The 57,127-nt window shown below is 60.8% G+C and carries 54 protein-coding genes and 2 tRNA genes (1 of these 56 cut by a window edge); 31 read left to right on the top strand and 25 right to left on the bottom strand.

The features are described 5' to 3' along the window. The 7 genes from HMPREF2604_RS12435 to HMPREF2604_RS12405 all read right to left on the bottom strand — a co-directional run. On the bottom strand, nt 1-419 hold the start of the coding sequence (locus HMPREF2604_RS12435; RefSeq protein ID WP_070521819.1) for an NAD-dependent succinate-semialdehyde dehydrogenase. It extends 1,069 nt beyond the left edge of the window; 419 of the gene's 1,488 nt are visible here — the first part of the coding sequence; its start codon is at nt 417-419; the stop codon falls past the left edge of the window. Nucleotides 420-428: 9 nt separating this feature from the next. Further along, a complete protein-coding gene (locus tag HMPREF2604_RS12430; protein WP_070563609.1) occupies nt 429-1,214 on the bottom strand; it encodes an HpcH/HpaI aldolase family protein in 786 nt (261 codons plus the stop codon). Further along, nucleotides 1,199-1,984 carry a 2-oxo-hept-4-ene-1,7-dioate hydratase gene (gene hpaH, locus HMPREF2604_RS12425; RefSeq protein ID WP_070563612.1) on the bottom strand — a complete coding sequence of 262 codons (786 nt, stop codon included), beginning with the start codon at nt 1,982-1,984 and terminating at the stop codon, nt 1,199-1,201. Before hpaH ends, HMPREF2604_RS12430 begins: the two co-directional genes overlap by 16 nt. A 160-nt stretch (nt 1,985-2,144) precedes the next feature. Continuing rightward, the gene (hpaD, locus tag HMPREF2604_RS12420; protein ID WP_070563615.1) at nt 2,145-3,221 is read right to left on the bottom strand and encodes a 3,4-dihydroxyphenylacetate 2,3-dioxygenase; all 1,077 of its coding nucleotides are present in this window, start codon (nt 3,219-3,221) and stop codon (nt 2,145-2,147) included. A 47-nt stretch (nt 3,222-3,268) separates the two neighbouring features. Next, nucleotides 3,269-4,783, bottom strand: a complete 1,515-nt coding sequence (gene hpaE / locus HMPREF2604_RS12415) for a 5-carboxymethyl-2-hydroxymuconate semialdehyde dehydrogenase (protein WP_070563617.1) — start codon at nt 4,781-4,783, stop codon at nt 3,269-3,271. A 16-nt stretch (nt 4,784-4,799) separates the two neighbouring features. Beyond that, nucleotides 4,800-5,462: a GntR family transcriptional regulator gene (locus HMPREF2604_RS12410; RefSeq protein WP_070565662.1), complete on the bottom strand. Its 663-nt coding sequence runs from the start codon at nt 5,460-5,462 to the stop codon at nt 4,800-4,802. Continuing rightward, entirely contained in the window at nt 5,459-6,934 is a 1,476-nt protein-coding gene (locus HMPREF2604_RS12405; protein WP_070533647.1) for a fumarylacetoacetate hydrolase family protein, read from the bottom strand. The genes HMPREF2604_RS12410 and HMPREF2604_RS12405 overlap by 4 nt, the downstream gene beginning before the upstream one ends. 124 nt (nt 6,935-7,058) lie before the next feature. Between HMPREF2604_RS12405 and HMPREF2604_RS12400 the strand changes: the two genes are divergently transcribed. The 8 genes from HMPREF2604_RS12400 (at nt 7,059) to trpA (ending at nt 17,507) form a co-directional block, all read left to right on the top strand. Then, nucleotides 7,059-8,423, top strand: coding sequence for an MFS transporter (locus HMPREF2604_RS12400; RefSeq protein ID WP_070565660.1), 1,365 nt, complete (start codon nt 7,059-7,061; stop codon nt 8,421-8,423). A 222-nt stretch (nt 8,424-8,645) separates the two neighbouring features. Continuing rightward, a complete protein-coding gene (locus HMPREF2604_RS12395; protein WP_070565658.1) occupies nt 8,646-10,496 on the top strand; it encodes an FAD-binding monooxygenase in 1,851 nt (616 codons plus the stop codon). Between the two features lie 396 nt (nt 10,497-10,892). Next, entirely contained in the window at nt 10,893-12,392 is a 1,500-nt protein-coding gene (locus HMPREF2604_RS12390; RefSeq protein WP_070565656.1) for an anthranilate synthase component 1, read from the top strand. Continuing rightward, nucleotides 12,389-13,033, top strand: coding sequence for an anthranilate synthase component II (locus HMPREF2604_RS12385; RefSeq protein ID WP_070565654.1), 645 nt, complete (start codon nt 12,389-12,391; stop codon nt 13,031-13,033). Before HMPREF2604_RS12390 ends, HMPREF2604_RS12385 begins: the two co-directional genes overlap by 4 nt. Then, nucleotides 13,033-14,070, top strand: a complete 1,038-nt coding sequence (gene trpD / locus HMPREF2604_RS12380) for an anthranilate phosphoribosyltransferase (protein ID WP_070565652.1) — start codon at nt 13,033-13,035, stop codon at nt 14,068-14,070. The genes HMPREF2604_RS12385 and trpD overlap by 1 nt, the downstream gene beginning before the upstream one ends. Next, nucleotides 14,048-15,430, top strand: a complete 1,383-nt coding sequence (gene trpCF / locus HMPREF2604_RS12375; protein WP_070565650.1) for a bifunctional indole-3-glycerol-phosphate synthase TrpC/phosphoribosylanthranilate isomerase TrpF — start codon at nt 14,048-14,050, stop codon at nt 15,428-15,430. Before trpD ends, trpCF begins: the two co-directional genes overlap by 23 nt. A 32-nt stretch (nt 15,431-15,462) precedes the next feature. Then, nucleotides 15,463-16,677: a tryptophan synthase subunit beta gene (trpB, locus tag HMPREF2604_RS12370; RefSeq protein ID WP_070565648.1), complete on the top strand. Its 1,215-nt coding sequence runs from the start codon at nt 15,463-15,465 to the stop codon at nt 16,675-16,677. Further along, nucleotides 16,677-17,507, top strand: a complete 831-nt coding sequence (gene trpA / locus HMPREF2604_RS12365) for a tryptophan synthase subunit alpha (protein ID WP_070563645.1) — start codon at nt 16,677-16,679, stop codon at nt 17,505-17,507. Before trpB ends, trpA begins: the two co-directional genes overlap by 1 nt. A gap of 225 nt (nt 17,508-17,732) precedes the next feature. Here the strand turns inward: trpA and HMPREF2604_RS12360 are convergent, their stop codons facing one another. Together HMPREF2604_RS12360 and HMPREF2604_RS12355 are read right to left on the bottom strand one after the other, a co-directional pair. Next, on the bottom strand, nt 17,733-18,848 hold the full coding sequence (locus HMPREF2604_RS12360) for an HNH endonuclease signature motif containing protein (RefSeq protein ID WP_246818430.1): 1,116 nt from the start codon (nt 18,846-18,848) through the stop codon (nt 17,733-17,735). Between the two features lie 450 nt (nt 18,849-19,298). Further along, nucleotides 19,299-20,534 carry a dicarboxylate/amino acid:cation symporter gene (locus tag HMPREF2604_RS12355; RefSeq protein WP_070565646.1) on the bottom strand — a complete coding sequence of 412 codons (1,236 nt, stop codon included), beginning with the start codon at nt 20,532-20,534 and terminating at the stop codon, nt 19,299-19,301. A 157-nt stretch (nt 20,535-20,691) separates the two neighbouring features. Here HMPREF2604_RS12355 and HMPREF2604_RS12350 point away from each other — a divergent pair, with 157 nt between their 5' ends. From HMPREF2604_RS12350 to HMPREF2604_RS12330, 5 genes are all read left to right on the top strand, one after another. Continuing rightward, a complete protein-coding gene (locus HMPREF2604_RS12350) occupies nt 20,692-21,156 on the top strand; it encodes an SdpI family protein (protein ID WP_070563651.1) in 465 nt (154 codons plus the stop codon). Between the two features lie 222 nt (nt 21,157-21,378). Continuing rightward, nucleotides 21,379-21,603, top strand: coding sequence for a hypothetical protein (locus tag HMPREF2604_RS12345; RefSeq protein WP_070533626.1), 225 nt, complete (start codon nt 21,379-21,381; stop codon nt 21,601-21,603). A 52-nt stretch (nt 21,604-21,655) separates the two neighbouring features. Then, nucleotides 21,656-22,027 (top strand): Rieske (2Fe-2S) protein, encoded by a 372-nt coding sequence (locus HMPREF2604_RS12340; protein ID WP_070521874.1) that lies wholly within the window; start codon nt 21,656-21,658, stop codon nt 22,025-22,027. A 76-nt stretch (nt 22,028-22,103) separates the two neighbouring features. Continuing rightward, nucleotides 22,104-23,063, top strand: a complete 960-nt coding sequence (locus HMPREF2604_RS12335; RefSeq protein WP_070565642.1) for a bile acid:sodium symporter family protein — start codon at nt 22,104-22,106, stop codon at nt 23,061-23,063. Nucleotides 23,064-23,069: 6 nt separating this feature from the next. Continuing rightward, the gene (locus HMPREF2604_RS12330; protein WP_070565640.1) at nt 23,070-23,378 is read left to right on the top strand and encodes a hypothetical protein; all 309 of its coding nucleotides are present in this window, start codon (nt 23,070-23,072) and stop codon (nt 23,376-23,378) included. Here HMPREF2604_RS12330 and HMPREF2604_RS12325 read toward each other — a convergent pair. Genes HMPREF2604_RS12325 through HMPREF2604_RS12310 form a run of 4 tightly spaced genes read right to left on the bottom strand, consistent with a single transcriptional unit; the run spans nt 23,375 to nt 26,479 of the window. After that, nucleotides 23,375-23,707 carry a branched-chain amino acid transporter permease gene (locus HMPREF2604_RS12325; protein WP_070565638.1) on the bottom strand — a complete coding sequence of 111 codons (333 nt, stop codon included), beginning with the start codon at nt 23,705-23,707 and terminating at the stop codon, nt 23,375-23,377. The two genes, HMPREF2604_RS12330 and HMPREF2604_RS12325, sit on opposite strands and share 4 nt — an antisense overlap. Then, nucleotides 23,707-24,408 (bottom strand): AzlC family ABC transporter permease, encoded by a 702-nt coding sequence (locus HMPREF2604_RS12320; protein ID WP_070565636.1) that lies wholly within the window; start codon nt 24,406-24,408, stop codon nt 23,707-23,709. The genes HMPREF2604_RS12325 and HMPREF2604_RS12320 overlap by 1 nt, the downstream gene beginning before the upstream one ends. Nucleotides 24,409-24,443: 35 nt before the next feature. Then, nucleotides 24,444-25,043: a YqgE/AlgH family protein gene (locus HMPREF2604_RS12315; RefSeq protein WP_070521889.1), complete on the bottom strand. Its 600-nt coding sequence runs from the start codon at nt 25,041-25,043 to the stop codon at nt 24,444-24,446. Between the two features lie 2 nt (nt 25,044-25,045). Beyond that, nucleotides 25,046-26,479 (bottom strand): CCA tRNA nucleotidyltransferase, encoded by a 1,434-nt coding sequence (locus HMPREF2604_RS12310; protein ID WP_070565634.1) that lies wholly within the window; start codon nt 26,477-26,479, stop codon nt 25,046-25,048. A 28-nt stretch (nt 26,480-26,507) separates the two neighbouring features. Here HMPREF2604_RS12310 and HMPREF2604_RS12305 point away from each other — a divergent pair, with 28 nt between their 5' ends. The 9 genes from HMPREF2604_RS12305 to HMPREF2604_RS12265 all read left to right on the top strand — a co-directional run bounded on the left by HMPREF2604_RS12305 (nt 26,508) and on the right by HMPREF2604_RS12265 (nt 39,225). Then, entirely contained in the window at nt 26,508-27,110 is a 603-nt protein-coding gene (locus HMPREF2604_RS12305) for an NUDIX hydrolase (protein ID WP_010188049.1), read from the top strand. Then, nucleotides 27,107-29,260 (top strand): hypothetical protein, encoded by a 2,154-nt coding sequence (locus tag HMPREF2604_RS12300; protein ID WP_070565632.1) that lies wholly within the window; start codon nt 27,107-27,109, stop codon nt 29,258-29,260. Before HMPREF2604_RS12305 ends, HMPREF2604_RS12300 begins: the two co-directional genes overlap by 4 nt. 8 nt (nt 29,261-29,268) lie before the next feature. Continuing rightward, nucleotides 29,269-32,511 carry a murein biosynthesis integral membrane protein MurJ gene (gene murJ, locus HMPREF2604_RS12295; RefSeq protein ID WP_070565630.1) on the top strand — a complete coding sequence of 1,081 codons (3,243 nt, stop codon included), beginning with the start codon at nt 29,269-29,271 and terminating at the stop codon, nt 32,509-32,511. Between the two features lie 217 nt (nt 32,512-32,728). Next, the gene (locus tag HMPREF2604_RS12290; RefSeq protein WP_070533609.1) at nt 32,729-33,262 is read left to right on the top strand and encodes a YceI family protein; all 534 of its coding nucleotides are present in this window, start codon (nt 32,729-32,731) and stop codon (nt 33,260-33,262) included. Nucleotides 33,263-33,436: 174 nt separating this feature from the next. After that, nucleotides 33,437-35,947, top strand: a complete 2,511-nt coding sequence (pepN, locus tag HMPREF2604_RS12285) for an aminopeptidase N (protein WP_070565628.1) — start codon at nt 33,437-33,439, stop codon at nt 35,945-35,947. Between the two features lie 138 nt (nt 35,948-36,085). Further along, nucleotides 36,086-36,628, top strand: coding sequence for an RNA polymerase sigma factor (locus tag HMPREF2604_RS12280; protein WP_070533756.1), 543 nt, complete (start codon nt 36,086-36,088; stop codon nt 36,626-36,628). A gap of 89 nt (nt 36,629-36,717) precedes the next feature. Next, nucleotides 36,718-37,644, top strand: a complete 927-nt coding sequence (gene trxB, locus HMPREF2604_RS12275; RefSeq protein ID WP_070521911.1) for a thioredoxin-disulfide reductase — start codon at nt 36,718-36,720, stop codon at nt 37,642-37,644. Between the two features lie 7 nt (nt 37,645-37,651). Then, a complete protein-coding gene (trxA, locus tag HMPREF2604_RS12270; protein WP_070521914.1) occupies nt 37,652-37,975 on the top strand; it encodes a thioredoxin in 324 nt (107 codons plus the stop codon). A gap of 65 nt (nt 37,976-38,040) precedes the next feature. Then, on the top strand, nt 38,041-39,225 hold the full coding sequence (locus HMPREF2604_RS12265; RefSeq protein ID WP_070521917.1) for an N-acetylmuramoyl-L-alanine amidase: 1,185 nt from the start codon (nt 38,041-38,043) through the stop codon (nt 39,223-39,225). Nucleotides 39,226-39,230: 5 nt separating this feature from the next. On the opposite strand, the gene HMPREF2604_RS12260 is transcribed toward HMPREF2604_RS12265, so the two are convergent. From HMPREF2604_RS12260 to rpmH, 8 genes are read right to left on the bottom strand one after another with little or no spacing between them, the layout of a single operon-like run. Then, nucleotides 39,231-39,806: a hypothetical protein gene (locus HMPREF2604_RS12260; protein ID WP_070563689.1), complete on the bottom strand. Its 576-nt coding sequence runs from the start codon at nt 39,804-39,806 to the stop codon at nt 39,231-39,233. 6 nt (nt 39,807-39,812) lie between these two features. Further along, nucleotides 39,813-40,868 (bottom strand): ParB/RepB/Spo0J family partition protein, encoded by a 1,056-nt coding sequence (locus HMPREF2604_RS12255; RefSeq protein ID WP_070521924.1) that lies wholly within the window; start codon nt 40,866-40,868, stop codon nt 39,813-39,815. A gap of 6 nt (nt 40,869-40,874) precedes the next feature. Next, nucleotides 40,875-41,723 (bottom strand): ParA family protein, encoded by an 849-nt coding sequence (locus tag HMPREF2604_RS12250; RefSeq protein WP_070521927.1) that lies wholly within the window; start codon nt 41,721-41,723, stop codon nt 40,875-40,877. A 10-nt stretch (nt 41,724-41,733) separates the two neighbouring features. Beyond that, the gene (gene rsmG / locus HMPREF2604_RS12245; protein ID WP_070524939.1) at nt 41,734-42,363 is read right to left on the bottom strand and encodes a 16S rRNA (guanine(527)-N(7))-methyltransferase RsmG; all 630 of its coding nucleotides are present in this window, start codon (nt 42,361-42,363) and stop codon (nt 41,734-41,736) included. A 23-nt stretch (nt 42,364-42,386) separates the two neighbouring features. Next, nucleotides 42,387-43,373 (bottom strand): membrane protein insertase YidC, encoded by a 987-nt coding sequence (yidC, locus tag HMPREF2604_RS12240; RefSeq protein WP_070565626.1) that lies wholly within the window; start codon nt 43,371-43,373, stop codon nt 42,387-42,389. 9 nt (nt 43,374-43,382) lie between these two features. Beyond that, entirely contained in the window at nt 43,383-43,661 is a 279-nt protein-coding gene (gene yidD, locus HMPREF2604_RS12235) for a membrane protein insertion efficiency factor YidD (protein WP_070444526.1), read from the bottom strand. Further along, nucleotides 43,649-44,017, bottom strand: coding sequence for a ribonuclease P protein component (rnpA, locus tag HMPREF2604_RS12230; RefSeq protein ID WP_070565624.1), 369 nt, complete (start codon nt 44,015-44,017; stop codon nt 43,649-43,651). Before rnpA ends, yidD begins: the two co-directional genes overlap by 13 nt. 3 nt (nt 44,018-44,020) lie before the next feature. Then, nucleotides 44,021-44,164, bottom strand: a complete 144-nt coding sequence (gene rpmH / locus HMPREF2604_RS12225) for a 50S ribosomal protein L34 (RefSeq protein WP_003847033.1) — start codon at nt 44,162-44,164, stop codon at nt 44,021-44,023. Between the two features lie 799 nt (nt 44,165-44,963). Between rpmH and dnaA the strand changes: the two genes are divergently transcribed. The 5 genes from dnaA (at nt 44,964) to gyrB (ending at nt 52,254) form a co-directional block, all read left to right on the top strand. Beyond that, nucleotides 44,964-46,595, top strand: coding sequence for a chromosomal replication initiator protein DnaA (gene dnaA, locus HMPREF2604_RS12220; RefSeq protein ID WP_070565622.1), 1,632 nt, complete (start codon nt 44,964-44,966; stop codon nt 46,593-46,595). A gap of 576 nt (nt 46,596-47,171) precedes the next feature. Beyond that, entirely contained in the window at nt 47,172-48,353 is a 1,182-nt protein-coding gene (dnaN, locus tag HMPREF2604_RS12215) for a DNA polymerase III subunit beta (protein WP_070563703.1), read from the top strand. 5 nt (nt 48,354-48,358) lie between these two features. Continuing rightward, on the top strand, nt 48,359-49,537 hold the full coding sequence (gene recF, locus HMPREF2604_RS12210; protein WP_070565620.1) for a DNA replication/repair protein RecF: 1,179 nt from the start codon (nt 48,359-48,361) through the stop codon (nt 49,535-49,537). Beyond that, complete coding sequence (locus HMPREF2604_RS12205) at nt 49,530-50,072, top strand: DciA family protein (RefSeq protein ID WP_070563706.1); 543 nt, start codon at nt 49,530-49,532, stop codon at nt 50,070-50,072. The genes recF and HMPREF2604_RS12205 overlap by 8 nt, the downstream gene beginning before the upstream one ends. Before the next feature lie 130 nt (nt 50,073-50,202). After that, nucleotides 50,203-52,254 carry a DNA topoisomerase (ATP-hydrolyzing) subunit B gene (gene gyrB, locus HMPREF2604_RS12200; RefSeq protein WP_070521954.1) on the top strand — a complete coding sequence of 684 codons (2,052 nt, stop codon included), beginning with the start codon at nt 50,203-50,205 and terminating at the stop codon, nt 52,252-52,254. 73 nt (nt 52,255-52,327) lie between these two features. On the opposite strand, the gene HMPREF2604_RS12195 is transcribed toward gyrB, so the two are convergent. From HMPREF2604_RS12195 to HMPREF2604_RS12180, 4 genes are read right to left on the bottom strand one after another with little or no spacing between them, the layout of a single operon-like run. Further along, nucleotides 52,328-52,774, bottom strand: coding sequence for a DUF6918 family protein (locus HMPREF2604_RS12195; RefSeq protein WP_070563709.1), 447 nt, complete (start codon nt 52,772-52,774; stop codon nt 52,328-52,330). Between the two features lie 10 nt (nt 52,775-52,784). Continuing rightward, nucleotides 52,785-53,231, bottom strand: coding sequence for a hypothetical protein (locus HMPREF2604_RS12190; RefSeq protein WP_070524948.1), 447 nt, complete (start codon nt 53,229-53,231; stop codon nt 52,785-52,787). Between the two features lie 50 nt (nt 53,232-53,281). Then, the gene (locus HMPREF2604_RS12185; RefSeq protein ID WP_070563712.1) at nt 53,282-53,542 is read right to left on the bottom strand and encodes a cell filamentation protein Fic; all 261 of its coding nucleotides are present in this window, start codon (nt 53,540-53,542) and stop codon (nt 53,282-53,284) included. After that, on the bottom strand, nt 53,539-53,760 hold the full coding sequence (locus HMPREF2604_RS12180) for a CopG family transcriptional regulator (protein ID WP_070533755.1): 222 nt from the start codon (nt 53,758-53,760) through the stop codon (nt 53,539-53,541). The genes HMPREF2604_RS12185 and HMPREF2604_RS12180 overlap by 4 nt, the downstream gene beginning before the upstream one ends. A 79-nt stretch (nt 53,761-53,839) precedes the next feature. Here HMPREF2604_RS12180 and gyrA point away from each other — a divergent pair, with 79 nt between their 5' ends. The 4 genes from gyrA (at nt 53,840) to HMPREF2604_RS12160 (ending at nt 57,025) form a co-directional block, all read left to right on the top strand. Continuing rightward, nucleotides 53,840-56,428 carry a DNA gyrase subunit A gene (gyrA, locus tag HMPREF2604_RS12175; RefSeq protein WP_070563715.1) on the top strand — a complete coding sequence of 863 codons (2,589 nt, stop codon included), beginning with the start codon at nt 53,840-53,842 and terminating at the stop codon, nt 56,426-56,428. Between the two features lie 3 nt (nt 56,429-56,431). Next, nucleotides 56,432-56,779: a DUF3566 domain-containing protein gene (locus tag HMPREF2604_RS12170; RefSeq protein ID WP_070563718.1), complete on the top strand. Its 348-nt coding sequence runs from the start codon at nt 56,432-56,434 to the stop codon at nt 56,777-56,779. 87 nt (nt 56,780-56,866) lie between these two features. Beyond that, nucleotides 56,867-56,943 (top strand) — tRNA-Ile (locus tag HMPREF2604_RS12165). A 9-nt stretch (nt 56,944-56,952) separates the two neighbouring features. After that, nucleotides 56,953-57,025: transfer RNA gene (locus tag HMPREF2604_RS12160), tRNA-Ala, on the top strand. The last annotated feature ends 102 nt before the right edge of the window (nt 57,026-57,127 follow it).

Genomic DNA, 57,127 nt, shown 5'->3' with positions numbered 1-57,127 from the left:
GCCGGCAAGGTGCGGCCGTAGTTGCGTACGGCTTCCTCACTAAACCAGCGCAGGTACTCAGCGCCGTAGGTGACCTCACCATAGGACTCCGCCAGCGGCTTGCCCATCTCAAGGGTCATCAGCGCAGCGAACTCATCCTTGCGCTCCTGCACCAGGTCAAAGGCGCGGCGCAGCAGGTCGGAACGTTCACGCGTAGACGTGCGTGCCCACTCATCCTGCACGGCGCAGGCGGCATCCATAGCCTTCTTCGCGTCCTCAGAAGTAGCGGACGCAAGGGTGGCAATAACCTCACCGGTTGCCGGGTTTTCTACATCGAAGGTGGAGCCATCGGAGGCGTCCACCCACTCACCGTTAATCAGCAAGCCGGTCGGAACCTTGGCCAGCAGCTCGTCAATATTGACCTTGTTGTTTTCACTCATGGTTCTTTTTTACCCTCCCAAATGGAATTTGTCTGCCAGTTGGCGCGCCGCACCTGAAAGAAGCTGAACATCAGCCCCAACCAGGGCAAATGATGCTCCAGATTCTAAATATTTCTGGGCCTGCTCAAGGTTGAAAGCGTTGACGCCTACCTTCTTTCCGGAAGCGCGGACTGCTTCAAATGTGTGATTGACCGCCTCGAGTACATCCGGATGGGTCTGCTGGCCCAGAAGCCCCATCGAGGCCGCTAGGTCCGAGGGCCCGACGAAGATGTTGTCCACGCCTTCGACGGCCACGATGTCTTCCACGTTCTCCACTGCGGTCGCAGACTCGATCTGCACCGTGAGGCTCACCGTGTCCGAAGCGTTGGTGAGGTAGTCCTCCACGCCGTTCCACCGCGAGGAGCGGGCCAGAGCCGAGCCGACTCCGCGTACACCGCGGGGCGGGTAGTGCATAGCCGCGACTGCCGCCTCAGCTTCCTCGGCCGTATCAATCATGGGCACCATGAGGTTTTGTGCGCCCAGGTCCAGGTACTGCTTGATCAGCGCCGTGTTGTTCACCGGCACGCGAACCACGCGCGTCAGGCCATAGGCATCGGTGGCGCGCAGCAAGGAGAGGATGGTTTCGAGGCCATAGGGCGAGTGCTCGCCGTCGATCAGCGTCCAGCTAAAGCCAGCTGAGGCGATGATCTCTGCCGCGGCCTCCGAGCCAGAACAAATCCATGCGCCAACGAGTGGCTGCTCGGCCTTCTCGAGGACGTCCGCGAAGGTGGGCGGCAACTTTACTGGAATCGGCATGTGATGGACCCCAACTTTCCGTAGTCTGCGTGGACGGTATCGCCCGGTTCGACCCACATGGGCTTGGTGAAGGAACCGGCCAGGATGATGTCGCCGGCGGCCAGGCTATCGCCGTGCGCGTGGAGCTTATTGGCAAGCCATGCCACACCCATGGCCGGGTGGTTCAGCACAGCCGCGGCCACGCCCGTATCTTCGATGGACTCGTTGCGATAGAGCAGCGCGGACACCCAGCGCAGGTCGACGTCCGCGGGATCCACCGGGTTGCCGCCGTAGATCATGGCGCCGAGGGCTGCGTTATCCGAAATCGTGTCGACGATCGTGCGGCCCTCCATCTCGATGCGGGAGGAGAGGATCTCCAGCGCCGGGATGACGTACTCCGTCGCGCGCAGCACGTCGAAAATGCTGCAATTCGGCCCCTTCAGCTCTTCCTTGAGCACGAAGGCCAGTTCGACCTCGATGCGAACATTGGAGAACTGTGCGTGCTCGATGGTGGAGCCGTTCTCGTAGACTTGGTCCTCAAAAATCGCGCCGTAATCGGGTTCGGTGATTCCCGTGGCCTCCTGCATGACCTTTGAGGTCAGGCCAATTTTGCGGCCCACGAGGCGGCGCCCACTTTCCTCACCGCGGCGTACCCATTCGCGTTGCACCGCATAGGAATCCTCGATGCTCATCTCCGGGAAACGGGCAGTCAGCAGCGGGACCATCGTGCGGTCCTTTTCGGCTTGCGCCAGTTCATCTGCGATAGCGATGTGCTGTTTCTCATCCAGCATGTACTTCGCTCCTTAAGGTGTTGTAGAACGTGTTTGTTCTGTTTAACAGGTTTGTTGAACCTGAAGGTTTCACGTGAAACGACAACGCGGCCCCGCGATATGTGCGCTTGCTTCTCGACGCCACGGGGCCACGTTCATCAACCTGAGTACTTAGGTCGTTTTAGAGCTGGTGTCCCAGCTTGTACTCGCCTTGCTTCCACTCCGGCATCTCCTCCGCATCTTCCTTGCGGGTGTAGGAGAAGCCATCCGCGCCAATGGTGGCCTCCAGCTCGGACTCATCCTCACGGGCAACCAGCGGCACCGGGTTTCCATCTAGGTCGAGGACCGTGGAGCCATCGCGGTACCAAGAAGGAACAACCGGGGTTCCCCACCAGTCGCGGCGCTGGTTATCGTGAACATCCCAGGTCACGACCGGGTTATCCGGGTCGCCGGTGTAGTAGTCCTGGGTGTAGATCTCTACGCGGTGGCCGTCCGGGTCGCGCAGGTACAGGTAGTACGCGTTGGAGACACCGTGGCGACCCGGGCCGCGCTCAATGCGGTCGGACTCGCGCAGCGCACCCAACTTGTCACAAATCGCGATGATGTTGTGCTTCTCATGGGTAGCAAATGCGATGTGGTGCATACGCGGGCCATCGCCACCGGTCATGGCGGTGTCATGCACCGTCGGCTTACGGCGCATCCATGCAGCGTAGACAGTTCCCTCCTCATCGCGGATGTCCTCGGTGGTGCGGAAGCCAAGCTCCTCCATGTACTTCACAGCGGAAGGAACGTCCGGGGTGATCTGGTTGAAGTGGTCGAGACGAACCAGCGCGCCAGGGATGTGGGCGTCGTATGCCCAGGCAAGACGCTCGACGTGCTCTACCTCGTAGAAGAACTCGTACGGGAAGCCCAGCGGATCCTGGACGCGGACGGAATCGCCGATGCCCTTGACAAAGCCATCCTTGTTGCGGCGCACCTCGCAACCGCGCGCCTTGTAGAACTCCTCCGCAAGGTCCAGGTCTTCCGGGGAACGGACGCGGAAGGAGAAGGCAGCGACGGCAGCGACGGGGCCCTGACGCAGCACGAGGTTGTGGTGGATGAACTCCTCGAAAGTGCGGAGGTAGATTTCGTTCTCGTTCTCCTCGGTCACGACGAGACCGAGGGTGTCAACGTAGAACTTACGGGAGGCAGCGAGATCGGTAACGATGATCTCCATGTAGGCACAACGCAGAATGTCGGGGGCCTGAATGTCAGCCATGATGGCTCCTTAGTTAGTTAGTGGTGGGGGAGTAGAGAGTGGACGGCTTAGTCCTGCTTGCCAAAGACCGGGTTGTGTACCTTGTCCAGGTTGATGTGAACAGCCTGCTGGTCGGTGTAGAAGTCGATCGAGCGGTAGCCGCCCTCGTGGCCCAGGCCGGAGGCCTTGACGCCGCCGAACGGGGTGCGCAGGTCACGGACGTTATTGGAGTTGAGCCACACCATGCCGGCCTCAACGTTCTGAGCGAAGTTGTGGGCGCGCTTCAGATCCGAGGTCCACACATAGGCGGCAAGGCCGTACTTCGTGTTGTTGGCCAGCTCGAGGGCTTCTTCATCGGTATCAAACGGGGTGATGGCCACGACGGGGCCGAAGATCTCTTCCTGGAAGATGCGGGCGTCCGGCTTGACGTCAACGAAGACGGTCGGCTGAACAAAGTTGCCTTCCTCGAAGCCCTCCGGGCGCTCGCCGCCGGCGGCCAGGGTGGCCTCCTGCTTGCCGATCTCGATGTAGGAGGTGACCTTCTCGTAGTGCTCCGGGTGGACCAGAGCGCCGACCTCGGTGGTGGGGTCGGAAGGCAGGCCCACCTTCACGCGCTTAGCCTGTGCGGTGTAGCGCTCCACGAACTCGTCGTAGATATCGCGCTGAACCAGGATGCGGGAACCGGCGGTGCAACGCTCACCGTTAAGGGAGAAGACGCCGAAGATGCAGGCATCGATCGCGGTCTCCAGGTCGGCATCGCTGAAGACGATGGCGGGGGACTTGCCGCCCAGCTCCATCGACAGACCCTTGAGGTGAGGGGCTGCGTTGCCGAAGATGATCTGGCCGGTGCGGGACTCGCCGGTGAAGGAAATCAGCGGGACGTCCGGGTGTTTGACCAGCGGGTCACCTGCATAGCCTTCCTCACCAAAGCCGTTGACCAGGTTAAAGACGCCCTTCGGCAGACCGGCCTCCTCAAAGATTCCTGCCCACAGCTGTGCGGAAAGCGGAGTGAACTCGGCTGGCTTCAGGACGACGGAGTTGCCGGTGGCGATAGCCGGTGCGAGCTTCCAGGACTCCAGCATGAACGGGGTGTTCCACGGGGTAATCAGGCCCGCCACGCCAATCGGCTTGCGGTTGACATAGTTGATCTGGCGGCCCGGCACCTTGTAGGCGTCGTCAGCCTGCGCCACGATCAGGTCTGCGAAGAAGCGGAAGTTCTCAGCAGCGCGCTTAGCCTGGCCGTTGGCCTGGGTGATGGGCAGGCCGGAGTCGAAGGACTCCCACGCGGCAAGCTTGTCTGCGCGGGTTTCGACAATGTCCGCAATCTTGTTCAAGACGCGGGCGCGCTCGCGCGGCAAGGCCTTGGACCACGGGCCGTTCTCGAAAGCATCCTTAGCGGCGGCCACCGCCTTCTCAATGTCTTCCGGCTTGCCGGAAGCAGCCTTGATGTAGGGCTTGTTCGTGACCGGATCCAGGACCTCGAATTCATCACCATCTACCGACGAGACAAACTCGCCATTGATGTAGTGAAGAATCTTCTCGGGGAGATCGGTGGGCTTAGCTGCATCGTTGTTCGTAGCCATAGGTGGTTTACACTCCTTAGTCGTTTTTCTTGCGATAGGTGCTGAGGGTGGTCAGTCTGTGTTGCCTGGCCACCTTTTCTATGTAGGTGGGTTCCGCGCCAGCCTCGATGAGGCTGAGCAATTGCTCGTGTTCTCGTGTGGACTCTTGGGCTCTCTCGGGCACGTACCGAAAGGTGGAGACGCGGTGGTATTCCAATTGCTTCCATTGGTCCACCACCAAGTTCTTCAGCCTCTCGTTCGGGCACTTGGAGAAGAGAACGCTATGAAATTCTTTGTTGAGCTGGGTAAATACCTCTGGATCGTGGTGGATATCAAGCTCCCGCATGCGCTGATTAATCTCCCGCGCCTGGGCAATATCCTCTGGGCCAAGATGCGGAGCGGATTGCGCCGTGGCGTTGGCCTCCACGGTGGCAACGATGTCCATGGATTCGTAATAGGCCTCGCGGTTATACGTGGTAACGCTGGCACCGACGTTGCGCTCGTAGGTGACCATTCCTTCCGCCTCAAGCTGGCGAATGGCTTCGCGGACGGGGACCACGCTGATTCCCAAGTCATCCGCGATTGCTGCCAGCACGAGGCGGTAGCCGGGTTCATACTCGCGAGTACGAATCTTTTCACTTATCCAGTTATAGGCTTTCTGGGACTTGCTCTCCCCAGCTGGTGCCGCGGGTTCCGTCATTGACCACCCGCCTTTCCATCACGGAACGCGATGTAGGCTTCCTTGTTCGCTCCGGTCGGCGGGAAGAGGCCATCCAAGCTGGCTCCCGTCTCCACCTGGGAAGCAACCCATTCGTCCTCGTGCTCCTTGGCCAGAGCGGCCTCGGCGACTTCGGCTGCGATGTCGCGGGGAATCACCACGACGCCGTCATCGTCGCCGACGATGATGTCACCGGGAAGGACGGTGGCGTTACCGCAGGAGACGGCGATGTCGCTATCCCACGGAACGTGTTTGCGTCCGAGAACGCAGGGGTGCGCGCCCTGGGTGAAGACGGGAAGGCCAATCTCCTTGACGGCCTCGTAGTCACGCACGCCGCCATCGGTCACAACACCAGCAGCACCGCGCACCTTGGCGCGCAGCGCCAGAATGTCACCGAGCGTTCCGGAGCCGGATTCCTGACGGGCCTCAATGACGATGACCTCGCCCTCCCTGACCGTGTCGAAGACCTTCTTCTGCTCGTTGAGGCCACCGCCATGGGACTTGAACAGATCCTCACGGCCGGCCACGAAGCGCAAGGTGCGGGCGACGCCCACCATCTTGGTTCCCTTGGCTTGCGGGTACACGCCTTCGATCACGGATTGGTTGATGCCGCGCTTGCGCAGCTGAGCAGACAAACCGGCGGTGGGGGCCTTCTCCAGAGCAGACTTAAGCTCCGGGTCGAGGCCGCCCTCATCCTTGGGGGGAAGGCCAGCAGACTCGCGGTCACCGTAGGCATCCTCGCGCTGCTTATCGTCAATGTAGGGCAGATTGCCCAGCTGCGGATCGAAGGAGGCGGGGACTTCCTTCACGGTGGTCTTCAGCTTGCCGGAGCTCACGCCTCCTGGAACGTCGACCTCAACCTCTACGACGTCACCAGGCTCGATGACGGAAGATCCTGCAGGGGTGCCGGTGAGGATGATGTCACCGGCCTCCAGTGTCATGTGCTGGGAAAGGTCGGCAACAAACTGGGCGAGAGGGAAGATGAGGTCTTCGTCGGAGGACGTTCCCTCTTGGACAACCTCTCCGTTGACCCACGTGCGAAGGCGAAGGCCCTTGGGGTCGATCCCCTGGGCGTCGATAAGCTCCGGCCCAATGGGGGTGTACCCATCGCGCGACTTGGAACGGGTATTGGAGCCCTTGTCCTGAACCTTGTAGTCGTACAGGCCAATGTCGTTCGAGGCGGTCACGTAGGCAACGTGCTTCCACGCATCCTCGAGGGATACGTTGCGGGCCGGAGTGCCGATGATAAGTGCGATTTCGCCTTCGAAGGCCAACAGTTCGGTTCCTTCGGGGCGCTCGACTACCCCGTCCGACTCAGCCAGCGTGCTCGTCGCCTTGAGGAAGTAACTCGGGGTCTTGGGCCAGCGACCGCGCTGTGCCGCGCGGGACTCAAAGGCCACATGGACAGCGATCATTTTGCCCGGTTTAACCGGCAAGAACTCAGGTACAGCCATGAAGAATCCTTAATTGTGAACAAATCCTTGCCCAGATCGTATATTATCCCTAGCACCACCGCAAGTGGTTCAACTCACACGTTTTTCCGTATATGGCACACCCCATGCCGAAAGGAATCTCACTATGTCGCACGCAACTGTCACGCCGACAATATCGACGGCTGAACGCCGCCGCGTCGTCGCCGCGACGACCATCGGTACCGCCATCGAGTGGTACGACTACTTCCTCTATGCAGCAGTGGCCGGACTCGTGTTCAACCACCTCATGTTCGGCCCGCTCGAAGGTGGCCTGGCCACCATCATCTCCTTCCTGACCGTTGGCTTGTCCTTCCTGTTCCGCCCAGTCGGCGCCTTCCTGGCCGGGCACTTCGCCGACCGCTTCGGACGCCGCGTGGTCCTCATGGTCACGCTCATCGCCATGGGCGGCGCAACCACCCTGATTGGCGTTCTGCCAACCTATGAAACCGCTGGAATCTGGGCGCCGATTCTCCTCATCACCCTGCGCATCATCCAGGGCATCTCTGCTGGTGGCGAATGGGGCTCCGCGGTGCTCATGGCGGTGGAACACGCCCCGACTGACAGGCGCGGCCTCTACGGCGCAGGCCCCCAGATCGGCGTACCCGCCGGCCTGCTGCTCTCCTCTGGCGTGCTATCCATCATGAACACCATCGCGCCTGGCGACGCCTTCATGGACTGGGGCTGGCGCGTTCCCTTCCTCCTCTCCTTCGTCCTCGTCTTGGTGGGCTACCTCATCCGCATGGGCGTCGACGAATCCCCGGTGTTCGCGGAGATTGCGGAACGCGAAGAGGAAGAAGCCACCAACCCCATTGGCACGCTGTTTAAGAAGTTCACCCCGCTCGTCCTGGTCGCCGCGCTCGTCTTCGCAGGTAACGGCACCGTCGGGTACATGACTACGGGCGGCTACATCCAGCGCTACGCCACCGACCCCGAGGGCCCCGTCGCACTCGACCGCGGTGATGTCCTCAACGCCGTGACCGTGTCTGCCTTCTCTTGGGCCTTGACCACCTTGTTCGCCGGTTTTGTCTCGGATTACATCGGCCGCCGAAATACCTACCTCCTGGGATTCATCTTGCAGGGCATCGGCGCTGCCGCCCTCTTCCCGCTGGTCAATACCGGAAGCCTAGGCCTCCTCTACGGCGCACTCCTCTTCCTCACCGTGGGTCTGGGCCTGACCTACGGCGCGCAATCCGCGATGTACGCAGAACTATTCCCCGCCTCGATTCGCGCCACGGGTGTGTCCATCACCTATGCCCTCGGCTCGGTCCTGGGCGGCGCCTTCGCCCCCATGATTGCCGCTTCGCTCGTCGAGGCAACAGGTACCACTTTTGCGGTGTCGGGCTACCTCGTATCTGCTTCGATCGTCGGCTTCATCTGCACCTTCATCCTGCGTGAGCGCAAGGGAATCGCGCTCGGCGCGGAACACGAGGCCGAGCAATCCCGAGGACACTTCATTTTCAGCCCGCGCTAGACGACGCCCCTCCACATGAGCCCTCACGATTTCACAAGGGCCATTGTGCGAGGCGGGCATATCATATATGATTCCCTTCTAAGACCCAGCTCACATCTCAGAGACGCCTTGAACTGAGTCACCACCCACAAGAGCAAAGATCACATGGCAGTAGGGGAGTGGCCGCTACCCCCACCACCCCTTCGTTCTCGTTCATTACAACCGCTGACTAAGGAGTCCACAGTGCAGTTCCACCACAATGGCTACGTTTCGGAAGACCCCCGCGTGCACGAGCCCGCCGGGTACGGCGTCGATCGCGCTTCTGAACTTCCAGATGAAATGGACGTTCTCATTGTGGGCTCCGGGCCCGCAGGCATGATCGCTGCGGCACAGCTCGCGATGTTTCCCAACGTCAATACGCGCATCATTGAGCGTCGCCCGCATCGCCTTGAGCTCGGACAAGCTGATGGCATCCAGTCCCGCTCTGTAGAGACCTTCCAGGCCTTTGGCTTTGCTAAGGAAATCATGGAAGAGGCCTATGAAATTACGGAGATGGCCTTCTGGAACCCGGATCCGAATGATCGCTCCAAGATTGTCCGCGGTGCCTGCCCTGTTGATGATGAACAAGGAATCTCCGAATTCCCACACCTCATTGTCAACCAGGCCCGTGTGTTGGATTACTTCGCCCGCTATGCACACCGCGCGCCCGGCCGCATCACCCCGGACTATGGCTGGAATTTTGTCTCCCTAGAGGTAGGGGAGGGCGAATACCCGGTGACGGTGCACCTCGAGGATGTCGACGGCAACCCGCGCGACGTTCGCGCTAAGTACGTCGTCGGTTGCGATGGCGCTAAGTCACGCGTCCGCAAGTCCATCGGCCGCTCGCTCAAGGGCGACCAGGCTAACCACGCGTGGGGTGTCATGGACGTTGTCGTTGACACCGATTTCCCGGACTGGCGCACCAAGTGCGCCATCCACTCCCAGGCCGGTTCTATCCTCCACATCCCGCGCGAGGGCGGCTACCTCTGCCGCGTGTACGTCGATCTCGGCGTGGTGCCAGAGGATGACAACCACAAGGTCCGCAACACGCCGATTGAGAAGATCATCGAGAAGGCGAACGAGATTTACGCCCCCTATTTCGTCGACGTCAAGATGGTGGCGTGGCATTCCGTCTACGAGGTGGGCCACCGCCTTGTCGACGCCTTCGACGATAACGACGACGACCCACGCGTCTTCCTCACCGGCGACGCCTGCCATACCCACTCGGCAAAGGCGGGACAGGGCATGAACGTCTCCATGCAGGATGGCTTCAACATTGGATGGAAGCTCGGCCACGTCCTCGACGGCCGCGCGCCGAAGGAGCTTCTCAGCACGTACCACGGTGAGCGCCAGCCGGCCGCCCAGAACCTCATCAACTTCGACCGCGAGTGGTCGACCCTCATGGCCACCCCGACAGAGGAGCTCGATGATCCGGAGGCAGTGGAGAAGTACTACGTTGCCGCGGAGGAGTTCGCCGCCGGCATGATGACGCAGTACGAGGAAAACCTGATCGTCGGCACTACCCAGCACCAAGATCTGGCTTCCGGCTTCCCGGTGGGCAAGCGCTTCAAGTCCTTTGAGGTCCTGCGCCGCTGCGACGCCTACCCTCAGCACCTGGGCCACCAGCACACCGCAGATGGCCGCTACCGCATCTACGCCTTCGCCGATGCCCCCAAGGCCGGCGAGGACTCCACGCTGAGCCAGTGGGCCGAGAAGGTCGGGCCCATCCTGGCCAAGTTCACCCCCGAAGGGGCTGACGAGAATACCTACTTCGATGTGAAGGCCATCTACCAGCAGACGAACCACCACGACTACGAGATTCTCGACGCCCCTCTTCTCTTCCGCCCCCGCAACGGCAAGTTCAATGTTCCGAATTGGGAGAACGTCTTCAACGCACTCCCCGGGGACAAGGACATCTTTGAAGGCCGCGGCATTTCCCGTTACGGAGCCGTCGTCATCGTTCGCCCGGACCAGTACGTCGGTGCCGTCCTCCCACTCGATGTTCCATCAGCGGTCGAGGACTACTTCTCCTCCGCGCTCATCAAGCTCAAGTAGCCCCTCATTCACGTTCAACTCTCGCTGCACTCCTTAGGGCCCGGCATCGTGCCGGGCCCTTTTTGCCGCCTTGCCGAAACCACCCTCATGGACACAGGGGGTCGGGACCGCCAAGTACAGCACCTAGGTTTCACGTGAAACACTCACGCATCGGTCCCTTCAGCTCGTCCATCCGCTTACCACGGGGGTACCCGCCGGTGCATTATCTGTACGGCGGAAGGTATCGGTGTTAGAGTCAGTGATATGAAGAACACAGTTAACCTTTGGTGGTGGCGCGCGTAACCCGCGGGCCTCGTTGTTCTCCCATATTTAAGGCCCGCAGCTGCGGGCTTTTCGGCGTTTTGCTCTCTTGCGAAGCTCGCGGCAGCACACAAAACCGTTGAAGAAAGACAGAATATGCCGTACACAGCCACACGCGAGGTCAGGTACACACCCGACGCCAGCGCACTCTTTTATGCCCTCGCCACCCCACAGAACTCCCTGCTCTTAGAGTCCGCGGACATCGAGTCCAAGAAAAACCTCACGTGCATCGCCATCACAAAGGCTGCACTCAAGGTGGTGTGCCGGGGCCAAGAGGTCACCGCCACCGCGTTGACAACGTCGGGCGGCCTTCTTATCGACGAACTCCGCGCGGACTTCCAATCACGGATCATCCACAGCTCAGAAGGCAGCGTCACCTTCCGCTTCGATCTCCCCACCGAGCACGATGAGCGCGCCCGCCTCCGCGCCACCTCCACCGCTGATATTCTGCGCACGCTGCAGTTTAGCCAGCTCTACTCCGGCGAGTCACTCCCATTCCTTGGAGGCGGATTCGCCTTCGACTACGTCGCGACGTTCGAGGAACTGCCACCGGTACCGGACGGCCCAAACGCGTATCCGGATTATGAGTTTCTCGTCGCCGAGCATGTCCTCACGGTGGACCACCTCACCAAGAGAGCAAAGATTGAGGGGTGGGGCGTCGACAAGCGCGCGCTCGAAGCGGAGCTCGACCGTACCGCTGCCACCGAGCCCATCACCCCAGAAGCCCCCGCACCGTGCGAAACCATCAGCGCACGCGCCAGCATCGATGACGCTGCCTTCCGCCGCCACGTCGAGCGCCTCCAAGGCAACGTGCATGCAGGCGATATTTATCAGGTGGTCCCTTCCCGCGCCTTCAGCCTCGACTGCCCCGATGCCTTCGCCGCCTACCGCACGCTGCGGAAGACCAACCCCTCGCCGTACATGTTCTACCTGCGCGGGGAGGAACACGAGCTCTTCGGTGCGTCCCCTGAGTCGAATCTGAAGTACACGGCCTCCGACCGGCAGGTGCAGCTCTATCCCGTGGCCGGCACCCGCCCGCGCGGTGCGACCCACGAGCTGGATATCCGCAATGAACTGGAGATGCGCACCGACTCCAAAGAGGTCTCGGAGCACATCATGCTCGTGGACCTGGCCCGCAACGACCTCGCCCGCGTCGCCGTCCCCGGCACCCGAAAGGTCGCCGACCTGCTCCAGGTGGACCGCTACTCTCGCGTCATGCACCTGGTTTCCAGGGTCGTCGCCACGCTGCACGAGGATTTCGACGCCCTCGACGCCTACCGAGCCTGCATGAATATGGGCACGCTCACCGGCGCTCCGAAGCTGCGCGCCATGGAGCTCATCCGCGAAACCGAAGGTACTCGCCGCGGCTCCTTCGGCGGAGCAATCGGCTACCTGCGCGGTGATGGCTCGATGGATAACTGCATCGTCATCCGTTCCGCCTACGTCAAGGATGGCACGGCCGTCGTCCAGGCCGGCGCGGGCGTCGTGCGCGATTCCGTCCCCCAATCCGAGGCCGATGAAACGGTACATAAAGCCTACGCGGTGCTCAGCGCCATCGCCCAGGCACACAACGCATCTCTGGAGGTCATCCGATGAATCCGCACGTCGTCCTCATCGATAACCACGATTCCTTCGTCTACAACCTCGTCGACGCCCTCGCCGGCTATAACACCACCGTCTTCCGCAACATCGTGCCCGTGGAGGAGGTCCTCGCCGCCCAGCCCGATATCATCCTCCTCTCGCCCGGCCCGGGTCATCCCCGCGACGCCGGATCGATGATGCAGCTTATCGACGCCACCCTCGGCCGCATCCCCATCCTCGGTATCTGCTTGGGCTTCCAGGCGCTCCTTGATCACTTCGGCGGCACCGTCGAGCCCTGCGGCCCAGTCCACGGCTCATCCGTACCCATAACGCTGACCGACGCCGGCGCCAGCCACCCTCTCTTTCAGGGTCTCACCACCGACTCCGAGCCCGATAACCCGAACTATGTTGGCCGCCTCATCCCCGTTGCGCGTTACCACTCCTTAGGCTGCGCGAACGTTCCCGCCCAGATTCGCAGCCTCGCCGAGACCGAGACCGCCATTGGCCCCGTCACCATGGCGGCGGAAACACTCGACGGCATGGCTCTCGGCCTCCAGTTCCACCCAGAATCACTCCTCACGCCGACGGGACCGATCATGATCGAGCGGTGTATTAATCAACTTTCTGTTCACCCCACCATTGAAGGATCCAAGTAATGACTGATAATAAGGCATTGACGACATTGCAAGCCTTCCTCGACATCCAAGAGCCGACCCTGGAGCAAGCCATCGAGGTCTTCACCCCACTGACGGTAGGGGAGTATGACGATATCCATATCGCCGCCCTCCTGACCCACATCCGCACCCGCGGAGAGACCTTCGCTGATGTCGCCGGCGCGGCACGCGCTTTCATCAAGGCCGGCCGGCCATTCCCTGTCACCGGCAAGGGGCTCATGGACACCGCGGGAACCGGCGGCGATGGCGCTAACACCATCAACGTCACCACCGGCGCTTCCCTCGTCGCCTCCGCGGGCGGAGTCAAGATGGTCAAGCACGGCAACCGCTCTGTCTCCTCCAAGTCTGGCTCAGCCGACGTCCTGGAGGCCCTCGGCATCCCGCTTGATCTCGACCCAGACCGCGCAGTCCGCCAGCTCGAGGCATCCAATTTCACCTTCCTCTTTGCGCCGGCCTACAACCCGGCCGTCGCCCACGTGCAACCGGTGCGCAAGGGCCTCGGCGTCTCCACTCTCTTCAACACCATGGGCCCGCTCCTGAGCCCCGGCCGCCCGGAGTTCCAAATCATGGGCATAGCCAACCCCGAGCAAGGCCAGCTCATCGCTGAGGTCTTCAAGGAGCTCGGCCGCACCCGCGCGCTCGTGGTCCACGGTGCTGGCACCGATGAGATTGCCGTTCACGGTACCACCCAGGTCTGGGAGCTTCGCGACGGCACCATTAGCCACTACGAGCTCACCCCCGAAGACCTCGGCATTTCCCGCCATGACTTGTCCGACCTTGCCGGCGGCAACGGGGAAGAAAACGCGAAGGCCCTCCGGGCGGTCTTCGCCGGTGCGGGCAAGCCGGCCCATCACGACGCGATCGTCGCCACCGCCGGCGCCATGTTCTATCTCAACGGCACAACTGACACCATCCAAGACGGCGTCGCGCACGCCAACCAACTCATCCAGGACGGCACCGTGGCCGCATGGCTGAAGAAGCACGAGGAGGCGAACTATGGCTCTGCCGACCGTGCTTGAGGGGATCGTCGCCAAGCGCCGCACGCATCTACCAGCCATCCGTGAACGCCTCGCCCACGTGGACCTCACGACTCTCCCGCGCTCTGAGCGTTCCTTCTACGACGCGCTCAACGGGACCAACCGTTTCATCATGGAATGCAAGTCCGCGTCCCCGTCGCTCGGCCTCATCCGTGAGCATTATGAACCGGGAGCCATCGCCCGCGTGTATTCGCGCTATGCCTCGGCCATCTCTGTGCTCTGCGAACCGGACCGTTTCGGTGGTGACTATGACCATTTGCAGACCGTGGCGCTGTCCACGCACCTGCCGGTCTTGTGCAAGGACTTCATTATCGATCCAATCCAGGTGTATGCCGCGCGTTACTTTGGCGCCGACGCCATTTTGCTCATGATGTCCATCGTCGATGATGAGACTTATGCGGAGCTCAAACATTTGGCAGATTCCCTTGGGCTCGACGTTCTCACTGAGGCGATCACTGAGGACGAGGTCGACCGCGCCACCGCCTTTGGTGTGGACGTCATTGGCATTAACAACCGCAACCTCCACGACCTCAGCATCGATCTCACCCGGTCCGAGCGCCTGTCTCGCTTTGTGCCCTCCGGCAAAGTTGTGGTTTCGGAATCCGGAATCCGCAACAACCAGACTGTGCGCCGCCTTGAGTCTCATGCCAACGCATTCCTTGTCGGCTCCCAACTCACGGGTACGCCTGATATCGATCGTGCTGCACGCGAGCTTGTCTATGGTCACAATAAGGTCTGCGGACTCACGACGTGGTCTGCAGCTCAGGCCGCCCGCGCCGCCGGCACTGTCTACGGCGGGCTCATCTTCGAAGAGGCATCGCCCCGCAATGTTTCACGTGAAACCGCGCTCGATATCATCGCCCACGAACCTGATCTCAGCTACGTCGCGGTCTCTCGCCGCACCACTGGCTGGGAGGATCTCGCTTTCGACGGCATTGCCACCCTCCAGATCCATACCCCTTACCAGGGGAGCACGGAGGCCGAGCTCCAACTCATTGAGTCCGTCCGCGCGGTAGCGGGGGAGCGGCAGGTATGGCGAGCCATCGATATGACGGCGCCACACGGCCCGGTGCTCGCCTCTGCGCTTGCCGACTCCTCCGACATGCTCATCCTCGATTCTGGTGCCGGCGGTACGGGTAACTCCTTCGATTGGTCAACAATTCCCGACAACGTCAAAGATAAGGCACTTCTCGCGGGTGGCCTTAAACCCGACAACCTTCGCGATGCGCTTCGCGTCGGCACAGCCGGACTGGACATCAACTCCGGCGTCGAAATTAACGGCAGAAAGGACACCGCGCTCATCGCTACGGCCTTCAACACCATTCGTCACTTTACGTATTAACCCTTAACCCAAACCTACCCAAAAGGAACACCATGACTAACCCACAAGACGCGAGGGAAACCCTCCTTCCCGCGTATTTCGGCGAGTTCGGCGGACAGTTTGTCCCCGAGTCTCTCATTCCCGCACTCGACCAACTCGAGAAGGCCTTCGTCGAAGCGCAAAACGATCCCGCCTTCCGCAAAGAACTGTCCGGCTATCTTCGTGACTACCTTGGCCGTCCCACCCCTCTCACCGAGGCAACTAAGCTCGGTGGAAAGGCACGTATTTTCCTCAAGAGGGAGGACCTCGTCCACGGCGGCGCCCACAAGACCAACCAGGTGATTGGCCAAGCGCTCTTGGCCAAGCGCATGGGAAAGACCCGCATTATCGCTGAGACCGGCGCGGGCCAGCACGGGACCGCGACTGCGCTTGCCTGCGCGCTGCTCGATCTTGAGTGCGTCATCTACATGGGCGCTAAAGACGTCGAGAGGCAACAGCCCAATGTCTACCGCATGGAGCTCATGGGCGCGAAGGTCATTCCGGTGGACTCCGGATCTGGCACCCTCAAAGATGCCGTTAATGAGGCGCTGCGCGATTGGACCGCAACGTTCCACGAATCCCACTACCTGCTCGGCACCGCTGCCGGCCCCCATCCTTTCCCCACGATTGTCCGCGAGTTCCACAGGGTGATTTCCGAGGAAGCCAAGGCCCAAATGCTTGAGCGCACGGGCGGGCTTCCCGACGTGGTCGTCGCCTGCGTCGGCGGCGGCTCCAATGCCATCGGCATGTTCGCGGATTTCATCGACGAGGAGTCGGTCGAGCTCGTCGGCGCCGAGCCTGGGGGAGAGGGCCTCGATTCCGGACACCACGGTGCCACGATCAACAATGGCACCATTGGCATCCTCCACGGCGCCCGCTCCTACCTCATGCGCAATGCCGACGGTCAAGTAGAGGAGTCCTATTCCATCTCCGCCGGCCTCGATTACCCCGGCGTCGGTCCACAGCATGCTCACCTGGCGCAGACGGGCCGCGCCACCTATGTCGGCATCACCGACGCGGAGGCACTTGAAGCGTTCCAAATCCTCAGCCGCCGCGAAGGCATCATTCCCGCCCTTGAATCCTCACACGCCCTGGCCTATGCGCTTAAGCGCAAAGATGAGGACATCACCATTCTCGTTTCCCTTTCCGGGCGCGGCGACAAAGACATCGACCACGTCCGCCGCACCCTCGACGCGCACCCCGAATTCAAGATCACGGAGGACAAGTAATGAGCCGATACGAGAAACTCTTCTCCAACCTTGCCGCCCGCAATGAAGGGGCCTTCGTTCCCTTCATCATGTTGAGCGATCCCGACCCAGACACTGCCCTCGACATCGTTCGCGCGGCCGTCGCCGGCGGGGCCGATGCGCTCGAACTCGGCGTCCCCTTTTCGGACCCTGTTGCCGACGGTCCCACCATTCAGGCCTCACACATCCGCGCGCTCGAAGGAGGGGCAACGGTTGATTCCGCCATCGCCCAAATCCGCCAGATTCGAGCCGAATTCCCAGACCTTCCGATTGGCATGCTCATCTATGGCAATGTTCCCTTCACTCGTGGGTTGGAGACCTTCTACTCCGAGTTTCAAGAAGCGGGTGCTGATAGCATCTTGCTTCCCGACGTCCCCGTCCGCGAAGGCGCACCTTTCGTCGCCGCCGCCGACAAGGCCGGCATTGACCCGATCTTCATCGCCCCGGCACAAGCCTCGGAGCAGACCCTCCAGGGCGTGGCTCAATACTCGAGGGGCTACATTTACGCAATCTCTCGCGACGGCGTCACCGGCACCGAGAAGGAATCGGAAACCCGCGGGCTCGTTGATGTAGTGAACAACGTGAAACGCTTTGGTGGGGCACCGATTCTCCTTGGCTTTGGGATCTCAACCCCTCAGCATGTCGCCGATGCCATCTCCGCTGGCGCAGCTGGGGCCATCACCGGATCTGCTTTAACGAAGATTGTCGACGCTCACCTCGACGAGAACAACAAGCCCACCGACGGACTCGCCTCTGCAGTCACCGACTTCGTATCCAAGATGAAGGCTGCTACCAAGCGTGCCGTTGGCTAAGCGCTTTCCCGAACAATCCTGACCCACCTCGGCCTCTTCCATCACGTCGTGCGCCACCACGCGTCACGATGGAAGGGGTCGTTTCACGTGAAACAGCGCGTGTTCCATATGCACAAGCCCATCGGCTACCGTCGTTGTAGCCAGCAATCAATAATAATGCCGCCTTCTGTGCCTTCCAAAGCCTCCTTAATTCCCTAATCCCCAACAGCGATAGTCTCTTGGCCCTCAGAAGGGGATATCATCGGATGCGTTCGAGTAGCGATCCGCCGGGTCCGTCCTGTCGAAGACTTCGACCAACTCTCCGCCATCAAGCTCAACCTTCAAGGCTTTGGCCTCTTCGTGCATCTTCCGCCGGTGAGCAATGAAGTCTTCCGCGACGGTTCGTGCCCACACCTTAGATGCCGGGGCCAGAGGACCGGTTGCTTCAGTCACCGCCCAGGTGCCGTCCTCGAACAACCAGACAACATCACCAGTAACTGGGTCCAGGATATAGAAAGCCCGTCCGTCAGTTTTCATGTTGTGGTGGTGCTGACAAAGGGCAACCAGGTTAGATGGGTGCGTAGGGCCACCGTCGGCGTAGTTAATCCTGTGGTCCAATTGACATGTCCACGCCGGTCGATTACAGCCAGGCGCCCGGCAGGTCCCGTCGCGCCCCTCGACATACTTTCGCGTGACATCTGAGGGCTGGTAGCCTTCGCACGGTTCTGGTGCTGCACTAAAGTCTCTCGTCACAGTTCTCGACGCCGGCACTCCTTCACCGGTCCAGCCGTGTCCCTGAACATAGACCGGCGCTCCCTCCACGTCAGTGGCTTTGAATTCATGCACAACAACTTTTCCAGCCTCCGGCTGAATCTTGCCCGTAATGAGGAGAACTAAGGCATCCGCCATTGAGACGTCATGTTCTTTTGCGGCCAGCTTGATTGTCTCGTGGATTACGACGCCGACGTTACTATCGACCTCTAACTCGATCGAGGCACGTTCTCCCCGGGTGAGGAGTGAATACCGGTTCTTCCGCTTATCCCGGAACGCGATTGAATCATCCAAGACCTTAGCAATGTCGCGTACCTTGCGCCGAATCTTTTCTGCGCTGGGAAAGACCTGGTTGGGTTTAGTCGGTGTTAGCCACGCCGCCAATTGACTATCGATCTCTGAGATAACTGAAGCAATAGGGTTGCCCAGCTTTGCCAGTACTTGATCAATAGCAACCAAGGCTTGCATATCGAGTACGTATTCAGAGTCTTGCATCGCCTTCACCTTCGGCAATTCACTGAGACGAATAAGCCCCATGACATTCCGCGCCACATGTGCCGGAGACTTTCCCGTCTTTTGACCAAGGGTCATAAATGCAGTGTCTGAATCTGCGTCGAGCGGTGGCTGGACACGTGACCAAAACTCATACTCTATTCTTCGCATGAGTTGACCCGCCATACATTCTGGATCATGCGGGTTTGAGTGAGAAAAATACGCAGTAGGTACCGAGGTTGAAGAATTTGTTGTGATTCCCATGGGGAGCTGCATCCCTAAATTAGCCGGATAATTGCTTCCCCCACTCCCACCTTTAGAATACATGTTCTAAGCTCGTCCCACAAGAGTCATCTCGGTTTTCGTCGGAGTTTTTGGGAGCTCCTTGCACGACCGAGCGGCCCGCGACGTCGGCAACCAGGCATACAAAAATCCCCCTCCCGCGGCCAACTTTCCAGTTGATTGGTCTAGACGTATAGACCAGAAATGGAACGCAAGCTAGGGGAGGGGGAAGCTTTCAGGGTTTCACGTGAAACCTAAGCTTGAAACCTAAGCTCTGCTGAGCCCCTCGTCGGCAGCAGAGGCGTCGGCCTCGGCCTCCAACCCATCAATTTTATTGCGAGCGAAACGGTCAACAATCATGGCGATAGCGCCGTCGCCAGTAACGTTCGCGGCCGTACCCACGGAATCGATAGCGATGTAAGCGGCAATCATCAGTGCCACCATCGAATCATCAAAGCCCATATTGGATTGCAACAGACCAACGGCAACCATCACGGCACCGCCCGGAACACCGGGGGCCGCGATCATCATGATTCCAAGAAGCAGGATGAAGCCCAAGGCCTTACCCAAATCTGCTTCCATACCATCAGCCATGTACACAATCGCGAAGGCGTACAACGTCAGCTTGATCATCGAACCAGAAAGGTGGATGGTCGCACAGAGGGGGATAACGAAGCCAGCAACGGGCTTGGAAATGCCGTTCTTCAACGCGGCGTCCAACGTCACCGGAATCGTCGCCGCCGAAGAGGAAGTACCCAACGCGGTGAAGTAGGCCGGTGTCATGTTCTTCAATGCGCGGAATGGATTCTTACCCGCAATTGCGCCGGCGATGATGTATTGAAGCACGAGGTAAACCAGCGTCATGAGGACCGCAAGCAAAAGAACCTTGGCGAAGGCAACCAGCACCGTCCCGATGTTGCCATTCATGCCCAAGGAGAGGAACATGCCAAAGATATAGAACGGCAGGAGGGGAATCACAAAGCCCCAGATCACCTTGATGACGACGTTCTCAAATTCTTTAGTAATCGCGTAAAGATTGTCGGATTTCACAGTGGTCATCGCCACGCCAACGCAGAAGGACAACAGCAGCGCCGTCATAACTTCGAATGGAGCCGGCATCTCAACGGTGAAGTAGGGCTCGAGCGCTCCGGCATCGATGTCAGCAACATCAGTGTTGAGCGTCTGCCCACCAAGCAACGTGGGGTACAGGACCTGGGTCAAACCGTAGGCAACGAGGCCTGCCACGATAGTGGAACCATATGCAATCCCGGCAGTAATACCCAGCCACTTGCCGGCGCCGCGCCCGAGGCCCGCGATTGCCGGTGCCACGAGAGCAAGAATGAGAATGGGGATGAAGAAGCCAAGGAAGTTCGAGAACAGTCCGTTGTATGTTGCGAAGGCCCTGCCGAACCATTCCGGCGCAAATTGGCTAACTATGATGCCCAAGACTATCGCTACGAGGATCTTGAACAGCAGAGAGTTGAGAACACTCTTGAATGTCATGATTGAGTCTTTTCTATGGTTGATACCACTACGAGTTTCTCGCCCGGCGATAAACGCTTATTTATCTACCAAGCGACACGAAATGTATATTACAGCACGAAACGAATAAATTGAACCAGCTTTCTCGCTAGCTAGGAGGCGGGATAGACTTAGACGCATGCTCGTAGTCGGAATCATCTTCCTCGTCCTTGCCGCGGTCCTCATCATCGTCGGCGGCCTTGCCACACTCCGTAAACTCCCCGGCAACAGTGTTGTTGGATTGCGCCTCGCGGAGATCCGCAAAACCCGGGAGGCATGGGACAACGCCCACGCTCTTGCGGGCCCGTTCTGGTTCCTGGGAGGGATCGCTCTCGTTTTCGGTGGTGTTATCGCGCTTCGCGCTGAAGGTTGGATGTGGCTAATCCCCGCACTCACAGCCGTCGTAGCTGTCCTCGCGCTCTCCATCGGCTCCAACATGGGTGCCCGCGCGGCCTACCTGTGGGACCAAGCCCATAAAGACGACGATGGTTGCGGCGATTCCTGCAACTGTGGCGACGGCGGCTGCGGGGGAGAGGCGCCGGCTGTCGACGTCTCCGCGATCCGTGCCGCAGCACAACACGCCGATAAAACGGGCCGAGACTAGAGCGGCTTTTTCAGCACAGTGACGTATTCTGGGCAAACAGAAGTCCCCATATGATTTCATCACAAACTATATTTAGGTGGCCAGCTCAACACCGGGTAGACCCGATGATTGGTGTAGCCACCTTTCTTTGTCCTGTGCGAGCACTGAGAGCTAAACATCAATTACGTGGGAACACGGCAATGTGACGTGACAACAGGAGTCGGGCGGCGCACGATCGTGTTCATGACCAAGAACACCAAAACTAAAGCGCTACGGCTCGTCGCTGCAACAGCGCTCAGCCTCAGCATCCTCGGCGCGGGGGCCACATATGCACTCGCCGGAGAACGTCGCGGAGCACACAACGAAGCTGGGACGATCTATAGCGATGTCGGCACATCATACGGTGCCTACGATTTCAGCGGCAGCAGGGAAGAGGAGCTTCCCGTGTGGGACGGCAAACTTAGCTAACAGCACATTGTCCTCTCCCTACACTGCCGCTGAATCAGATAGAGTAATCCACATGACTACGTGTTCACGCCGCCTTTTCCTGCTCGGTACTGCGACTACCTTTGCTGGGGCCTACCTCGCCGCCTGTGGCAAGGAGCCTTCCGCGGAAGTCGCAGCGACGGAAATCCCCGTTGGCTCCGCCATCATTGTAGACAAGGTGATCTTCGCTCAACCCACCGAGGGAGAGTTCAAAGCATATTCGCAGACCTGCCCGCACCAGGGTTCCCTCATCACGAAGATTGAAGGCTTGACCGCCACGTGCACGAGTCACTACTCAAGCTTTGACCTCAGCAGCGGCGAAGTCACCGGCGGCCCCAGCCCTAAACCGCTCACTGAGTACGGAGTGGAAAACAACGGGGGAACAGTCAAAAACGTCTCCGCCTAATGGATATCCCTGGCGACTCAGGGGGTTTGAAAAGATGTTTCACGTGAAACCGTGAGGGGCGTCTAGACTCTCTTCTATGATTGAGCGCCTAAAAAGACTCGACCCCCTCATCGTCCTCATCCTGTGCGCCGTCGCAATCGCTATTGTTTTTCCCGCGCGGGGAAGCTTTGCGGACAGCTTCGATGTCCTCACGAATATAGCGATCGCTCTTCTCTTCTTTCTCTACGGCGCCCGACTCTCAACGCGCGAAGCCATCAACGGGATCAAACACTGGAAGCTCCACCTGACCATTCTGGCGTTCACCTTTGTGGTCTACCCAGTCATCGGCCTCGCACTGCGCCCGCTCACCGCGTTCATCCCAAACGATCTTTACTTGGGAATTCTCTACCTCACGCTTGTACCGTCAACAGTGCAATCGTCGGTAGCCTTTACCTCAATCGCCCGCGGAAATGTTCCCGGAGCAATCGTCTCTGCGTCTGCGTCAAACCTCGCTGGAGTTCTGCTTACGCCATTGCTCGTCATGGCACTCATGGGGGCCGGCGAAGGGATTCACATCGATAGCTCTGTTTTCTTTGAGATTTCTGTTCTTCTGCTCCTACCTTTCGTGCTCGGCCAGCTCACCAGAAAATGGGTGGGCAAACTCGCGGCAAGCAAAGCCACGAAAGTGGTGGACCGAGGCTCCATCGCGATGGTCGTCTATGCGGCCTTTTCTAAGGGAATGGTGGACGGGATCTGGGCGTCGATTAGCGTATGGCAGATTCTGTTTCAGATTGTCTTCTCAACAGCATTCGTCTTCTTTATGCTCTGGCTCACCAAGGCGGTCAGCCAGAAGCTGGGGTTCAACAGAGAAGACACCATTGCTATTCAGTTCTGCGGGTCAAAGAAATCCCTGGCCACCGGATTACCCATGGCCTCGGTGATTTTTGCCTCCGGCGGCACCTCGTTGGGGCTGCTCATCCTTCCTCTCATGATTTACCACCAGGTCCAATTGATGATCTGCGCGTCTATGGCGGCACGCTACGCCCGGGTAGAGTGAGAGCACATGAAAAAGCTTTATGTTCGCACCACCATGACCATCCCGGAGGTCGGCACCGCCACACACATCGCGGAGCTTGAGGAAATCAACGCTGAGGCCTGCTCCATGCTGCGCATGATCGCCCTCGCTCCGAATGACTCCATCGTCGGCGCTGCGACACCGGAGACCTCAGTGGGCAATGCCGAGGTCCCACAGCGCGTGGTTCCACACCCCGACACCTACGACGCATTCCCCGACATCAATGCCGAGCTTATCGACGCCTTCCAGTTCCACTCCTTGTGGACAGAGGCCATCGCCCTCTACGGGGACCTTTAAAGCACCACGTTCATCAACAGCATGTACACGGCGGTGCCTCCGAAGATGGACAAGCCGGAGTTGCGGCGCCACAGGTGCAACAGGGCAGTAGCCGCGGCACCTACAAGGGGAGCCACAAAGCTTCCCGTGTCTTGGGTCTGACTAAACAAGGTGTAAACCACCAGGACCGTCATCACACCCACGGGCATAGTGAAGCCCAGCATGCTGATGAATTGGCCATCCTTTAGGGCCTTCACAAAGGCGAAGGGAAGCCAGCGCAAAACAACCGTCACCACCCCGACGGGGATAAGCACGGCGAGGATGCTGAGCAGGGTTACTCCAGCTGGCATTAGGACTCCCTGCGTAGAATCATCGCGCTGTCGACACGAGGGGAAAGGTAGCGCACCACCAAGAGCAGGAAGTAGGCGCTCAGCGCCACCATGAGTAGCTGCCCTGGAAACAGACAGCCCGCGAGGACACCCAGGACCGCAGCAGACAGCGGAAGCGAGTAATCCATGTTGTTCTGGAAGGAATCAATCGCTAGGACAATGAACAAGGCAACGAGGGCGAAATCCAGACCCTTCACCGAGGGCGGAATAGCCTGGCCTGCCAGCGCACCAATGATGCCCGAGACAACCCACAGCACCTGGCAGAAAAGCTGCACGGTGAAGACAAATGCACCACTCGGGCGCGAAACACGGGGGAAGGCAGAAAGGACGGCATAGGATTCGTCGGTCAGCGCGTACGTGGAATAGGCGCGGCCGAAACGATTCCGAATCTCATCGCGCGGAAAGGTTAACCCGTAGAAGATGTGGCGGAAGTTCACCATGAAACCCGTCACCGCGGCAACGGCGGGCGTCACGCCGCCGGTCACCATGGAAATGGCGAGGAACTCCATCGAACCAGCGTAAATAACGATGGAAAAGATGGGGGTCCACCACCAGTCGAAACCGGTCTGGACCATGAGCACGCCGAAGGCGAGGCCCAGCGGCACCACCCCCACGGCGATGGGCATGCAGGTCCGTATTGCCTTGATGATCTCCGCACGCATGGCAGAGATGTTAGCGCAGAGGGCGGAGAGGAACTCTAATTATCTTCATCGATATAACGCGGGAAAGTAGCAAACAACGGCAGGGGCATGGCTTGGCGGCGCATGACGTCTGACCACGTATCTGTCGATCCGGAGGAGACCACGTCCTGGGGCAGCGCAGGGGCCACGTACCACTCACCACGATCGATTTCCTCATCGAGTTCGCCCGGGCCCCACTCGAAATGACCGGCGAAAAAACGCATACCTTCAACCAGTTCGGTGACGGCATCGGGACCCACGCGCAGATCGACGAGTGCCACACGTGGGGCGAGGCGGCTCAACGAAGGCTGTTTCTCGATGTCGACGCCCTGTTTGGTCAGCGCCACGCCGATGGCCGCCTGCTGGTCGTGCGGGCCGCCGATGTAAAGGGCCTGCGGCTTAGCCACCACGGGCAGCCACTCCGGCATGACGTTGAAGACCGCGACCTCGGAGCGCTTAGTCAGATCCACGCCATACGTACGCCCGGCATGTTGCTCGGTGATGAGGATGACGGAGCGATTGTACTGGGGCGCGAGGACGTCGGGAGCCGCCACGAGGAGCTGGCCAGGGGCGGGATCATTGCGCTCGAGGGCGTTGAAAAGTCTGTCTGCGTACATCCCTATCTAGAATTCCACCACTCGCGCAGCTTCGCAATAGCAACTTCGCGCTCCAAGGGGCCTTCTTCGAGGCGCAGCTCCTTGAGGTAAGACCAGGCCTTGCCTACCTCCGGGCCGGGTTCAAGGCCGAGGATCTCCATGATCTCGTTGCCGTCGAGATCAGGGCGTACGCGAGCGAGGTCTTCCTTGGCCGCGATATCCGCGATGCGTTCCTCCAGCTGATCGTAGGTGCGCTGGAGGCGGCGGGCCTTGCGCTCATTGCGGGTGGTGCAATCGGCGCGCACAAGTTTGTGCAGGCGCGGGAGAAGATCGCCGGCATCGGTGACATAGCGGCGCACGGCGGAATCGGTCCACTGGCCATCGCCGAAACCGTGGAAACGCATGTGCAGGTAGACCAGCTGGCCGATATCTTCGGTCGTGGCCTTGGGGAATTTCAGCTTGCGCAGGCGCTTGCGGGTGAGCTTCGCACCAACAACCTCGTGGTGGTGGAAGCTGACCTTGCCGTCGGTGGTGTCGCGGGTATCCGGCTTGCCAATGTCATGGAGCAGGGCAGCCCACCGAAGAATGAGATCGGGACCGTCTTCCTCCTGCTCCATGGCCTGCCGAAGTACAGTCAGCGAGTGCGCGTACACGTCCTTGTGCTGCGCGTGCTCGTCGGGAGCCATGCGCAAAGCCGGGATCTCCGGAAAAACATAATCAGCAATCCCGGAATCAACAAGCAGGTCAATACCCTTCCACGGCGCGACACCGCAGATGAGCTTGTTGAGCTCCACCTGCACGCGCTCCACGGTGATGCGCTGGATTTCAGCGGCCATGTCCTTCATGGCATCGCGCACGCGCTGGGCGACGTCAAACTCCAACTGCGCCGCGAATCGCGCAGCGCGGAGCATGCGAAGAGGATCATCGTGGAAGGAAATCTCCGGCGCATCCGGGGTATCGAGGATGCGATTCGCCAGGTCATCGAGTCCGCCCATCGGATCGTGGAATTCGCGGGTACCGTCCGGGCGCAGCTCGATGGCCATGGCGTTGACCTTGAAATCGCGGCGCACGAGATCGCCCTCGAGCGTGTCGCCGTAGACCACCTCGGGGTTGCGGGAATCGCCGTCGTAGCTATCAGAGCGGAAGGTGGTGATCTCAATCTGCTGGCCCTTATAAGCCGCCGAGACAGTACCGAAGTCGATGCCGGTATCCCACACGGTTTCCGCCCACTCCTCCAGAATCGAATACACCACGTCGGGCCGGGCCGGGGTGGTGAAGTCGAGATCATTGCCCAGGCGGCCGAGCAGGGCATCGCGGACGGAGCCGCCGACGAGGTAGAGGGGGGCGTCGTGAAGCGCGAAGCGTTCCACCAGGCCACTGAGGAGGCCACTGAGCTGGGCGACGGTGGCGTCCGCGCGAGCAAGAACGCCGATTAGCTGAGTGTCCTGAAAATTCACGGATCGAAGTCTACTACGATTAGCAGGGATGACTAAGAACACGCCAGGGTCCAAGCGCCGCCGCCGGCGGGGCGCGGGCCACCGGAACCACCGCACGGGACGCCCCCAGCGCACGTCCACCAACCGCATGACCACGCGGGATGAGACGTCCGCAGGCGGACTCGTCGTGTCCGGATTGGCGGAGGCCGTCGACGAAGACGGCAACGTCGACCTGTCCCAGATCTATGTGGCACTCATCGGCAGGTTGGACCGCCGCGGGCGCCTGCTGTGGTCCATGCCCAAGGGCCATGTGGAAAACGGCGAGGCCAAGGAACTCACCGCCGAGCGCGAAGTATGGGAGGAGACCGGAATTCACGGCAAGGTCTTCGCGGACCTGGGCATGATTGATTATTGGTTCGTCTCCGATGGCGTGCGCATTCACAAGACCGTGCACCACCACCTGCTGCGTTTCGTGGACGGCATCATGAATGACGAGGACCCGGAGGTCACCGAGGTCTCCTGGATCCCGGTCTCCGAGCTCATCGAGCACCTTGCCTATGCGGACGAGCGCAAGCTGGCCCGCATCGCCCACGACCTCCTCCCTGATCTCGCGCGAAAGGAAGCTGCCGCAGGAAAGGCGACTCCGCGGTGAGTTGGCGCGCAGCGGTTGCCATCACGGCGCTGGCGGTGGGCTGCGCCGTCCCCGTGGCCCAGGCACAAACTCCCGACGCCGAGAGCAACGACTCCCACTATTGGCTCGGCTCCCGCGGCCCCGATGAGCTCGAACTCAGCTTGCTCAGCGCGACGGAGGCGCGAGTAGGGGAGACGCTTAAAGTCCAGCTGCGCATCCACAACCCGACGGATAGCGCCGTTGATGACTTGCAGATAACCTCCCGGCGCAGCAATGCTGTGAACTCCACGACGGAGGCCCGCCAAGAGCTCGCTGCGGGATCCTTTCCTTATTATGGGACTTCGCTCGGCGCAGGAGCACTGGAGCCGGGGGAGAGCCGCGACGTAACCGTGGAGGTCCCCACCGCGTTGGGAGATGACTCCACGCTGGCCATCACCGATCCCGGCGCCTACCCACTGCTATTTACGCTCACCGGCACCCGCGACGGTCAGGCCACGAGCTTTGCGGAAGAGCGGACAATCCTGGATTTCAGGGGCGAAAATCAGGATCCGACGCCCGACGCAGAAGACGACAGCAAACACGAGTTCTCACTGATCTATCCCGTGACCGCCCAGGTCGACGTCGTGCCGGGAGATACCGGCGGCGAGGAGCTCATCTTAGAAAGCGAGCAGCTCGCTGAACAGCTCTCACCGGGCGGGCGCCTCGATCAGCTGCTCGACGCCTACCTGCAGCATGATCTGCACGGTTCAGGCTGCGTGGCCCTGGACCCCGCGCTTGTCGACGCCGCCGACCGCATGTCCGCCGGCTACACCGTCAACGAGACCCGCCCCTCTACTGCCAAACACCCCACGCGCCTGCGCGATTCCTGGTTTAGCAGCGCCGATTCCGATCGCGGCAAGCCGGGCGCGGGCGCCCAAGACGCCGCCGCATGGCTGGAGAAACTGAAGAAGGTGGACTGCCGCATGCTCATGCCGTGGGCTAACGCAGACTCCGATGCCGTGGCCCAGGTAGGAAACGAGTGGCTCACCCACGAGGCCGTCGAGCAGGGCGCTGACACCATCGAGCGCGTCCTCGGTGCCCCGCTCAGCACGCCACTGACCGCGCCTGCCTCAGGGACAAGCGAGCACGCGATGCCCGTCCCGCTGCTGGTAGCGGATAATTCCGAGTGGGCCGGTAAGGCCGCCACCTTTGATGCCTCCCTCGGAGCACTGTTGGCCCAGACCGGTTCTAAGCCGCAGACCACTGGGTACTCCAACCCGGAGCTGCGCTACGACTTTTCGATGGATTCGGAGCAGGCGAGGGCGCTGACGGCGGGGGCGTCGATAAGCGTGGCGTCCGCGCAAGAGGAGACCGTGGCCAAGCTGCCGAACTTCCAGGACCCTGCCGCCGCGCGCGCGGTGATGGAAGCAGCGCAGCGCCTGCTCAATTCCGGGCGCCTCGAGCCCCGTCCCGTTGCCGCCCTGCCCATCGAGCCCGGCAGCGGCAGCCCCGGAAGTCCCTACCCAGATCCCGCAGCTTTCCACGACGCCGAGATCACACAGGTGACGCAGCAGGCGCGCTATACCGATGAGCTGATGTCCATCATGGTCAACGATCCCGGTATCGCCATGACGCGCTATAACTTCACGGCACCCCTGCGCCGCGATCTCCTCACGGCGCTCAGCGCTACCGACCGCTCCAGCCTCCACGGTTTTCCATCCTCGGTAGAGCAGAGCCGCTCTCGGCTGGAGAAAAACGCGGATATGCTCCGCGAGCTTCGCGCCTCCGTGGCGCTCATCCCGCCGGGCAACGTCTTTACCCGCGTTTCAGAGTCATCACCGCTGCTCATCGTGGCGGAGAACGGCCTGCCGCTGCCTGTCGACGCCCACCTAGCCTACGACGCCCCCGACGGCGCCACATTGAACACGCAGGACTTGATTCACATCCCGGCCAAGGGATCTATTACCGTGTCCATGACCGCTGACCTGCCCAGCAACGTTGACCAGATGTCGCTGCGCCTATGGCTTGCAACACCATCTGAGCACCTCATTTCGGATCCAATCGATATCACGGTGCAGACGCGTGCCGGTATCGTTAGCGTCTATGGAGTCGGCGCGATCGCCGCGCTCGCCCTCGTCCTTGCCGCATTGTTCCGGCTGGGTAAGTGGAAGAAAAAGAAGTCTCACGGATAGTTTTCTCAATGACACATGAACCTAAGTCTGGTGCCCGCCGACGCATTGTCACGCCTTCGCCACCGGCGCCAGTACCGGAAAAGCGCGCGCCGAGTGGCGTCGTTGCTGTCGACGACGAACTCGAGGACCGCTCGGGACTGAAGGGCAAGACCGCCACTGCCTCGAGTGAGCCCTCCGGCGAAAAGAACTCCGACGGTGCCGTCGTCCGCGCGACCGGCTCCATGGCCATTGCAACGATGATTTCCCGCATCACGGGATTCATCCGCAACGTGCTCATCGGCTCGTCGCTCGGCCCGGCTGTTTCCTCCGCCTTCACCACGGCGAACCAGCTGCCCAACCTCATCACGGAGATCGTGCTGGGCGCGGTGCTGACTTCGCTCGTCGTGCCCGTGTTGGTACGCGCGGAAAAGGAAGACGCTGACCGTGGCGAGGACTTTGTCCGGCGCCTCTTCACGCTGGCCTTCTCCCTGTTGGCCACGATCACGGTGCTTTCCTGTATCTTTGCCCCGCAGTTGACACGCATGATGTTGCCGGAGGACGGCGAGGTCAATGCCGTGCAGGCCACCTCCTTTGCCTACTTGCTGCTGCCGCAGATCTTCTTCTACGGGCTTTTCGCGCTCTTCCAAGCGGTGCTCAACACCAAGAGCATCTTTGGGCCAGGCGCGTGGGCACCGGTGGTCAATAACATCATCTCGATTACGGTGCTCGTGGCCTACCAGCTGCTGCCGGGCAGCTTGCATCCCGATGCGCCTTCGCCGATCACGGACCGGCACGTGCTGCTCCTAGCCCTAGGTACCACGGCCGGTGTGGTGGTGCAATGCCTCATCCTTTTCCCTTATCTCAAGAAGGCGGGCATTAACCTCAAGCCGCTGTGGGGCCTAGATGACCGCCTCAAGCAGTTCGGCGGCATGGCCATGGCCATCGTGGCCTACGTGGCGGTTTCCCAGCTGGGTTACGTCATCACTTCCCGCGTGGCGGCCCATGCGGACAAAGAAGCGCCGTTTATCTACCAGCAGGCATGGCTTCTCCTGCAGGTACCCTATGGCGTCATTGGCGTCACGCTGCTCACCGCAATTATGCCGCGCTTGTCCCGCAACGCCGCGGACGGTGACGTCAAGGCCGTGGTCCGGGATCTCACGCTGGGCACGAAGCTGACGTTTATCGCCCTGATTCCCATCGTCATCTTCATGACGGGATTCGGCATCCCGATCGCCCGCGGCCTTTTCCAATACGGCGCCTTCAACGCCAAGGCGGCCGAGGTACTCGGCCTCACGCTGAGCTTCTCTGCCTTTACCCTCATCCCATACGCCCTCGTGCTGCTGCACCTGCGCGTCTTCTACGCCCGCGAAGAAGCGTGGACGCCGACGTTTATCATCGCCGGCATCACGCTCACCAAGTCGGTGCTCTCCCTGCTTGCCCCACACGTGGCGGATTCCCCCGACCGCGTGGTCGTCCTTCTGGGCACTGCCAATGGCTTCGGCTTCGTGGCCGGCGCGGTGATCGGCGGCTTCCTGCTCAAGCGAAAGCTGGGCAGCCTGGGTGGCCGCGCGGTTATCGCGACGACTATCTGGTCAGTGCTGGCCTCCCTCGTGGGCCTCGTGGTGGCCTTCGTCATCAATTACGTCATCAACCTCGTGCTCCCGGAGCAGGTGCCGCCGTTCGTGTACCTGCTGAAGCTTGCCGTGGCGGGCCTCATCTTCGTGGCTGTCACCGGCATCGTGCTTTCGCGCTCGGGCTTGCCGGAAGTCATCAACCTTGGCCGCCAGCTGCAGCGCATCCCCGGCATGTCCCGCATCATCAAGATCGAGCATGCCGAGGCCATCGAGGTCGAGGCCCCAGAGCAGCTGGAGATCCAGCCGATCTTCAGCGTGGATGCCTTCAACTCCTCGCCGGTACCGCCGCCGATGTCTGCCGGTATCGTCCGCGGTCCACGCCTGGTGCCGGGCGCCCCGGTCTCCGATGGCCGCTTCCGCCTCCTCAAGGACTACGGCTCCGCCGCGGGTACCCGCTTCTGGAAGGCGCGCGAGCAGGCCACCGGCCGCCTTGTATCGCTGACATTCGTGGACACCACGGGCGAGGCTCCGATGGCACCGGCCACCCCGGCGGTAGCCGCCCGCCGCTCCGCGGAGGTCTCCCGCGCCACGCGCCGCCTGGCTGAGATGGAACTGGATGCCATGGCGGAGAACATCGACATCCTGTCTTACCGCCAGGGCTGCCTCGTCGTGGCGGACTGGGTGGAGGGCACCTCCCTGAAGACGGTGTCGGAGGATGAAGACCTCGATCCGCGCGCCGTCGCCCACGCCTTGGTCCCGCTGGTGCGCACCACGGCTGCCGCCCATGCGGCGGGCCTCGTGCTGGGAATTGAGAACCGCAACCGCATCCGCATTTCCACTGAGGGCATTGCCACCCTGGCCTTCCCCGCGGTGTTGCACAGCAACGATGAGGAGACTGACCGCTCGGCGCTGGCCTCCGCCATCTCGCTCCTCGTGGAATCCACCAGTCCGACACCGGAGGTGCTACAGGAGATTGCTGCCGACGCCGAGGAGGGCCAAGACTCCGATCTCGAGGACATCGCCAACCGCTTGGCGGCCTTCGCCGGCGATGGCGACGACGGCGAGGAGACCCTCCAGATTCCAGTGGAGGAGACCCCGCGCAAGGAGGACCCGAGCCCCGCTCCGGGTTTCGGCGGCCGCGGCTATTCTGGCTCCGGCATCATCGTCCTAGGCGCGCTGGCCACCCTCTTCGTCGTGGCGATGGCCGCGCTCAGCGTGTGGATCCTGTCTCATGTGGGTAATGAGAAGACTTCCCCAGTGGTGACGAAGAGCGAATCGACGACTGAAACCTCATTCCCCAACGTGCCGCCGGTGCTCCTGAAGGACGTCAAGACCACCTCCGTTCCGGAGGGCAAGGAAGTTTCTGGTTCATGGTCCACGAAGAAGGCAGACACTGGACTCCTGCTCAGCATTGACAAGCCCACGCAACTCCGAGCGCTTCCGCTTCAGCAGAGCAAGTCCACCGGCGCCAAGTACGAAGTCTATGGCGTTAATACCAAGGATTTTGACCCCACGGATCCTGACTCCGGCAAGCTCACCGAGCTCGCACACGGCACGCTAACCAACGCGCGCCAAGACATCGAGCTCAAGGAGAAGCCCGTGGCCTTCGACGGCGCCCTCATCGTCTTCACCGACATGCCCAAATCCGGCTCCGTGACACTGAAGGAGGCCACCCTGGTGGGCATCCCCACCAACTAACCCACCACCTCACGCATTTCCCCAGACCTCGATCCCGAAACTCCCTGCTCGCTGACTCAGACACACCACGCGCTTGACGACGCCCTGCAGGTTTCGGGTTGCAGGTCTGGGGCTTTAGTGTTCTTGCGATTTCTTCCCTTGACAGCTGAGTGAAGGAGCGTATAATTATTGTTGTCACGTCAACAATCTAGAGAAACCTAGAAGAAACGAGGAAACCATGACTATCACCGCAGGAACCTACGCACTGGATCCGGCACACACCACTATCGGCTTTGTAGCTCGCCACGCCATGATCACCAAGGTGCGCGGCAACTTCAACGAGTTCGAAGGCACCCTGACCGTAGGGGAGAACATTACTGACTCCGCCGCCACCGCCACGGTAAAGACGGCATCCATCGATACCAAGAACGCCGACCGCGATGCACACGTGAAGAATGAGGACTTCTTCGATGTTGAGAAGTTCCCAGAGATGACCTTCACCGCGACCAAGTTCGACGTTAACGACGAGGGTGAGGGCACCGTCACCGGTGACCTCACCATCAAGGGCACCACCAAGTCCGTCGATTTCAAGGTAGAAGAGACCGGCGTGGCCGAGGATCCCTTCCGCAACACCCGCCTTGGCTTCGAGGCTAAGACCTCCATTAACCGCACCGACTTCGGCATCGACTTCAACGCTCCGCTGAAGACCGGCGGCGTGCTCGTCTCCGAGGAGATCAAGATCGAGCTCGAGGTTTCTGCCATCAAGCAGTAAGCCCTCAAGCGCGATACCTCGCCTTGAGAAGTAGTTTTTAGTTGTTGCCCGTAGTGCCCATTTCGGTACTGCGGGCAACAACTTTTTGACAACTAAGGCGCCACAACCGAGTAATAAACAACTCCGGGCGGCTTACCTGTGATACGCACCGCAGCGACGTTTAAGATGTAGCGCATGACTACCGCAAACCTCACCCATGCAGAAGCCACCGCCCGCAGCGCCGCGCTGCGTTTGAGCACCTACGAGCTGCACCTCGACGTCACGAGCGCGCCCACCGACGCCGACTCTTACGAGGTCACCTCGCGCATTGGCTTCACCACCACCGAGCCTGAGACCTTCGTGGATTACTTGGGCAAGGCCGTGCACGCAGTGCGCGTCAACGGCGAGGAGGTGGAGAACACCTTCGACGGCGCACGGATCTACCTGAGCAATCTTCCAGTGGGGGAGGAACTCACCGTGGAGATCACCGGCTCCTCCTATTACTCCCGCACCGGCCAGGGCCTGCACCGCATGCACGACCAGGCCGATGACACCACCTACCTCTACTCACACCTCGAGCCATCCGATGCCCGCCGCATCTTCCCCTGCTTTGACCAGCCGGATCTCAAGGCCAGCTACGAGGTGCACCTCACCGGCCCGCAGGGCTGGCAGCTGCTCAGCAATCAACCGGAGGTCAGCCGCGAGAAGACTGAGGGCGGGGAAGTGGCACACTTCGCGCCGACCCCTCTGCTGTCGACGTATTTGACGGCGTTTGCGGCTGGGCCGTACGTCGAGAAGCACAGCACCTGGACCGCACCCGATGGCTCCTTGGAAGTGGAGCTGCGCGCCTTTGCCCGCGCCTCCATGGCGGAGTATCTGGATGATGAAATCCTGCAGGTCACAGCACAAGGCATGGACTTCTTCCACAGCAACTTTGGCTACCCGTACCCGTGGGGCAAGTATGATTCCATCTTCGTTCCGGAGTACAACCTGGGCGCCATGGAGAACCCCGGCCTCGTGACCTTTACGGAGCACTATCTCTTCCGTTCCGCCGCCACCCGCGCGCAGCATGCCGGGCGCACGAATACCATCCTGCACGAGATGTCTCACATGTGGTTCGGTGACCTGGTCACCCCGCAGTGGTGGGATGACCTGTGGCTCAAGGAGTCCTTCGCGGAATTCATGGGCGCGGATTCCTCAGTCCACGCCACCGAATACACCGAGGCGTGGGTGAACTTCGCCGGGCAACGAAAGAACTGGGCGTACCTGCAGGATCAGCTGCCCACCACGCACCCGATCAAGGCCGAGATCCCGGACGTCGATGCCGCGCGCCAGAACTTCGACGGCATTACTTATGCCAAGGGTGCAGCGGTGCTCAAGCAGCTGGTGCACTACGTGGGCCGGGAGAACTTCTACGCCGGCGCGCGCGACTACTTCCAGGAGCACGCCTTTGCTGCCGCCACCTTCGAGGACCTGCTCACGGCGCTGAAGAAGCACACCGACCGCGACCTGGACGCCTGGTCCACCGCCTGGCTGCGCACGTGGGGCCCGGACACGCTCACCCCGGAGCTGCACACGGACGGCGATAAGATCCACGAGCTCGCCATCGCGGTGGAAGCCGAGGACACCACGCGCCCGCACCGCCTCAACGTGGCACTCTTCGATGACTCCCTGAACAAGTACGCCACCCTCGACGTCGATCTGGAGGGCGAGCGCACCATCCTCGATGAGGCATCGGGACTTCAGGCACCTGCGTTGCTGCTGCTTAACGACGCCGACCACACCTACGCCAAGGTCCGCTTCGACGAGACCTCCCTGGACACCATCCGCACGCGCCTGTCTGAAGTTCCGGATGAGCTTTCCCGCGCGGTCATCTGGACTTCCCTGTGGAATCTCACCCGCGATGGCGAGTGGCCGGTACGCTCTTACCTGGACACGGTGCTCAACCACGCCCCGGCGGAGTCCAACCCCACGCTTCTGACCACAGCCTTTGCCAATGCCCGCTATGCCATCGACCACTTCGTGAGCGAGGATGTTCGCGAGGAGATCCGCGCCGACTACGCTGAGCGCCTCTGGGAGGTGCTGCAGGCCGCCCCTGCTGGCTCCGACGCCCAGCTCACCGTCGCACGCGCCGCCATCCAGGCACTCGCGGCCACGCCGGAGGAATCCGGCACGCAGCGCCTGCGCGCGCTGTACGACGGCTCCCTCGACGGCCTCGCCCTCGACCCGGACATCCGCTGGGCCATCCTCCGCGCGCTGGCCGCCCGCGATGCCGTCGGCGCCGAGGAGCTGGAGGCTGAGAAGGAGCGGGACAACACGCTCACCGGTGCCGCCGCCTACCTGGGCGCCTCCCACGCTTTCCCATCTGCCGAGCTGAAGCGCGAAGTCTTTGACCTCGTGCGCACGCCGGGCAAGTACTCCAACGCGGAGGTGGATTCCCTGCTCGCGGCGTTTAACGCCCCGCGCTCGGCCCACCTCACCGAGGCCTTTGCCCAGGAGTATTTCGACTCTCTGACGAAGCTGTGGGAGGAGCACCCCATCGAGATTGCTAACCGCCTCGTGCGCGGGCTCTACCCGGATCTCGCGATGGCCGACGCCGCCACCAGCGAGCTCCTGAGCAGCGAGCACCCTCGGGCGCTACGCCGCGTGCTGCTGGAATGCCAGGATGCGCTGCGTCGTGCGCAACGCGTGCGTGCGGCGCAGTAGACGCGGCGCGTAGCGGACAGAAGAATCTTCCCGTAAACTCGCAGACACATTAACGGGGGACAATCACACACCATCGGCTTCGGCCAAGGGACTGTGTTGACCCATGTGTCATTGCTCAAGTTTCCGGGGGGATTCTTCTTGTCAGCTCAGCCGACCGATCGTGAACTCGTCGACGCCTTCATCGGCGGAGATACTAAGGCCTTTTCGGCAATCGTCGAGAAGCACCGTGCGCGCCTGACGGCCATGGCGCGGCGCTACACGCGCAACGATGATGATGCGCAGGACATCGTGCAGGAGGCACTGCTCAAGGCCAGCTGCAACATGGCCTCCTACCGGCACGATGCCACGCTGAGCACATGGCTGCACAGGCTGGTGATGAACTCCGGCTATGACTTCCTCAACCATCGCTCCAACCGAGAGAACGCCTCCCTGGATGCGGAGATCATTGAGGATGACCGCAACTACGCACTCGCGCACAATCCCAGTGAGAACTTGGCGGAACGCATCACGGTGGCCCAAGCGATGGAGACGTTGCGCGAGGACCAGCGAGAAGCGCTGTACCTGACCGATGTTGCAGGCTATCCCATCGATGCGGTGGCCAAAGTGCAGGGCGTTGCGCCAGGCACGGTGAAGTCGCGGCGAGCCCGGGCTCGGCAAGTGCTGCGTGCGGCGATAGACTGAGGCCGAGTAGAATCACACTATCTTTCGCGCGATGTGCGCGAACATGAATCAGATTCTGTCCAAGAATTGTCGTCTCAAGGGAGTTTTTTGTGACCATCCACGATGTCGCCATCGTCGGCTCCGGCCCCGCCGGCTACACCGCAGCACTCTACGCAGCACGTGCCGAGCTCAATCCCATCGTCTTCGAGGGCTTTGAATACGGCGGCGAACTCATGAACACCACCGAGGTGGAGAACTACCCGGGCTTCCAGAAGGGCATCATGGGCCCAGAGCTCATGGAAGAAATGCGCGCCCAGGCCATCCGCTTCGGTGCGGACCTGCGCATGGAGGTTGTCGATTCCGTCGAACTCGAGGGCGAGGTAAAGAAGCTGCACGTCGGTGACGAGGTCTTCGAGGCCCGCACCGTCATCCTCGCCACCGGTGCAGCGCCGCGCTACCTGGGCATTCCGGGTGAATCCGAGCTCGCTGGACGCGGCGTGTCCGCCTGCGCCACCTGCGATGGCTTCTTCTTCAAGGGCCACAACATTGCCGTCGTCGGCGGCGGCGATTCCGCCATGGAGGAGGCCACCTTCCTCACCAAGTTCGCCGAAACCGTAACGATCATCCACCGCTCCGAGAACTTCCGCGCCTCCAAGATCATGCTGGAGCGCGCCAAGGAGAACCCACAGATCAAGTGGCTGACCAATACCACCGTTGAGCGCGTCCTGGATAAGGACGGCAAGGTTGGCGGCCTGGAGGTCAAGAACGCCCTAACCGGCGAAACCAGCGAACTCGATGTCACCGCCATGTTTGTGGCGATTGGCCATGACCCGCGCTCCGGCTTCCTCGAGGGCCAGGTGGCCACCAATGAGGCTGGCTACGTCGTAGTGGAACAGCCTTCGACCAAGACCTCGCTGCCTGGTGTCTTTGCCTGCGGTGACTTGGTGGATGACCACTACCAGCAGGCCATCACCGCGGCTGGCTCCGGCTGCCGCGCGGCCATTGATGCGGAACATTTCCTCGCCGATAACCGTTAGTAGTCACATGAGCAACATTAAGAACGTCACTACTGATTCCTTCCGCGCGGACGTCGTGGAGGCAGGCAAGCCCGTCGTCGTGGACTTCTGGGCTGAATGGTGTGGGCCGTGCAAGAAGTTGTCCCCGATTCTCGAAGAGGTCGCCGAAGAACTCGATGATGACGTCTCCGTGGTCAAGGTCAACGTGGACGAGGAGCGCACCCTGGGTGCCATGTTCCAGATCATGTCGATCCCATCCGTGCTGATTTTCAAGAATGGTGAGAAGGTCGACGAGTTCGTCGGCCTGCGTTCCAAGGCCGACATCGTGGCGCAGATAAAGAAACAGCTCTAACTGGTATTCTTTAACTCGTTGATGGCGCACTGCGGTGCGCCTCCTTGATCACGAAAGGGGTAGGTGTGAATCGCGTTTTACGTGTAGGTGACCAGAGCGTTCGGGTCGCCGAAGCACGCGCAACCCTTGCCCGCCTCGGCCTGATGACTGACTACCAGGGGACGTTGTCCGACTGGAAGAAGCAAAAGTACTCCGAAGCCGATAAGCACTTTGATAACAATTTGGCCGAGGTCCTCAAGGCCTTCCAGCAATCCCGCGGCATCGTGCCTAGCGGCGATATTGATGACCTCACTCTGCGCGAGCTGCGCCAGGCTTCCTACACGCTGGGCGCCCGCGTTCTGGCCTATGAACCGGGCAACGTGCAGGTGGGCGATGACGTAGCACAGCTCCAAGAACAATTGCAGGAGCTTGGCTTCTACCAAGAACGCATCGATGGCCATTTCGGTGCCCGCACCTACGCGGCGCTGGCGGAATACCAACTCAACTCTGGCCTGCGCAGTGACGGGATCTGTGGCCCTGCCACCATTAACGCCCTCAACCTGCTGGGTCGGCGTATCACTGGCGGCTCGGCGCACAATATCCAGGAACGCGAGCGCGTGCGCAATGCCGGGCCAAAGCTGGCCGGCAAGCGCGTTGTGATCGACCCCAGCCTGGGTGGCCTCAACAAGGGCCGCACGGTCAGGGGACGCTTCGGCAACATCACGGAAGAGGAGATCCTCTGGGACTTGGCCGAGCGTGTTGCCGGGCGCATGATCGCCGCCGGCATGGAGACCATCATCTCCCGCCCGCGCAACGATGACCCATCGATCCGTGACCGCGCAGACATGGCCAATGCATTCGACGCCAACCTGGTTATTTCACTGGCCTGCGATGAATACCCCACGGAGAAGGCCAACGGCGTAGCCACCTTCTACTTTGGGTCGGAATCCGGCAACTCTTCCCTCATCGGTGAGACGCTCTCCGGCTTCATCCAGCGTGAGATCGTTGCCCGTACCGAGCTGGGTAACTGCCGCAACCACGGCCGCACGTGGGCGTTGTTGCGCCTGACGCAAATGCCGGTGGTGCAGGTCGTGCTGGGTTACCTGACCAGCCCCAAGGACGTGGCTATCCTTACCAACCCGGACCGCCGCGATGACATCGCCGAGGCCATCGTCGTCTCCGTCAAGCGCCTCTACCTCTTGGACGAGGATACCGCCGTGACTGGCACCTATCGCTTCGACGAGCTGCTGCGCGCCGAGCGCTCTTCCTAAAGGGCTTAGGCCAAAGCGCGGGCGAGGAGGTCCTCCACCGCGGCTGCGGTCAGCAGGTCGAAAGCTGGTGGAAGCTCGAGGCGCAGGCGTGGGGTAATAGGGTGATCGCGCACCACCATGAAACCGGCGGACTCCAGCGTCTCCACAGGTAACAGGCCAATGCGAGCGGGTTTCTCGCGAAGGAGCTCTTCGGCCTGGCGGGCATCACGAAAGCCAAAGGCCTCAACGGCGCTAGCCTCGCGTGAGGTGAGGTGCATGATGGTGGCGTCGAGAAGCACTGCTTCCAAGCCCTTCGCCGCGCGGTGCGGCTTTACAAATAGTGAAGTCACCAGGACCGCATCCTCCGAGACGGGGGAGGTGGGCAGCTTGGCCGCACCGGGGGCAAGCTCAGGCGGGCAGAAGAGGACCGTGGCCTCATCGCCCACGGTGAAACCGCACTCGCCGCAGCGCAGCAGGGTGGCGCTGATCCACGCTTCCTTTTCAAATGCAGGGTCAGCGACCGTGGTTTTCATCTCCCAAAAAATAGATCGGGCCGCCAAGGGGTTGATAGCAACACCTTCCTTGACGGCCTGAACGAGCATGGTGAGCTAGCTGCCTTCTTTGCCCTCAATGAGCGCTAGGATGCGCTCGAAGTCCTCTTGGTCACCGAATTCGACGACCATTTTGCCCTTGCGCTTGCCCATGGTGACGGTGACCTTGGTGTCGAAGCGATCGGCCAAGCGCTCGGCAGAGTCCGTAAAGAACTGCGGCTGCGGGGCAGCGGGCTTCTTGGTTGGCTCGGCTGGCTTGCCATCGCGCTTGTACAGGGTGACGGCTTCCTCGGTGGCTCGCACAGAAAGGCCCTCGGCCACGACGCGGTTGGCAATGAGCTCCATGGCCTCTGCATCCGGCAGGCCCAGCAACGCGCGGGCGTGACCGCCCGATAACGTACCCGCGGCAACGCGCTTCTGCACGTCCACCGGCAGCTTGAGCAGGCGGATCATGTTGGTCACCTGCGGGCGCGAGCGACCAATGCGGTCAGCCAACTCATTTTGGGTAACCCCAAATTCTTCAAGAAGCTGCTGATAGGCGTGTGCTTCTTCCAACGGGTTGAGCTGCACGCGGTGGATATTCTCCAGCAGAGCGTCCCGCAGGAGGTCATCATCCTTGGTATCGCGGACGATAGCCGGGATGGTGGCCAGGCCCGCCTTGGAAGAGGCGCGCCAGCGGCGCTCACCCATGATGAGCTCGAAGCCGCCCTCCTCGGAAGGCCGGACCACGACCGGCTGCAACAGACCGAATTCCTTGATGGAGTGGACCAGCTCGGCCAGGTCATCCTCGTCGAAGACAGTACGCGGCTGCTTCGGGTTGGGCATGATGTCACCGACGGAAATCTCGCGGTAAGTCGCACCAATCACCGAAGGCTTGGCCTGACGCTTCTTCGAACCCGAGGATTGCTGGATAGTGGGCGCACCCTGCACCCTTTTCGTGCCGGCATCCTTAGGAGCGCCGGTGGACGCACCGAGAATGATATCTGCGGCGGAATCTCCCAAGCGTGGCTTGCGGGAGGGCGCACCCGGGCCGGACGGGATGAGCGCGGCCAAGCCCTTGCCCAAACCGCCCTGGCGCTGCTCCGGCTTGTGGTCTGCCTTCTTATCTGCCACGGTGTCCTATCCTTCCAATTCCGCGAAAATCTCTGGGCTCACGCCAATGGCACCCGTGGTGGGGTGCGGCGTGTAGTCCCCGCGCTTATCCAACTCGCGTGCGGCGGCGGCGTAGGCGCGGGCGCCTGTCGACGACGGGTCATAAGCGATAACCGTCTTACCATAACCCGGCGCCTCCGAAACGCGAACGGAGCGCGGGATGACGTTGCCTAAGACGACGGCGCCGAACTGCTCGCGCACTTCATTGGCCACCTGCTCTGCCAGCTTGGTGCGGGCGTCGAACATGGTGAGCAGCACGCCGGAGATGTGCAGATCCTCGTTGAGGTGCTCACGGATCATGGAGATATTTCCCAGCAGCTGGCCCACGCCCTCCAGGGCGTAGTACTCACACTGGATGGGAATAATGACCTCTTCTGCGCACGTCATCGCATTGATGGTGAGCAGGCCCAGGGAAGGCGGGCAGTCGATAAAAACGTACTCAAAGCCATGCTCTTCGAGGAAGCCGTTGTGCAGGGCGTCATACAGGCGAAACTCGCGGCGAACCAGGGAGACCATTTCAATCTCCGCGCCGGCGAGGTCGATGGTGGCGGGGATGCAGTAGAGGTTCTCATCGTCGGGGGAGTGCTGCATCGCATCCTCCGCGCTGCAGTCACCCAACAAAACCTCATAGCTGGATTTGGTGCCGGAGGTGTGCTCCGCGCCCACCGCGGTGGAGGCATTGCCCTGCGGGTCCAAGTCGATCACCAGGACCTTCTTGCCGGCCTCAGCGAGCGCGGCGGCAAGGTTGACGGCGGAGGTGGTTTTACCCACGCCACCCTTCTGGTTCGCGATGGTGATAAGACGAGGATGAGTCATGCCGTCTACTTTAGTTCACGCGCGGGACACGGATAATGGTGGTGCCGTGGATGGTCATGACCTCGGCTTTTCCGCCACCGGCGCGCTTGATGTCGGCGGCGTCGCGCTCCAGCTCCTCGTGCACCGAGGAACCCTTGAGAGCGATCATCTCTCCGCCCTTGCGAACCAGCGGCAGGGACCACTTGGCCAGCTTGCCCAACGGGGCCACCGCGCGGGAGGTCACGATGTCGGCACCCTTAACGGCCTTTTTCACCGGGCCTTCCTCGGCGCGGCCGCGGATGACGGTGACGTTGTCGAGGCCCAGCAGGTCGACGACCTCGTTGAGGTAAGTGGAGCGCTTCAGCAAAGGCTCGATGAGAGTGATCTTCAGGTCGGGACGTGCGATGGCGAGCGGGATGCCGGGCAAGCCGGCGCCACTGCCGACGTCGATAAGCGTGGCGCCCTGCGGCATTACCTCCGCGACCACGGCGCAGTTAATGAGGTGGCGCTCCCACAGGCGCGGGACCTCGCGGGGGCCTATAAAACCACGGGTGGACCCGTCCGTAGCCAGCGAATCGTGGTATTTCTGCGCGAGCGGCAGACGCGATCCGAAGACGTCAGACGGGTCCAGTGGCACAGTGTCGGACACAGATTCAGTCACTGTGAAAACTCCTGGGTTACGTTCTAGTTGTTCTTGCGGCGCTGCTTCTTAGAGCGGTGATCCTTCTTGCGTGCGCCCGGCTTCGGGGCAGAAGTGCGCTTGAGCTCAGCCTTGGCAGCTGCCTCTTCTTCTTCCTCGCGGTCCATCTTGGCGTAGACGATGCGAGTTTGGAAGAAGGTCCACACGGTGTTGGCCAGCATGTAGAAGAGCAAGCCGATGGGCCAGATGAAGCCGGAGAACACCAGCATTGCCGGCATAAACCACAGCATCATCTTGTTCATCATGGCCATCTGCTGCTGCATCATCTCCGCATTTTGGCCCTGCGGGGTAGCGGTCTTGCCGGCGGCACGGCGAGCCTCCTGGCGGTTCAACGTCATGCGGGCGTTGAAGTGGGTCAGCGTCGCAATGATGGCGATGAGCGGCACGATGATGAAGGCCGCCTGTGCGGCGGTGGTTTCCTTAACAATCTCCAGACCGGAGTTGAGGCGCAGGTTGGCCACGAGCGGGACACCGAAAATCTTGGCGTCTACGAACTGCTTCACCAGCTCAGGTTTGAAGATGTAGTTCGCAATGGAGGCGTTCATCTCCTCTGACATGGCTTCACCCGCCGGGTGCCCAATGCCACCGGCGACGGCAACAGTGCGGTCAAAGGAGCGCAGCACGTGGAACAGACCAATGAACATGGGGATCTGCGCGAACATCGGCAGGCAGCCCGCCACCGGACGAACGCCGGCTTCCTTGTAGATGCGCTGCATCTCTTGGGCAGCCTTGGTCTGGTCATTGGCGTACTTGGTGCGCAGTTCCTGAATTTGCGGCTGGATCTCCTGCATCTTGCGTGAAGAGCGCAGCTGCGTGATGGTCGGCTTGACCATGATGGCCTTGAGCGTCCATGTCAGAAGAACGATGGCGATGATCCAGGTTCCGCCCCATGCGGAATCAAGGACGAAGCTCAAGAGCCAATGCCAGAACCACAGGACGGCTGAAATTGGCCAATAAATGAAATTAAGCACGAGAGTTGTTTACCTCAGTTGTTGTTTGGTCGGTACCGGATCAAACCCGCCCGGGTGCCAGGGACCGCACTTGCATAACCTGGCGAGGGCCATGCCCGTCCCCTTGAAGGCTCCATGGATGGAGATGGCTTCGAGGGCATAGGCACTGCACGTCGGTTCAAAACGACAGGTGGAGACCATCTTAAGGCCTGACAAGTGTTTTTGGTAGAAGCGCACCCCGTGAACTAGGACTCTCCCGAACCCGCGGGCTTCAGGAATTTCCTCTCCTTGAGAGTTCAGATATCCCATGTGCTTAGCGCTTTGCGGATATCACGCTCAAGGCGCTCACTGGTGGCACTACCGCTAGCGGGCAAGGCGCGGATAACAATGTCAACATTGGCGGGCATTACTGTACCGTTGACGCCTTCGCGCATGAGGGACATGCACACATGACGAAGCCGCCGGGAGGTGCGGTGGCGAACCACGGCATTCCCGACGGCCTTCGACACGATGAGGCCGAACCGCGGCCCAGTGGCCGCGATGTCGTCTTCACCGTCGTTAAAGCGCAAATGCACGACGACAGTGCGCGTGCCCGCCCGGCGCCCGCCCTTGATGGTCCTCCGAAATTGTCTCGGGGACGTGAGCTTGTGCTGGGCTGGAAGCATGAATTAAGCGGTGAGCTTAGCGCGACCCTTCTTGCGACGAGCGGCGACGATGGCGCGGCCAGCGCGGGTGCTCATGCGGGTACGGAAGCCGTGCTTACGAGCGCGACGACGGTTGTTCGGCTGGAAGGTACGCTTACCCTTTGCCACGATTAACTCCTTGAAGTTGTTGGTGGATGGCACAGCCACACGCCGGTGAGGACGGTGGGCATAAACATCCACTGATGAATGGTGTACGTGGGGATGTGGCTTCGCACGTGAAGCGCCGTGAGGCGTGGCGAGGCATTCCCACATGCAACATGTGCACCATGCACTGTTGCGATAGACCATCACAGGTTACGTGACAGATAGTGCGCGAAACAAATCGACACACTGGGTGTCCCCGAAATTACAAAGATGTTTTTATCCGCAGCTAGAACGCCACTTTTTGCCCACATGCTGCGCGGCAAGCGCCCCCTCTCGCCGTTCTTGCGCCGCGCTTGGCGCCACCGTGCCGAGCGCGCATAAAAGTGCGTTAGACAGCGCCCCCATAACGCGGTACAACTGAGGAATCGAATTCCACAGTCACCCACAGGGTGTGGATAACTCTCAATGAAGACTTGAGACTTTCGCTGTTTATGCAGGTTAACTGCATTGAGGAGCCGATGTACAGTTATCCACAGCTATGAGATAGGCTGTGGATAAACCACCTATCCACACTTGTGGATAACTTTGTGGATTCCGAGGTTACGCACCAAAACATCGTGTGGAATCTTCGGTGGAAATTACAACTTCATGTGATTTCTCATCCTGTATCTCTCCTCATCCATCCGTCCATCCCCGATCCCCAACCCACAGTCACGCAGTAAATACTCAGCTCCCAAGGCCTCTTCTTCAGGGAACCGAGTAGGTGTGGCCGGCCCCGGCCGATGACACCGCGTGAACTGTAGCTACACAGAAGGTAGGCGTTTTGTCTGATCCGCAAACAGCCCTCCGGGCCAGCTGGAAAGCTGTGGTCAGTGATTTACTGGCTCAGTCCGAACAACCAAGTTCGGACGTACCCAATTTCTCCCATAGCCAGCGCCTCAATCTTCAACTTGTAGAACCCATCATGATCGGTGATGGCTACGCGCTGATCGCCGCCCCGCACGAGAACGCCAAGAATGTCATCGAGGCCGAGCTGGGGGAGTACATCACCCGCACCTTGTCGCAGCATATGGGGCGCCCTTGTTCTTTGGCCGTGACCATTGCGGCGCCGCCGCAGCCGGCTCACGAAGAAACGCCTGAAGCGCCCGCACCCCAGCGCCCTATCCAAACCGAGGCCCCCGAGCACGGCATGGGGCACCAGGCACAGGCTTTCCAGCAGCCCATGCCGCCCACTCCATCTGCTCAGCCAGAGACGCCAAGCCACCATCAACCGCGCTCCTGGGACACTGCGCATTCTCCGGCCAGCTTGGATGAGTTGGCGCAGCACTACAGCGATCAGCAAAGCGGCGTTCCGAGCGGCTACCCCGAGGCAACCGGGCCGCGCATCCCGCGCGAGGAACCGGCGCACAACCCGAACCGCGAAAAGTCCCTCAACCCGAAGCACACTTTTGAAAACTTCGTCATCGGGTCCTCCAACCGTTTTGCCAACGGCGCCGCCGTGGCCGTGGCCGAAAACCCCGCCCGCGCCTATAACCCTCTCTTCATTTGGGGCGGCTCCGGCTTGGGCAAAACCCACCTGCTGCACGCGGCCGGCAATTACGCCCAGGTCCTGCATCCGGGCCTGCGCGTGAAGTACGTTTCCTCGGAGGAATTCACCAACGACTACATCAATTCCCTGCGTGATGACCGCCAGGAATCCTTCAAGCGTCGCTACCGTAACCTGGACATCCTCATGGTCGATGACATCCAGTTCCTCGAAGGTAAGGAGTCCACGCAGGAGGAGTTCTTCCACACCTTCAATGCGCTGCACCAGGCCAATAAACAGATCATTTTGTCCTCCGACCGCCCTCCGAAACAACTGACCACGCTGGAGGATCGCTTGCGCACACGCTTCGAGGGAGGTCTGATTACGGATATTCAGCCGCCAGACCTGGAAACGCGCATCGCCATCCTCATGAAGAAGGCCTCCGCGGACGGGACCGACGTCGATCGCTCGGTCCTCGAGCTCATCGCCTCTCGCTTCGAATCCTCGATCCGCGAGCTGGAGGGCGCGCTCATCCGTGTTTCTGCGTATTCTTCCCTGGTCAATGAACCGATCAGTTTGGAGATGGCGGAGATTGCCCTGCACGATCTGGCCCCGGATTCTGCGGATCGCCAGATCACCGCAGCGGCCATCATCGAGGTCACAGCGGATTACTTCGACATCGACGTGGATACCCTGCGCGGTTCTGGTAAGAAGCGCGCCGTCGCCCACGCCCGCCAGCTGGCCATGTATCTGTGCCGCGAGCTCACAGAACTTTCCCTGCCGAAGATTGGTGATCAATTCGGCGGCAAGGACCACACCACCGTCATCTATGCGGACCGCAAGATCCGTAAGGAGATGACTGAGAACCGCAACACGTACGACGAGATCCAGGCCCTAACCCAACGCGTGAAGAACCACAACCAGCGTTAACACCACGCAGCGCTTGGCGACGCCCCTGCCCACCTCCCGCAATTTCCTCCCCGCGGGCGTGGGTAGGGGCGTCTTTGCGATCCACCCAAAAGTTATCCACACCGTTATTCACAGCTGTGTAATTTCATTGTTGTAATTTGTAGATCCTCATCACGTTTTCTTCTTCCACAGCAGATCAGAAGGGTCATCGCCCTTGTGATTAACCCTGTGATCAGCGCAGACAGATCTGGGGATGAATTGTGGATAACTTTGACCCCGACCCAGTTACTCACATTTCTTGTCATTTGATCACAGTGATCCCACACCCTGACTCACAGATCGTTTCACCGTGAAGAGCTTGGCTTTTAGCGGGTTGTCCACAGATCCCACAGCGCTTATTACTACTCCTATTTTGTTTTCTCCCTAACCAAGAAGAAAAAGGATGTGTGTGATTCGTCGGCGCCCTGCACGGTCGCGCGCTTGAATCGCAAAGCAGGGAAGGTGAATGACAAAATCCTGTGCTTCGGCACCGATCCTGTAAGTTGGAGTGAGCTTGCAAGAATCTTCCATCCGCAACTAGAGGAGCGTCTCACCATCATGGAGCAGTCCGTGTCATTTCGCGTTGCCAAAGATGATCTCGCTAACGCCGTAGCGTGGGTCGCGCGCAGCCTTCCTTCGAAGGTCACCCAACCAGTACTGCGCGCCATGCTGATCACCGCGGATGACAATGGTTTGGAATTCACCGGCTTCGACTACGAGGTTTCCACCCGCGTGCGCATCGCCGGCATGGTGGATGAGCCGGGACGCATCGCCGTGGCCGGTAAGTTGCTCTCTGACATCGTTGCTTCCTTGCCCAACAAGGAAATTGAGATGACGCAGGAGGATAACAAGGTTTTGTTGACCTGTGGTTCTTCGCGCTTCGAGCTGCCGCTCATCCCGCTGGATGATTACCCCCAGCTCCCTGTCCTGCCGGAGGTCACCGGCACCATTAACCCGCAGCTCTTCGTGGAAGCTATCAGCCAGGTCGTTGCCGCCGCCGGCAAGGATGACACCCTGCCGATGCTCACCGGCGTGCACATCGACATCAATGGTTCTCACGTGGAAATGACGGCGACGGACCGTTTCCGCTTGGCCATGCGCACCTTCGAGTGGGAGCCGGTATCTCCTGATGTCCAGGCCAAGCTCCTCGTCCCGGCCAAGACTCTGCAGGAGACCGGCCGTTCCCTGGATACGCACCTCAACATCCCGGTTGAAATCGCCGTGGGCACGGGTGAGAACATCGCTGCCGAAGGCCTGTTCGGCCTGCATGCGGATAACCGCGAGACCACCACCCGCATGCTGGACGCGGATTTCCCCAACGTTGCTCCCTTGCTGCCCAAGACCCACAGCGCCATGGCCAGCATCGAGGTTGCTCCGCTCCAGGAAGCCATTCGCCGCGTCTCGTTGTTGACGGATCGCAATGCGCAGATCCGCATGGAATTTAGCGAAGGCGAGGTGACCTTGGCAGCCGGTGCGGACTCCGGCCGCGCAAGCGAATCCCTGCCTTGTGCTTTCAACGGCCGTGAGGACTTCGTCATCGCCTTCAACCCGTCCTACCTCAAGGATGGATTGGCCGTGGTCCACACGGACCGCGTGGTCTTTGGATTTACCGAACCTTCGCGCCCGGCAATCATGATTCCGGAGCCGGAAGAGCTGCCGGCGGCCAACGAAGACGGCTCTTTTCCTACCCCGGAGACTGACTTCACTTACCTCTTGATGCCGGTGCGCTTGCCAGGCTAGGCCATATGTACATTCGCGATCTCGATGTCAGGGACTTCCGCTCCTGGCCCGAGCTCACCCTCAGGCTGAAACCGGGGATCACCCTGTTTGTCGGCCGCAACGGTTTCGGCAAGACCAATATCGTCGAGGCCATCGGGTATACCGCGCATCTTTCTTCGCACCGTGTGGCCCACGATGCCCCCCTCGTGCGCCACGGCGCGCACAATGCCCGCATCTCCGCCACCGCGGTGAACCAGGGCAGAGAGCTCACCGCGCACTTGCTCATCAAACCCCACGCGGCCAACCAGGCGCAGATCAACCGCACGCGCCTGAAGTCCCCGCGCGAGTTACTTGGCGTGGTGAAAACCGTGTTGTTTTCCCCGGAGGATTTGTCCCTCGTGCGCGGCGAACCTGCAGCACGCCGCCAGTATTTGGATGACATCATTGCCTCCCGCACGCCACGCCTGGCGGGAGTGAAAGCTGATTATGACAAGGTCCTGAAGCAGCGCAATGCCTTGTTGAAGTCGGCGTCGCCAAGCTTGCGCCGGGGCTACAGCGACAGTGACGGTGCCTCGGCGCTGGCCACTCTCGACGTGTGGGATACGCAGCTGTCTTCCCTCGGCGCGCAGGTGATTCAGGCACGCCTAGCGCTTGTCGACGAACTCCGCGAGCACATTCCCGCCGCTTATGCCGGGCTCGCCCCGGAGTCGCGACCGGCCGCCATTGACTACAAATCCACCGTGGACATCTCAGACCGCGAGGTTATCGAGGCCATGATGCTCACCGAGCTTGCCACGAAGCGTCAACGAGAGATCGAACGCGGCATCTCGCTCGTTGGCCCGCACCGCGACGATCTGGTGCTCAACCTTGGCACGAGCCCCGCCAAGGGCTTTGCCAGCCACGGCGAGACCTGGTCCTATGCCATCTCCTTGCGGCTGGCGGAGGTCAACCTGCTGCGCCAAGACGGCACTGATCCGATTCTCATCCTTGATGATGTCTTCGCCGAGCTCGATGCGAAAAGGCGCGAAAAGCTCGTTCACCTCGCCGCGGGTGCGGAGCAGGTGCTCATTACTGCGGCGGTGGATGAGGATTTGCCTGGAAATTTGCAGCCCATTGAACGCTTTACGGTCACAGTGCGCGACACCGACGAGGGCCGAATCTCCGAGATCACTCCGTATACGGCGGGCGGTGACGAGGATGACTGAGCAGGACTTCGATCCGGTCAAGGCGCTCTTCGAGCGCACGCGAAGTAATTCCAAGAACCCGCCGAAGCTCAACAAGCCGGCTCCCAAGATGAACCTGACGCCGACTCCTTCGGAGCAACAGCCAACGCCGTATCGGCGTGGCCGGCCGAGCGGACCCGATGGCCGCCGCCGGCGCCGCAGCCTCGAGATCCCTAGCCTCGGCGCACAGATTCAACGAGAGATTGGCAAACGCGGCTGGGAACACGAATTGGCTCATGGTTGGGTCATGGGCAATTGGGAAAACCTTGTCGGCGAGCGCATCGCCGCGCATACGCAGCCGCTCACCATCAAGGACCAGGTTGTCTACGTGGCGTGTGATTCCTCCAGCTGGGCCACCGAGCTGCGTTACTTGCAGCGCCCCATTTTGCAGAAGATTGCTGATCGCCTCGGCCCGGACGTGGTGGTTAAGCTGCACATTCAGGGCCCCAAGCAGCACCGCAACTATGAGGGCCGCCAATGGGTCAAGCCGCAAGGTTCGCAAGATACGTATGGCTGATTTTGGGTGACCGCGAAATTCACGCAAATTTGGGGCTCTCACGGGCGTGCAGTGCCCTTGCGTGGGGGGACACAGTGTAGAATGGCTAGAGTCTTAGATTTAGCTCTAGCCAAAAGGAGAACACGAATCCGTGGCTGAACAACACGCATATGATGCGGGGTCAATCACAATTCTGGAGGGCCTCGAAGCCGTCCGTAAGCGCCCCGGCATGTACATCGGTTCTACCGGTGCCCGTGGCCTGCACCACCTGATCTGGGAGATCGTTGACAACTCCGTCGATGAGGCGATGGCGGGCTTTGCCGACAAGGTCATCGTCACCCTCCGCGAAGACGGCGGCATCGAAGTTATCGATAACGGCCGTGGTATCCCGGTGGAGATGCACGCCTCTGGCGTTCCCACCGTCCAGGTGGTCATGACCCAGCTGCATGCCGGCGGTAAGTTCGACTCCGAATCCTATGCCGTTTCCGGCGGCCTCCACGGCGTGGGTATCTCTGTGGTCAACGCTTTGTCCACTCGCGTCGAGGCAGACATCAAGCGCGACGGCAAGCACTGGTACCAGAACTTCAACAACGCCATCCCGGATGAACTCGTGGAAGGCGATAATGCTCGCGGTACTGGTACCACCATCCGTTTCTGGCCGGATCCGGAGATCTTTGAGACCGTCGAGTTTAATTACGACACGATCGCTCGCCGCCTGCAGGAGATGGCCTTCCTGAACAAGGGCCTGACCATCGTGCTGCGCGATGAGCGCGCCATCTCTAAGGAACAGGCCGAACTGGAGGAGATCGCCGAGGCTGGCGATGCCCCAGTGAGCCTGAGCAGCTTGGATGAGAAGGGGGAGTCCACTGAGGCTGCCGACGGTGACGAAGACCAGGCCTCCAAGAAAAAGAAGAAGGAAGTCACCTACCACTACCCAAACGGTCTGCAGGACTATGTTGAGCACCTCAACAAGAACAAGACCGCCATCCACCCCACCATCGTTGCCTTCGACGTTAAGGGTGAGGACCATGAGGTGGAAATCGCGCTGCAGTGGAACCAGGGCTACAAGCAGTCCGTCCACACCTTCGCCAACACCATTAACACTCACGAAGGCGGCACGCACGAGGAAGGCTTCCGCGCGGCGCTGACCTCCCTGATGAACCGCTATGCCAAGGAGCACAAGCTCCTCAAGGAAAAGGATGGCAACCTTTCCGGCGAAGACTGCCGCGAAGGCCTTGCTGCCGTCATTTCCGTCAAGGTTGGTGATCCGCAGTTCGAAGGCCAGACCAAGACGAAGCTGGGTAACTCGGAGATTCGAGGATTTGTCCAGCGCTCCGTTAACGAGCACCTCAACGATTGGTTCGATGCCAACCCGGCTGAGGCCAAGGTCATCATCAACAAGGCCGTGTCCTCTGCGCACGCCCGCGTGGCGGCACGAAAGGCGCGCGAATTGGTACGCCGCAAGTCCGCCGGTGACCTCGGTGGCCTTCCGGGTAAGTTGGCGGATTGCCGTTCCAAGGACTCAAAGCTCTCTGAGCTCTACATCGTGGAGGGTGACTCCGCAGGCGGTTCCGCCAAGGGCGGCCGCGATTCCATGTTCCAGGCCATCCTGCCGCTGCGCGGCAAGATCCTCAACGTGGAAAAGGCCCGCATGGACAAGGTGCTCAAGAACGCTGAGGTCCAGGCCATCATTACGGCCCTGGGCACCGGCATCCACGAAGAATTCGACATTTCCAAGCTGCGCTATGACAAGATCGTGCTCATGGCGGATGCTGACGTCGACGGCCAGCACATTGCTACGCTGCTGCTGACCCTGCTCTTCCGTTTCATGCCGCAGCTGGTTGAGGATGGCCACGTCTTCCTGGCTAACCCGCCGCTGTACAAGCTGAAGTGGGGCAAGGGCCAGCCGGGCTACGCCTTCTCCGACGCCGAGCGTGACAAGCTGCTTGCTGAGGGCCTGGAGCAGGGACGCAAGATCAACAAGGATGACGGCATCCAGCGCTACAAGGGTCTGGGTGAGATGAACGCCTCCGAGTTGTGGGAGACCACCCTGGATCCGACCACCCGCGTGCTTCGCCGTGTGGATCTGGAGGACGCCCAGCGCGCCGACGAGCTCTTCTCCATCCTCATGGGTGATGACGTGTCTGCTCGCCGCTCCTTCATTACCCGCCGTGCGAAGGACGTACGCTTCCTCGACGTCTAAACGCTAGCCCAAAACCCGCAAAGACCAGCACCTCATATGAGGTGCTGGTCTTATTTCGTCGTTAAGCAGGCGCCTAAACAGTACCCATATGGCGCTGCAGAACGCTGCCGATGGTCGCGACGTTGGGCTCCAGAATCGAGGAGGCCTTGCCGCGCAGTGACTTGTAGGTGCGGGCGATGCCAGGCGCGTTCACATTCTCCGCGGCCTTGTCCGCGGTTGCCATGATGGCGGCGGTAATCTCAGCGCTGCGCCCGTCCAGGTAGGTGCCGAAGTCAGACTGCTCAGAGCCCTCGAATTCCTTCCAATAGGAATCCAGGCTGTTGAGCAGCTCCGGAAGCATCTGGTTGATTCCCTTGGACAAGACCTTTGAATCTGCCTTCTTGGCGGCGCCTAAAGCGCCTTTGAAGGCCATTCCGGAAATGCCGGAGAGCGAAGAGACGGTGTCATCGGCGGCCGTGGCCAAGTCCGCCACTACGGCGTTGCGGGTAGGGGATTGGAGAAGCTGGGTGAGGTTTGTCATACAGGCGAGCTTACTGTGCCGGTGCGGTGGATCCCGCCTTGAGCGCGGCGAGCTGGTCAGCAATCTCCGGGAAGCCATTGGTGCGGGCCAGGCGCTCGAGGTCGAAGTCGAGGCCACCTTCGTAGAGGCGGCTATTCTCAGAAGAACCGGAGGAGCCGGCCATCCCGATCTGGGCGGCAAACTCGTCTACCTGGGCGCGCAGTGCCGGGACGTTATCCACTACTAGCTTGAGCAGTGCCGCTGCGGCGGCGATGCTACCGCCGATGATGAGCGTCATGTCGATCGGGGTGGAGCCGGTGAGGGAGGAGCCGGCTTCGCCCTGCTCGAAGTCGGGGTTGAGGTTGTTCTGCCAGTCATTGTCGGCGGTCTTAGCGCTCGCAGCCGGCGTTGCGGCGGTGGCGAGGGTGGTAGCCACGACACCGGCGGCGAGGAACTTCTTCAAAGACTTCGAGGGCATAGGGGGATTCCTTCCTACAAGGGAATAGAGACTTCTATATCATGTTTAACTTACATAACTTCTGCAACAGAAAGATAGACCTCGGCGCAAAATCGCGCGAATTCTTCATTCTTTCCGCTGAGCGCGGGGACAGAACGCAAGACTGTCTCCAGTGATTCCGCCGCCGCATCGCGGTTGCCATGAACGGCAATTCCCTCAATGGTGGCCGTGCTCGCGGCGGCCGCGGCGGCTAGTGCGGCGAAATTACTAATCCGTACCCGATGGGCTCGACAAAACTCACGGGCGATGAGGAGCAGTTGTTCCACGTTCACTGGCGTGCGCCTCGGGCCTGGCGGATCTCCGCTTCTAATTCTGAACGCCCAGGCAGCAGCCGGCGCGCGGTGTCCTGTACGGCGGCATCGGTGAGGGTTCGCGCAGCCGCCGCAACAACGGCGCGGACCACCGCCTCGTGCTTGGAGGTTCCTTGCGCGGAAGCCAACAAGGTCAGCGCATGGTCTTGGTCCGGGGTCAGGCGCAGCGTCATAGCCATAGAGGACATGGTATCATCGTGATACCACAGCTGTGCCACAAACGGCCTTATACGGCCCTAGAAGGTAGGATAGGGCGTTATGAGCGACAATAACGGTGATCTTTTCGATCGCATCCAACCAATTGACATCAATGAGGAGATGGAGTCGAGCTACATCGACTACGCCATGTCCGTCATCGTCGGCCGCGCCCTGCCGGAGGTGCGCGACGGCCTCAAGCCGGTTCACCGCCGCATCCTCTACGCCATGTATGACTCCGGTTACCGCCCGGATCGCGGCTACGTAAAGTCCGCCCGCCCAGTCTCGGACACGATGGGCCAGTTCCACCCGCACGGTGACGTCGCTATCTACGACACCCTCGTGCGCCTAGCCCAGCCGTGGAACATGCGCTATCCGCTGGTCGACGGCCAAGGTAACTTCGGCTCCCGCGGTAATGACGGCCCGGCAGCTATGCGTTATACCGAGTGCCGTATGACGCCGCTGGCCATGGAGATGGTGCGCGATATTCGCGAGAATACCGTCGACTTCGCGCCGAACTATGACGGCAAGACGCAGGAGCCGACTATCCTGCCCTCCCGCGTTCCGAACCTGCTGATGAACGGCTCCGGCGGTATCGCCGTCGGTATGGCCACCAATATCCCGCCGCACAACCTCAACGAGTTGGCGGAGGCTATTTATTGGCTGCTGGATAACCCGAATGCTTCTGAGGAAGAAGCCTTGGCTGCGTGCTTGGAGCGCGTCAAGGGTCCAGATTTCCCGACTGCGGGCCTCATTGTGGGCGACCAAGGCATCAAGGATGCCTACACCACCGGCCGCGGCTCCATCCGTATGCGAGGTGTGACCTCCATTGAGGAGGTGGGCAACCGTCAGACCATCGTGATCACTGAGCTGCCCTACCAGGTCAACCCGGATAACATGATCTCCAACATCGCGGAGTCCGTGGTCAACGGCAAGATCGCCGGAATCGCCAAGATCGAGGACGAGTCCTCTGACCGCGTGGGTATGCGCATCGTGGTCACCCTCAAGCGTGACGCCGTGGCTCGCGTGGTGCTCAATAACCTGTACAAGCACTCTCAGCTGCAGACCTCCTTCGGCGCGAACATGCTCTCCATCGTCGATGGCGTGCCGCGCACCCTGCGCCTCGATCAGATGCTGGGCTACTACGTTGCTCACCAGATCGAGGTCATCGTCCGCCGTACCCAGTTCCGCCTGGATGAGGCGGAGAAGCGCGCCCACATCTTGCGCGGCTTGGTTAAGGCGCTCGACATGCTCGATGAGGTCATCGCGCTGATCCGCCGTTCCCCGACGGTGGAGGAGGCACGTGACGGCCTGATGCAGCTTCTCGGCGTCGACGAGATCCAGGCCGATGCCATCCTGGCCATGCGTTTGCGCCGCCTGGCTGCCCTGGAACGTCAAAAGATCATTGATGAGTTGGCGGAGATCGAGGAGATCATCGCGGACCTCAAGGACATCCTGGCCCGCGAGGAGCGCCAGCGTCAGATCGTCCACGATGAGCTGGAGGAGATCGTCGAAAAGTACGGCGATGAGCGCCGTACCCAGATCGTCGCCGCTTCCGGTGACGTGTCCGATGAAGACCTCATTGCCCGCGAGAATGTCGTTGTCACCATCACCGCTACCGGTTACGCCAAGCGCACCAAGGTGGATGCCTACAAGGCACAGAAGCGCGGTGGTAAGGGCGTGCGCGGCGCGGAGCTCAAGCAGGACGATATTGTCAAGAACTTCTTCGTCTGCTCCACGCACGACTGGATCCTGTTCTTCACCAACTTCGGCCGCGTCTACCGCCTCAAGGCCTACGAGCTTCCGGAGGCCGGCCGCACCGCCCGCGGCCAGCATGTGGCCAACCTGCTGGAGTTCCAGCCGGAGGAGAAGATCGCCCAGGTCATCCAGATTCAGTCCTATGAGGACGCTCCTTACCTGGTCCTTGCTACCCAGCAGGGCCGCGTGAAGAAGTCCCGCCTCACCGACTACGAGTCCGCACGTTCCGCTGGGCTCATCGCCATCAACCTCAACGAGGGCGATGCGCTGATCGGCGCCCAGCTGGTCAACGAGGGCGATGACATCCTGCTCACCTCTGAGCAGGGCCAGGCCATCCGCTTTACTGCCGACGACGACCAGCTCCGCCCGATGGGCCGCGCTACCGCCGGCGTGAAGGGTATGCGCTTCCGCGGCGATGACCAGCTGCTGTCCATGTCTGTGGTCAACGACGGTCAGTTCCTCCTGGTTGCCACCTCCGGCGGCTACGGCAAGCGCACGGCCATCGAAGAGTACACCCCGCAGGGCCGCGGCGGCCTCGGCGTGATGACCTTCAAGTACACCCCGAAGCGCGGCAAGCTCATTGCGGCTATCGCTGTGGACGAGGACGACGAGATCTTCGCCATCACCTCCGCCGGCGGCGTGGTGCGCACTGAGGTAAACCAGATTCGCCCGAGCTCCCGCGCCACCATGGGCGTGCGTTTGGTCAACCTGGCTGACGACGTCGAGCTGCTGGCCATTGACCGCAACGTTGAGGATGATGGTGAGGAAGACGCCCAGGCAGTAGCCAAGGGCGAGAAGTCCGTGGAGGACGTCAAGCCTGAGCACCTCAAGCTTGGGGAAGACTCCCAGCAGGACGAAGCTGACAGCAAGGATGCCGATAAGGACGAGGAGTAACCCATGATTGGACGAGAGCTTCACCTAGCCCGGATTTCGCCCATGTCGGCGTTCCGCGTTGGCTTGGCCATGTCCCTCGTCGGCCTCGTTGCCTGGCTCATTGCCGTGTGCTTGTTGTACGTCGGCCTTGACCAGGCGGGCATCTGGGATTCCTTCAATAGCCTCGTCGGCGGTGTTGGCGGCGGCTTTGAGGTCTCCTTCGGATTGGTCGTCTCTGCGGCCGCTCTGTTTGGTGCCATCATCGCTGTGCTGATGACCATCCTGGCGCCCATCATGGCGGTAATCTATAACGCCATCGTGGACGTATTCGGCGGATTCAAGATTCGACTGCAAGACGAACCGTATAACTAGCGAATATCACCGAGAAAAACTACATATGACCAGGCGATTTGTAATAGATCGCCGGTCCTATGTAGAGTAACTACTCGTTCCGGTCAAGGGCCTATAGCTCAGTCGGTTAGAGCGCATCGCTGATAACGATGAGGTCGCTGGTTCGATTCCAGCTAGGCCCACCACGGAACAATGGGGCATTAGCTCAATTGGTAGAGCATCTGCTTTGCAAGCAGAAGGTCAGGAGTTCGATTCTCCTATGCTCCACAGCATAAGTGGAAGGCGCCCGGCGGAAACGCTGGGCGCTTTTCGCGTTCGGCCAAACTGGTCACACAGGGGGGCTTAAGGGACATTTCGTGTGGATTTGCG

It is taken from the genome of Corynebacterium sp. HMSC055A01, assembly GCF_001809405.1.
Classification (GTDB): domain Bacteria; phylum Actinomycetota; class Actinomycetes; order Mycobacteriales; family Mycobacteriaceae; genus Corynebacterium; species Corynebacterium hesseae.
This window is presented reverse-complemented; position numbering and strand designations above follow the sequence as displayed.

What these genes read in the sequence shown, in the direction of transcription:
- HMPREF2604_RS12305 (WP_010188049.1), top strand. Translation starts at nt 26,508, where the DNA reads ATGACTAAGAACACGCCAGGGTCCAAGCGCCGCCGCCGGCGGGGCGCG.
- HMPREF2604_RS12410 (WP_070565662.1), bottom strand. Translation starts at nt 5,462, where the DNA reads ATGACGGAACCCGCGGCACCAGCTGGGGAGAGCAAGTCCCAGAAAGCC.
- HMPREF2604_RS12355 (WP_070565646.1), bottom strand. Translation starts at nt 20,534, where the DNA reads ATGACATTCAAGAGTGTTCTCAACTCTCTGCTGTTCAAGATCCTCGTA.
- rnpA (WP_070565624.1), bottom strand. Translation starts at nt 44,017, where the DNA reads ATGCTTCCAGCCCAGCACAAGCTCACGTCCCCGAGACAATTTCGGAGG.
- hpaD (WP_070563615.1), bottom strand. Translation starts at nt 3,221, where the DNA reads ATGGCTGACATTCAGGCCCCCGACATTCTGCGTTGTGCCTACATGGAG.
- hpaH (WP_070563612.1), bottom strand. Translation starts at nt 1,984, where the DNA reads ATGCTGGATGAGAAACAGCACATCGCTATCGCAGATGAACTGGCGCAA.
- HMPREF2604_RS12190 (WP_070524948.1), bottom strand. Translation starts at nt 53,231, where the DNA reads ATGCCCTCGAAGTCTTTGAAGAAGTTCCTCGCCGCCGGTGTCGTGGCT.
- HMPREF2604_RS12325 (WP_070565638.1), bottom strand. Translation starts at nt 23,707, where the DNA reads ATGCCAGCTGGAGTAACCCTGCTCAGCATCCTCGCCGTGCTTATCCCC.
- pepN (WP_070565628.1), top strand. Translation starts at nt 33,437, where the DNA reads ATGACTACCGCAAACCTCACCCATGCAGAAGCCACCGCCCGCAGCGCC.
- HMPREF2604_RS12315 (WP_070521889.1), bottom strand. Translation starts at nt 25,043, where the DNA reads ATGTACGCAGACAGACTTTTCAACGCCCTCGAGCGCAATGATCCCGCC.
- yidD (WP_070444526.1), bottom strand. Translation starts at nt 43,661, where the DNA reads ATGGGATATCTGAACTCTCAAGGAGAGGAAATTCCTGAAGCCCGCGGG.
- HMPREF2604_RS12180 (WP_070533755.1), bottom strand. Translation starts at nt 53,760, where the DNA reads ATGGCTATGACGCTGCGCCTGACCCCGGACCAAGACCATGCGCTGACC.
- HMPREF2604_RS12405 (WP_070533647.1), bottom strand. Translation starts at nt 6,934, where the DNA reads ATGGCTGTACCTGAGTTCTTGCCGGTTAAACCGGGCAAAATGATCGCT.
- recF (WP_070565620.1), top strand. Translation starts at nt 48,359, where the DNA reads ATGTACATTCGCGATCTCGATGTCAGGGACTTCCGCTCCTGGCCCGAG.
- trpD (WP_070565652.1), top strand. Translation starts at nt 13,033, where the DNA reads ATGACTGATAATAAGGCATTGACGACATTGCAAGCCTTCCTCGACATC.
- HMPREF2604_RS12385 (WP_070565654.1), top strand. Translation starts at nt 12,389, where the DNA reads ATGAATCCGCACGTCGTCCTCATCGATAACCACGATTCCTTCGTCTAC.
- hpaE (WP_070563617.1), bottom strand. Translation starts at nt 4,783, where the DNA reads ATGGCTACGAACAACGATGCAGCTAAGCCCACCGATCTCCCCGAGAAG.
- HMPREF2604_RS12360 (WP_246818430.1), bottom strand. Translation starts at nt 18,848, where the DNA reads ATGACCCTTGGTCAAAAGACGGGAAAGTCTCCGGCACATGTGGCGCGG.
- HMPREF2604_RS12195 (WP_070563709.1), bottom strand. Translation starts at nt 52,774, where the DNA reads ATGACAAACCTCACCCAGCTTCTCCAATCCCCTACCCGCAACGCCGTA.
- HMPREF2604_RS12340 (WP_070521874.1), top strand. Translation starts at nt 21,656, where the DNA reads ATGACTACGTGTTCACGCCGCCTTTTCCTGCTCGGTACTGCGACTACC.
- HMPREF2604_RS12350 (WP_070563651.1), top strand. Translation starts at nt 20,692, where the DNA reads ATGCTCGTAGTCGGAATCATCTTCCTCGTCCTTGCCGCGGTCCTCATC.
- dnaN (WP_070563703.1), top strand. Translation starts at nt 47,172, where the DNA reads ATGGAGCAGTCCGTGTCATTTCGCGTTGCCAAAGATGATCTCGCTAAC.
- HMPREF2604_RS12290 (WP_070533609.1), top strand. Translation starts at nt 32,729, where the DNA reads ATGACTATCACCGCAGGAACCTACGCACTGGATCCGGCACACACCACT.
- HMPREF2604_RS12430 (WP_070563609.1), bottom strand. Translation starts at nt 1,214, where the DNA reads ATGCCGATTCCAGTAAAGTTGCCGCCCACCTTCGCGGACGTCCTCGAG.
- trpCF (WP_070565650.1), top strand. Translation starts at nt 14,048, where the DNA reads ATGGCTCTGCCGACCGTGCTTGAGGGGATCGTCGCCAAGCGCCGCACG.
- trpA (WP_070563645.1), top strand. Translation starts at nt 16,677, where the DNA reads ATGAGCCGATACGAGAAACTCTTCTCCAACCTTGCCGCCCGCAATGAA.
- HMPREF2604_RS12250 (WP_070521927.1), bottom strand. Translation starts at nt 41,723, where the DNA reads ATGACTCATCCTCGTCTTATCACCATCGCGAACCAGAAGGGTGGCGTG.
- trpB (WP_070565648.1), top strand. Translation starts at nt 15,463, where the DNA reads ATGACTAACCCACAAGACGCGAGGGAAACCCTCCTTCCCGCGTATTTC.
- HMPREF2604_RS12170 (WP_070563718.1), top strand. Translation starts at nt 56,432, where the DNA reads ATGATTGGACGAGAGCTTCACCTAGCCCGGATTTCGCCCATGTCGGCG.
- HMPREF2604_RS12330 (WP_070565640.1), top strand. Translation starts at nt 23,070, where the DNA reads ATGAAAAAGCTTTATGTTCGCACCACCATGACCATCCCGGAGGTCGGC.
- murJ (WP_070565630.1), top strand. Translation starts at nt 29,269, where the DNA reads ATGACACATGAACCTAAGTCTGGTGCCCGCCGACGCATTGTCACGCCT.
- HMPREF2604_RS12320 (WP_070565636.1), bottom strand. Translation starts at nt 24,408, where the DNA reads ATGCGTGCGGAGATCATCAAGGCAATACGGACCTGCATGCCCATCGCC.
- HMPREF2604_RS12205 (WP_070563706.1), top strand. Translation starts at nt 49,530, where the DNA reads ATGACTGAGCAGGACTTCGATCCGGTCAAGGCGCTCTTCGAGCGCACG.
- HMPREF2604_RS12260 (WP_070563689.1), bottom strand. Translation starts at nt 39,806, where the DNA reads ATGCTCGTTCAGGCCGTCAAGGAAGGTGTTGCTATCAACCCCTTGGCG.
- HMPREF2604_RS12400 (WP_070565660.1), top strand. Translation starts at nt 7,059, where the DNA reads ATGTCGCACGCAACTGTCACGCCGACAATATCGACGGCTGAACGCCGC.
- HMPREF2604_RS12335 (WP_070565642.1), top strand. Translation starts at nt 22,104, where the DNA reads ATGATTGAGCGCCTAAAAAGACTCGACCCCCTCATCGTCCTCATCCTG.
- gyrA (WP_070563715.1), top strand. Translation starts at nt 53,840, where the DNA reads ATGAGCGACAATAACGGTGATCTTTTCGATCGCATCCAACCAATTGAC.
- HMPREF2604_RS12345 (WP_070533626.1), top strand. Translation starts at nt 21,379, where the DNA reads ATGACCAAGAACACCAAAACTAAAGCGCTACGGCTCGTCGCTGCAACA.
- HMPREF2604_RS12390 (WP_070565656.1), top strand. Translation starts at nt 10,893, where the DNA reads ATGCCGTACACAGCCACACGCGAGGTCAGGTACACACCCGACGCCAGC.
- trxA (WP_070521914.1), top strand. Translation starts at nt 37,652, where the DNA reads ATGAGCAACATTAAGAACGTCACTACTGATTCCTTCCGCGCGGACGTC.